This window comes from Cupriavidus sp. FW305-27 (genome assembly GCF_058787995.1).
This window is the reverse complement of sequence record NZ_JBYTAG010000051.1, coordinates 1-55,991: the sequence shown is the minus strand read 5'-3', so window position 1 is coordinate 55,991 and position 55,991 is coordinate 1. Positions and strand designations below refer to the sequence as shown.

45 protein-coding genes and 1 pseudogene are annotated in these 55,991 nt (G+C 68.8%); 23 read left to right on the top strand and 23 right to left on the bottom strand.

What is annotated here, in order from left to right; genetic code table 11:
- Nucleotides 1-40 precede the first annotated feature (40 nt).
- The 3 genes from hpnJ to AC3WRI_RS22925 are packed head-to-tail and all read left to right on the top strand — an operon-like array spanning nucleotide 41 to nucleotide 3,321.
- Nucleotides 41-1,465, top strand: a complete 1,425-nt coding sequence (gene hpnJ / locus AC3WRI_RS22935; protein ID WP_010810964.1) for a hopanoid biosynthesis associated radical SAM protein HpnJ — start codon at nucleotides 41-43, stop codon at nucleotides 1,463-1,465.
- Between the two features lie 38 nt (nucleotides 1,466-1,503).
- Complete coding sequence (hpnK, locus tag AC3WRI_RS22930; protein ID WP_081225814.1) at nucleotides 1,504-2,307, top strand: hopanoid biosynthesis-associated protein HpnK; 804 nt, start codon at nucleotides 1,504-1,506, stop codon at nucleotides 2,305-2,307.
- Nucleotides 2,308-2,316: 9 nt separating this feature from the next.
- Nucleotides 2,317-3,321 carry a lysylphosphatidylglycerol synthase domain-containing protein gene (locus AC3WRI_RS22925; RefSeq protein ID WP_037024770.1) on the top strand — a complete coding sequence of 335 codons (1,005 nt, stop codon included), beginning with the start codon at nucleotides 2,317-2,319 and terminating at the stop codon, nucleotides 3,319-3,321.
- Between the two features lie 13 nt (nucleotides 3,322-3,334).
- Here the strand turns inward: AC3WRI_RS22925 and AC3WRI_RS22920 are convergent, their stop codons facing one another.
- Nucleotides 3,335-3,979 carry an MlaC/ttg2D family ABC transporter substrate-binding protein gene (locus tag AC3WRI_RS22920; RefSeq protein WP_011617691.1) on the bottom strand — a complete coding sequence of 215 codons (645 nt, stop codon included), beginning with the start codon at nucleotides 3,977-3,979 and terminating at the stop codon, nucleotides 3,335-3,337.
- Nucleotides 3,980-4,150: 171 nt separating this feature from the next.
- Here AC3WRI_RS22920 and hpnN point away from each other — a divergent pair, with 171 nt between their 5' ends.
- Together hpnN and AC3WRI_RS22910 are read left to right on the top strand one after the other, a co-directional pair.
- Nucleotides 4,151-6,787, top strand: a complete 2,637-nt coding sequence (gene hpnN / locus AC3WRI_RS22915; protein WP_011617692.1) for a hopanoid transporter HpnN — start codon at nucleotides 4,151-4,153, stop codon at nucleotides 6,785-6,787.
- 40 nt (nucleotides 6,788-6,827) lie between these two features.
- Nucleotides 6,828-7,622, top strand: a complete 795-nt coding sequence (locus tag AC3WRI_RS22910; protein WP_010810959.1) for an MlaA family lipoprotein — start codon at nucleotides 6,828-6,830, stop codon at nucleotides 7,620-7,622.
- Between the two features lie 9 nt (nucleotides 7,623-7,631).
- Here AC3WRI_RS22910 and AC3WRI_RS22905 read toward each other — a convergent pair whose 3' ends face one another.
- Nucleotides 7,632-8,066, bottom strand: a complete 435-nt coding sequence (locus AC3WRI_RS22905) for an FKBP-type peptidyl-prolyl cis-trans isomerase (RefSeq protein WP_010810958.1) — start codon at nucleotides 8,064-8,066, stop codon at nucleotides 7,632-7,634.
- 217 nt (nucleotides 8,067-8,283) lie between these two features.
- Between AC3WRI_RS22905 and AC3WRI_RS22900 the strand changes: the two genes are divergently transcribed.
- The 3 genes from AC3WRI_RS22900 to AC3WRI_RS22890 all read left to right on the top strand — a co-directional run bounded on the left by AC3WRI_RS22900 (nucleotide 8,284) and on the right by AC3WRI_RS22890 (nucleotide 10,573).
- The gene (locus AC3WRI_RS22900; RefSeq protein WP_011617693.1) at nucleotides 8,284-9,612 is read left to right on the top strand and encodes a tetratricopeptide repeat protein; all 1,329 of its coding nucleotides are present in this window, start codon (nucleotides 8,284-8,286) and stop codon (nucleotides 9,610-9,612) included.
- A gap of 61 nt (nucleotides 9,613-9,673) precedes the next feature.
- On the top strand, nucleotides 9,674-10,045 hold the full coding sequence (locus tag AC3WRI_RS22895; protein WP_070940799.1) for a DUF6152 family protein: 372 nt from the start codon (nucleotides 9,674-9,676) through the stop codon (nucleotides 10,043-10,045).
- Between the two features lie 15 nt (nucleotides 10,046-10,060).
- Nucleotides 10,061-10,573 carry a DUF6644 family protein gene (locus tag AC3WRI_RS22890; RefSeq protein WP_058696613.1) on the top strand — a complete coding sequence of 171 codons (513 nt, stop codon included), beginning with the start codon at nucleotides 10,061-10,063 and terminating at the stop codon, nucleotides 10,571-10,573.
- Between the two features lie 12 nt (nucleotides 10,574-10,585).
- Here AC3WRI_RS22890 and copD read toward each other — a convergent pair whose 3' ends face one another.
- From copD to AC3WRI_RS22870, 4 genes are read right to left on the bottom strand one after another with little or no spacing between them, the layout of a single operon-like run.
- Complete coding sequence (copD, locus tag AC3WRI_RS22885) at nucleotides 10,586-11,518, bottom strand: copper homeostasis membrane protein CopD (RefSeq protein WP_010810954.1); 933 nt, start codon at nucleotides 11,516-11,518, stop codon at nucleotides 10,586-10,588.
- Nucleotides 11,519-11,905 carry a copper homeostasis periplasmic binding protein CopC gene (gene copC / locus AC3WRI_RS22880; RefSeq protein ID WP_010810953.1) on the bottom strand — a complete coding sequence of 129 codons (387 nt, stop codon included), beginning with the start codon at nucleotides 11,903-11,905 and terminating at the stop codon, nucleotides 11,519-11,521.
- A gap of 35 nt (nucleotides 11,906-11,940) precedes the next feature.
- Nucleotides 11,941-12,939, bottom strand: a complete 999-nt coding sequence (locus tag AC3WRI_RS22875) for a copper resistance protein B (protein ID WP_010810952.1) — start codon at nucleotides 12,937-12,939, stop codon at nucleotides 11,941-11,943.
- 26 nt (nucleotides 12,940-12,965) lie between these two features.
- Nucleotides 12,966-14,810 carry a copper resistance system multicopper oxidase gene (locus AC3WRI_RS22870; RefSeq protein ID WP_492294147.1) on the bottom strand — a complete coding sequence of 615 codons (1,845 nt, stop codon included), beginning with the start codon at nucleotides 14,808-14,810 and terminating at the stop codon, nucleotides 12,966-12,968.
- A 165-nt stretch (nucleotides 14,811-14,975) separates the two neighbouring features.
- Here AC3WRI_RS22870 and AC3WRI_RS22865 point away from each other — a divergent pair, with 165 nt between their 5' ends.
- On the top strand, nucleotides 14,976-15,671 hold the full coding sequence (locus AC3WRI_RS22865) for a heavy metal response regulator transcription factor (protein ID WP_010810950.1): 696 nt from the start codon (nucleotides 14,976-14,978) through the stop codon (nucleotides 15,669-15,671).
- On the top strand, nucleotides 15,668-17,047 hold the full coding sequence (locus tag AC3WRI_RS22860) for a heavy metal sensor histidine kinase (protein WP_492294145.1): 1,380 nt from the start codon (nucleotides 15,668-15,670) through the stop codon (nucleotides 17,045-17,047). Before AC3WRI_RS22865 ends, AC3WRI_RS22860 begins: the two co-directional genes overlap by 4 nt.
- On the opposite strand, the gene AC3WRI_RS22855 is transcribed toward AC3WRI_RS22860, so the two are convergent.
- The gene (locus AC3WRI_RS22855) at nucleotides 17,037-18,083 is read right to left on the bottom strand and encodes a LysR family transcriptional regulator (protein ID WP_492294143.1); all 1,047 of its coding nucleotides are present in this window, start codon (nucleotides 18,081-18,083) and stop codon (nucleotides 17,037-17,039) included. The two genes, AC3WRI_RS22860 and AC3WRI_RS22855, sit on opposite strands and share 11 nt — an antisense overlap.
- 144 nt (nucleotides 18,084-18,227) lie before the next feature.
- Between AC3WRI_RS22855 and AC3WRI_RS22850 the strand changes: the two genes are divergently transcribed.
- Entirely contained in the window at nucleotides 18,228-19,412 is a 1,185-nt protein-coding gene (locus AC3WRI_RS22850; protein ID WP_011617700.1) for an NAD(P)/FAD-dependent oxidoreductase, read from the top strand.
- Between the two features lie 43 nt (nucleotides 19,413-19,455).
- On the opposite strand, the gene AC3WRI_RS22845 is transcribed toward AC3WRI_RS22850, so the two are convergent.
- Nucleotides 19,456-20,070, bottom strand: coding sequence for a helix-turn-helix domain-containing protein (locus tag AC3WRI_RS22845; RefSeq protein ID WP_492294141.1), 615 nt, complete (start codon nucleotides 20,068-20,070; stop codon nucleotides 19,456-19,458).
- Between the two features lie 150 nt (nucleotides 20,071-20,220).
- Between AC3WRI_RS22845 and glnT the strand changes: the two genes are divergently transcribed.
- From glnT to AC3WRI_RS22825, 4 genes are read left to right on the top strand one after another with little or no spacing between them, the layout of a single operon-like run.
- Nucleotides 20,221-21,615: a type III glutamate--ammonia ligase gene (gene glnT, locus AC3WRI_RS22840; protein ID WP_492294139.1), complete on the top strand. Its 1,395-nt coding sequence runs from the start codon at nucleotides 20,221-20,223 to the stop codon at nucleotides 21,613-21,615.
- 15 nt (nucleotides 21,616-21,630) lie between these two features.
- Nucleotides 21,631-22,539 carry a class II glutamine amidotransferase domain-containing protein gene (locus AC3WRI_RS22835; RefSeq protein ID WP_492294138.1) on the top strand — a complete coding sequence of 303 codons (909 nt, stop codon included), beginning with the start codon at nucleotides 21,631-21,633 and terminating at the stop codon, nucleotides 22,537-22,539.
- Nucleotides 22,527-23,219 (top strand): GltB/FmdC/FwdC-like GXGXG domain-containing protein, encoded by a 693-nt coding sequence (locus AC3WRI_RS22830; RefSeq protein ID WP_010810943.1) that lies wholly within the window; start codon nucleotides 22,527-22,529, stop codon nucleotides 23,217-23,219. The genes AC3WRI_RS22835 and AC3WRI_RS22830 overlap by 13 nt, the downstream gene beginning before the upstream one ends.
- A gap of 1 nt (nucleotide 23,220) precedes the next feature.
- Complete coding sequence (locus AC3WRI_RS22825; RefSeq protein WP_010810942.1) at nucleotides 23,221-24,576, top strand: FMN-binding glutamate synthase family protein; 1,356 nt, start codon at nucleotides 23,221-23,223, stop codon at nucleotides 24,574-24,576.
- 181 nt (nucleotides 24,577-24,757) lie between these two features.
- Here AC3WRI_RS22825 and AC3WRI_RS22820 read toward each other — a convergent pair whose 3' ends face one another.
- The 10 genes from AC3WRI_RS22820 to AC3WRI_RS22775 all read right to left on the bottom strand — a co-directional run bounded on the left by AC3WRI_RS22820 (nucleotide 24,758) and on the right by AC3WRI_RS22775 (nucleotide 42,921).
- On the bottom strand, nucleotides 24,758-27,181 hold the full coding sequence (locus AC3WRI_RS22820) for a CHASE2 domain-containing protein (protein ID WP_492294136.1): 2,424 nt from the start codon (nucleotides 27,179-27,181) through the stop codon (nucleotides 24,758-24,760).
- The gene (locus tag AC3WRI_RS22815) at nucleotides 27,156-28,847 is read right to left on the bottom strand and encodes a FecR domain-containing protein (protein WP_492294134.1); all 1,692 of its coding nucleotides are present in this window, start codon (nucleotides 28,845-28,847) and stop codon (nucleotides 27,156-27,158) included. Before AC3WRI_RS22815 ends, AC3WRI_RS22820 begins: the two co-directional genes overlap by 26 nt.
- Nucleotides 28,840-29,568, bottom strand: coding sequence for a response regulator transcription factor (locus AC3WRI_RS22810; RefSeq protein ID WP_011617707.1), 729 nt, complete (start codon nucleotides 29,566-29,568; stop codon nucleotides 28,840-28,842). Before AC3WRI_RS22810 ends, AC3WRI_RS22815 begins: the two co-directional genes overlap by 8 nt.
- Before the next feature lie 310 nt (nucleotides 29,569-29,878).
- Nucleotides 29,879-31,249, bottom strand: a complete 1,371-nt coding sequence (pelG, locus tag AC3WRI_RS22805) for an exopolysaccharide Pel transporter PelG (RefSeq protein ID WP_492294133.1) — start codon at nucleotides 31,247-31,249, stop codon at nucleotides 29,879-29,881.
- Nucleotides 31,250-31,251: 2 nt separating this feature from the next.
- Nucleotides 31,252-32,850 (bottom strand): GT4 family glycosyltransferase PelF, encoded by a 1,599-nt coding sequence (pelF, locus tag AC3WRI_RS22800; protein WP_010810937.1) that lies wholly within the window; start codon nucleotides 32,848-32,850, stop codon nucleotides 31,252-31,254.
- Nucleotides 32,847-33,833 carry a tetratricopeptide repeat protein gene (locus tag AC3WRI_RS22795; RefSeq protein WP_492294131.1) on the bottom strand — a complete coding sequence of 329 codons (987 nt, stop codon included), beginning with the start codon at nucleotides 33,831-33,833 and terminating at the stop codon, nucleotides 32,847-32,849. Before AC3WRI_RS22795 ends, pelF begins: the two co-directional genes overlap by 4 nt.
- Nucleotides 33,826-35,265 (bottom strand): PelD GGDEF domain-containing protein, encoded by a 1,440-nt coding sequence (locus AC3WRI_RS22790; protein ID WP_010810935.1) that lies wholly within the window; start codon nucleotides 35,263-35,265, stop codon nucleotides 33,826-33,828. Before AC3WRI_RS22790 ends, AC3WRI_RS22795 begins: the two co-directional genes overlap by 8 nt.
- Before the next feature lie 66 nt (nucleotides 35,266-35,331).
- A complete protein-coding gene (locus tag AC3WRI_RS22785; RefSeq protein WP_037024784.1) occupies nucleotides 35,332-35,898 on the bottom strand; it encodes a transporter in 567 nt (188 codons plus the stop codon).
- Between the two features lie 59 nt (nucleotides 35,899-35,957).
- Nucleotides 35,958-40,052 (bottom strand): tetratricopeptide repeat protein, encoded by a 4,095-nt coding sequence (locus tag AC3WRI_RS22780; protein ID WP_492294129.1) that lies wholly within the window; start codon nucleotides 40,050-40,052, stop codon nucleotides 35,958-35,960.
- The gene (locus AC3WRI_RS22775) at nucleotides 40,015-42,921 is read right to left on the bottom strand and encodes a bifunctional glycoside hydrolase/polysaccharide deacetylase family protein (protein ID WP_492294127.1); all 2,907 of its coding nucleotides are present in this window, start codon (nucleotides 42,919-42,921) and stop codon (nucleotides 40,015-40,017) included. The genes AC3WRI_RS22780 and AC3WRI_RS22775 overlap by 38 nt, the downstream gene beginning before the upstream one ends.
- A gap of 1,010 nt (nucleotides 42,922-43,931) precedes the next feature.
- Between AC3WRI_RS22775 and AC3WRI_RS22770 the strand changes: the two genes are divergently transcribed.
- The 4 genes from AC3WRI_RS22770 (at nucleotide 43,932) to AC3WRI_RS22755 (ending at nucleotide 47,994) form a co-directional block, all read left to right on the top strand.
- The gene (locus tag AC3WRI_RS22770) at nucleotides 43,932-44,135 is read left to right on the top strand and encodes a cold-shock protein (RefSeq protein ID WP_010810931.1); all 204 of its coding nucleotides are present in this window, start codon (nucleotides 43,932-43,934) and stop codon (nucleotides 44,133-44,135) included.
- A gap of 228 nt (nucleotides 44,136-44,363) precedes the next feature.
- Nucleotides 44,364-45,233 (top strand): presqualene diphosphate synthase HpnD, encoded by an 870-nt coding sequence (gene hpnD, locus AC3WRI_RS22765; protein ID WP_492294125.1) that lies wholly within the window; start codon nucleotides 44,364-44,366, stop codon nucleotides 45,231-45,233.
- 59 nt (nucleotides 45,234-45,292) lie between these two features.
- Nucleotides 45,293-47,311, top strand: a complete 2,019-nt coding sequence (shc, locus tag AC3WRI_RS22760) for a squalene--hopene cyclase (RefSeq protein ID WP_011617713.1) — start codon at nucleotides 45,293-45,295, stop codon at nucleotides 47,309-47,311.
- Nucleotides 47,308-47,994 carry a phosphorylase gene (locus AC3WRI_RS22755; protein ID WP_011617714.1) on the top strand — a complete coding sequence of 229 codons (687 nt, stop codon included), beginning with the start codon at nucleotides 47,308-47,310 and terminating at the stop codon, nucleotides 47,992-47,994. Before shc ends, AC3WRI_RS22755 begins: the two co-directional genes overlap by 4 nt.
- 43 nt (nucleotides 47,995-48,037) lie before the next feature.
- Here the strand turns inward: AC3WRI_RS22755 and AC3WRI_RS22750 are convergent, their stop codons facing one another.
- Entirely contained in the window at nucleotides 48,038-49,294 is a 1,257-nt protein-coding gene (locus AC3WRI_RS22750; protein WP_492294123.1) for an Hsp70 family protein, read from the bottom strand.
- 172 nt (nucleotides 49,295-49,466) lie between these two features.
- Here AC3WRI_RS22750 and AC3WRI_RS22745 point away from each other — a divergent pair, with 172 nt between their 5' ends.
- Both AC3WRI_RS22745 and AC3WRI_RS22740 read left to right on the top strand, forming a co-directional pair.
- Complete coding sequence (locus AC3WRI_RS22745; protein ID WP_010810926.1) at nucleotides 49,467-50,666, top strand: CaiB/BaiF CoA transferase family protein; 1,200 nt, start codon at nucleotides 49,467-49,469, stop codon at nucleotides 50,664-50,666.
- Entirely contained in the window at nucleotides 50,663-51,538 is an 876-nt protein-coding gene (locus tag AC3WRI_RS22740) for a citryl-CoA lyase (protein ID WP_011617717.1), read from the top strand. The genes AC3WRI_RS22745 and AC3WRI_RS22740 overlap by 4 nt, the downstream gene beginning before the upstream one ends.
- A gap of 5 nt (nucleotides 51,539-51,543) precedes the next feature.
- Here the strand turns inward: AC3WRI_RS22740 and AC3WRI_RS22735 are convergent, their stop codons facing one another.
- Nucleotides 51,544-52,797 carry a GGDEF domain-containing protein gene (locus AC3WRI_RS22735; RefSeq protein WP_454751066.1) on the bottom strand — a complete coding sequence of 418 codons (1,254 nt, stop codon included), beginning with the start codon at nucleotides 52,795-52,797 and terminating at the stop codon, nucleotides 51,544-51,546.
- A gap of 212 nt (nucleotides 52,798-53,009) precedes the next feature.
- Nucleotides 53,010-53,759, bottom strand: coding sequence for an IclR family transcriptional regulator (locus AC3WRI_RS22730; protein ID WP_011617719.1), 750 nt, complete (start codon nucleotides 53,757-53,759; stop codon nucleotides 53,010-53,012).
- Nucleotides 53,760-54,206: 447 nt separating this feature from the next.
- Here AC3WRI_RS22730 and AC3WRI_RS22725 point away from each other — a divergent pair, with 447 nt between their 5' ends.
- Both AC3WRI_RS22725 and AC3WRI_RS22720 read left to right on the top strand, forming a co-directional pair.
- Nucleotides 54,207-54,440, top strand: coding sequence for a hypothetical protein (locus AC3WRI_RS22725; RefSeq protein WP_010810922.1), 234 nt, complete (start codon nucleotides 54,207-54,209; stop codon nucleotides 54,438-54,440).
- 161 nt (nucleotides 54,441-54,601) lie between these two features.
- Complete coding sequence (locus tag AC3WRI_RS22720; RefSeq protein WP_010810921.1) at nucleotides 54,602-54,970, top strand: helix-turn-helix domain-containing protein; 369 nt, start codon at nucleotides 54,602-54,604, stop codon at nucleotides 54,968-54,970.
- 2 nt (nucleotides 54,971-54,972) lie between these two features.
- On the opposite strand, the gene AC3WRI_RS22715 is transcribed toward AC3WRI_RS22720, so the two are convergent.
- Both AC3WRI_RS22715 and AC3WRI_RS22710 read right to left on the bottom strand, forming a co-directional pair.
- Complete coding sequence (locus AC3WRI_RS22715) at nucleotides 54,973-55,743, bottom strand: class I SAM-dependent methyltransferase (protein WP_492294121.1); 771 nt, start codon at nucleotides 55,741-55,743, stop codon at nucleotides 54,973-54,975.
- A gap of 67 nt (nucleotides 55,744-55,810) precedes the next feature.
- Nucleotides 55,811-55,991: pseudogene (locus tag AC3WRI_RS22710) on the bottom strand (ABC transporter permease); the annotation flags it as partial.

The following is a 55,991-nucleotide window of genomic DNA, read 5'->3' as shown; positions in this document are numbered from 1 at the left end:
CAACCCCACCCTTCACCGGCATCCATCCCCAGAGGCCGCAATGAAAAAAACCCTGTTCCTCCAGGCCCCTTCCTTCGACGGCTTCGACGGCGGCGCGGGCTCGCGCTACCAGGCCAAGCGCGAGATCAAGTCGTTCTGGTACCCGACCTGGCTGGCGCAGCCCGCCGCACTGGTGCCGGGCAGCCGCGTGCTCGACGCACCGGCCGACGGCCTGACCGTGCAGCAGACGCTGGATATCGCCGCGGACTATGAACTGGTCATCATCCACACCAGCACGCCCTCGTTCCCCACCGACGCCAAGTTCGCCGAGGAACTGAAGCAGCGCAAGCCGGACGTGATGATCGGCATGGTCGGCGCCAAGCCCGCAGTCGATCCGGGCGGCACGCTGGGTGCCAGCGAGGCCATCGACTTCGTCTGCCGCGAGGAGTTCGACTACACCTGCCAGGACGTGGCCGCGGGCAAGCCGCTCCAGGACATCCTGGGCCTGTCCTATCGCTTGCCGGACGGCTCGCTCGAACACAACGGGCAGCGCCCGATGATCGAGAACATGGACGAGCTGCCCTTCGTGGCGCCGGTCTACCAGCGCGACCTGAAGATCGACAACTACTTCATCGGCTACCTGAAGCACCCCTATGTGTCGATCTACACCGGCCGCGGCTGCCGTTCGCGCTGCACCTTCTGCCTGTGGCCGCAGACCGTGGGCGGGCACCGCTACCGCACGCGCTCGGCCGAGAGCGTAATCGCCGAGGTCAAATGGATCAAGGAGAACATGCCCGAGGTCAAGGAGATCATGTTCGACGACGACACCTTCACCGACTTCAAGCCGCGCGTGGAAGAGATCGCGCGCGGGCTGGGCCAGCTGGGGGTCACGTGGTCCTGCAATGCCAAGGCCAACGTGCCGTACAGCACGCTCAAGATCATGAAGGAGAACGGCCTGCGCCTGCTGCTGGTGGGCTATGAGTCCGGCGACGACCAGATCCTGCTGAACATCAAGAAGGGCCTGCGCACGGACATCGCGCGCCGCTTCACCGAGGACTGCCGCAAGCTGGGCATCCAGATCCACGGCACCTTTATCCTGGGCCTGCCGGGCGAGACGCGCGAGACCATCGAGAAGACCATCGAGTACGCCAAGGAAATCAACCCGCACACCATCCAGGTGTCGCTGGCCGCGCCCTACCCCGGGACCACGCTGTACCGGCAGGCGGTGGAGAACGGCTGGCTCGAGGAAAACAAGGTCATCAACCTGGTCAACGACCAGGGCGTGCAGCTGGCCGCGATCAGCTATCCGCACCTGTCCAGGGAAGACATCTACCACGGCGTGGAGACCTTCTATAAGCGCTTCTACTTCCGCCCCGGCAAGATCTGGGAAATCGTGCGCGAGATGCTGGGCAGCTGGGACATGATGAAGCGGCGCCTGCGCGAAGGCGTGGAGTTCTTCCGCTTCCTGCGCTCGCACGAGGCCTGATCCTGGCCCACGCGCTTTCCTGTGCCTCGCAACGCGCGCTGATCGTCACCGCCGACGACTTCGGCCTGCACCCCGCCGTCAATGAGGCGGTGGAGCTGGCCCACCGCGACGGCGTGCTCAATGCCGCCAGCCTGATGGTGGGCGCGCCCGCCGTGGCGGATGCGGTCGAGCGCGCGCGCCGGCTGCCGTCGTTGCGCGTGGGGCTGCACGTGGTGCTGGCCGACGGCCCGGCCACGCTGCCGCGCGCGCGGATCCCCGACCTGGTCGACGCCGAAGCCCGCTTCGGCTCGGCCATGGCCCTGGACGGCTGCCGCTTCTTCTTCCTGCCGCGCGTGCGCCGCCAGCTGGCGGCGGAGATCCGCGCGCAGTTCGAAGCCTTTGCCGCCACCGGCCTGCCGCTTGACCACGTCAACACGCACAAGCATTTCCACCTGCACCCCACGGTGCTGTCGCTGATCCTGTCGATCGGGCGCGACTACGGCCTGCGCGCGATGCGCCTGCCGCGCGAGCAGGGCGCGCCGTTGCCGCTGCGCCCCTGGCTGGCGCTGCTGCGCCGGCGCCTGGACCGCGCCGGCATCGCGCACAATGACTACGTGGTCGGCATCGCGCGCAGCGGGCAGATGGACGAGGCAGCCCTGCTGCAGGCGCTGGCGCAGTTGCCCGCGGGCGTGGGCGAGATCTACCTGCATCCGGCCGTGATCTCTGGCGAGGCCATTACCGCATCGATGCGCGGCTACCGCCACGCCGACGAGCTGGCCGCGCTGCTGTCGCCGCGCGTGCGCGCCGCGCTGGAGCGCGCGGCCAACCGGCGCGGCGGCTTTGCCGACGTGCTGGTGCCCTGATTGTTCAAGATGAAACGCATTGCTTACCTGACCGGCCTGATCGGGCTGCTGGCGCTCACCGCACTGGTGATCCACCAAGGCGCCAGCGACATCGCCGCCATCGTGGCGCAGGGCGGCTGGCTGCTGCTGTTGCTGGTGCCCCTGCATGCACTGCCGCTGCTGCTCGATGCGCAAGGCTGGCGCGTCCTGCTGACCTCGGCCGACCCCGAGGAGAAGGCGGGGCTCGGTTTCCTGTGGTGGGTCGCCACGGTGCGCGAAGCGGTCAACCGCCTGCTGCCGACGGTGGGGGTCGGCGGTGAACTGGTCGGCATCCGCCTGACGCGGCTGCGCATCCGCGACACCACCGCCGTCACCGCCAGCATCGTGGTTGAAGTGATGCTGACACTGTTCTCGCAGTACCTGTTCTCGGCCATGGGGGTGCTGCTGCTGGTGGCCGCGCTGCAGGACAGCGGCGGGGCCTGGATCATCCTGGCCGGGCTGCTGCTGTCATTGCCGGTGCCGGTGCTGTTCGCGCTGTCGCTGCGGCACACCGCGATCTTCGAGAAACTGGAAGGCGCGGCGCGCAAGCTGTTTGGCGAAGATCACCGCATCGTCGCCTTGATCGACGGTGCGCGGCTCGATGCCCATATCCGCGCGCTCAACCGGCGCCGGCGCGAGCTGCTGGCGGCACTGGGCTGGCAACTGGCAGGGCTGGTCAGCGGCACGCTGGAGATCTGGCTGGCGCTGATGCTGCTGGGCCATCCGGTGCCGGTCTGGCAGGCGCTGGCGATCGAATCGCTGACCCAGGCCGCGCGCCACGTGGCCTTCTTCGTGCCGGCCGGGCTGGGCGTGCAGGAAGCGGTGGTGATGCTGCTGGGGCAGGTGCTGGGGATGGATGCGCAGGTCTCGCTGGCGCTGGCGCTGGTCAAGCGCGCGCGCGAGATCCTGTTCGGCGTGCCCGCGCTGCTGTCATGGCAATGGGTGGAGCTGCGCCACTGGCGGCGCAGCCGGCACACGGGCCACGCCTCGCCCTGATGGCGTGCGGCGCTCAGGCGTCAGACGCCTGGCGCGCGTTATGGGTGGTCAGGTACTTCACCAGCCCGTCGACCCCGCTGCGCGCGACGATGTCCGCAAACTGCTTGCGATACACCTCGATCAGCCACGCCCCCATCATATTGATGTCATAGATCTTCCAGCCGTTGGCTGTGCGCTGCAGCCGGTAATCGATCTGCATCTCGTCGGCATTGTTGATCACACGCGTCTGCACCACCACATCGGTGGCGCCGCTGCCGGACTTGACCGGCTGGTAGCGGAACTTGACGCTCTGCTCGCGCAGTTGCGCCAGCGACACCGCATAGCTGCGCACGAGCAGCATCTGGAACTGCTCATGGAGCTGTTGCTGCTGCTCCGGCGTGGCCGTGCGCCAGGCACTGCCCAGCGCCAGCCGCGTGGTGCGCTGGAAATCCGTGTAGGGCAGGAACTGCTTCTGCACCACCGCGGTAATCTTGGCGAGGTCGCCGGCGCGGGTGTCGGGATTGGACTGGATGGTGCCGATCACGCCCTCCACCGCGGCCTGCACCAGCCGCTCGGGGCTGGCGCGCAGGTCGCCGGGCTGGACTGCCTGGGCGTGCGCTACGGAAACCATGGCCACCGCCGCAAGCGGCGCCAGGGGAAGCAAACCGTGAATCGTCATCGATATGAGAACCAGGAAGGACGGTGAAGCGGCGCCGGCGCTGCAGCGCCGATGCCAGGCTGACAGTTTATAGCGGATCGGCCTGAATCGCGGATGCCCGGGCCGCGCATGCCGCATGCGCCACGCTGCCAGCCGATATACTCGCGGTTCGTGCTCCTTCCGGATCCGCCCATGCTGACTTCGCTGCTGACACGCATTGTCCGGCTTGCCACTGCCTGGCCGTGGCGCGTCATCATCCTGGCGGCATTGCTGACCGCCGTCAGCGGCGTCTACGTGGCCCGCAACTTTGCGATCAACACCGACATCGGCCGCCTGCTGGAATCCGACGCCCCCTGGGCGGTGCGCGATGCCGCCATCGGCGACGCCTTTCCCCAGCGCAACCAGTTGATCCTGGCGGTGGTGCAGGCGCCCGCGACCGAGCTGGCCGATGCCGCCGCCGACGCGCTGGCCGAGGCGCTGCGCCGCCAGCCGGCACGCTTCACCGCGGTCAGCCAGCCCGGCGGCGGTGCGTTCTTCGCGCGCAACGGATTGCTGTTCGCCAGCACCGATGAAGTGCGCCAGCTCACGCAACAGCTGATGCAGGCGCGCCCGCTCGTCAACGCGCTCGCGCATGACCCGACCCTGCGCGGCCTGTCCGATCTCCTCGCCACCACGCTGGCTCTGCCGCTGCAGATGGGGCAGGTAAAGCTGGGCGACATGGCCAGGCTGCTGGGCAGCAGTGCACGGACACTGGACCAGGTGCTGGCCGGCAAGCCCGTCGCGCTGTCCTGGGCAGGGCTGCTCGACGACAGCCTCAAGCCCGGGCCCGATGGCCAGGTCTACAGCTACATCGCGCTCAGCCCCGTGCTGGACTACAGCGACCTGCAGGCCGGGGCCGCCGCCTCGCGCGCGATCCGGCAGGCGGCGGCCGAGCTGCAGCTGGCGCAGCGCTACCAGGCCACGGTGCGGCTGACCGGCCCGCAGGCGCTGGCCGACGATGAATTCGCCTCGGTCAGCGACGGCGCCGTGCTCAACGGCGTGCTGACGGTGCTGGTGGTGGTGCTGATCCTGTGGCTGGCCTTGCGCTCGGCGCGGCTGATCGTTGCGGTGCTGGCCAGCCTGTTTGCCGGGCTGCTCATCACCGCCGCGCTGGGGCTGGCCATGGTTGGCGCGCTGAACATGATCTCGGTGGCGTTCGCGGTGCTGTTCGTCGGGCTGGGGGTGGACTTCGGCATCCAGTTCGGCGTGCGCTACCGCGCCGAGCGCCATGACCGCGACCATATCGTCGAAGCGCTGGGGCTGGCCGCGCGCGCGGTGGGCGCTCCGCTGGCGCTGGCGGCCGCGGCCACGGCGGCGGCGTTCTTCTGCTTCCTGCCCACCGACTACCGCGGCGTGGCCGAGCTGGGGCTGATCGCCGGCGTGGGCATGATGGTGGCATTCGCCACCACCTTCACGCTGCTGCCGGCGCTGATCTGCGTGCTCAAGCCCGGCGGCGAGCCCGAGGCGCCGGGCTTCGCGTGGCTGGCGCCCGCGGACCGGTTCTTCGACCGCTATCGCAAGCCGGTGCTGCTGGTCACCCTGCTCGCGATCCTGGCAGGCGCGCCGCTGCTGCCGCACCTGCGCTTTGACTTCGACCCGCTGCACCTGAAGGACCCCAGGTCCGAATCGATGGCCACGCTGCTGGCGCTCAAGGACGCGCCGCAGGCCGGCACCGACGATGTCAGCGTGCTGGCGCCTTCGCTGCCGGCCGCGCGCGATCTGGCCGGCAAGCTGGCGGCGCTGCCCGAGGTGGCGCGCGCGGTCACGCTGCAGACTTTCATCCCCGCAGACCAGCCGCCCAAGCTGCAGGCCATCGGCCAGGCCTCGGCCGCGCTGATGCCGGCGCTGACGCAGCCCACCGCCACGCCCGCCACCGACAGCGCGCGCGTCAGTGCGCTGCGCAATGCCGCGCGGCAGCTGGCCATCGCCGCCGACGAGCATCCCGGTCCGGGCGCGGCCGAAGCCGCGCACCTGTCCGCCACGCTGAAGCAGCTGGCGGCCGCCGACGCCGCCACGCGCGACCGCGCCGAGCGCGCCATCGCCGTGCCGCTGCAGCTGGCGCTGGCACGGCTGAAGCTGGCGCTGGGCCCGCAACCCGTCAGCGAGCAGACGCTGCCGCCCGAACTGGTGCGCGACTGGATCACGCCGGACGGGCGCGCGCTGGTCAACGTCAGCCCGAAGCTGCCGCCGCCCGCCAGCGCACAGCGCGAGGCCGCGCTGGACCGCTTCATCACCGCGGTGCAGCGCGTGGAGCCGACCGCCACCGGCGGGCCGATCGCGATCCGCGGCTCGGCCGATACCATCATGGCCGCCTTTGCGCAGGCCGGCATCTGGGCGGTGGTGTCAATCACCATCCTGCTATGGATCACGCTGCGCCGCTTCGGCGATGTGCTGCGCACGCTGATACCGCTGCTGGTTTCGGCCATCGTCACGCTGGAATTGTGCGTGCTGTTCGGCATTGCGCTGAACTTTGCCAACGTGATCGCGCTGCCGCTGCTGCTGGGCGTGGGCGTCGCGTTCAAGATCTACTACGTGATTGCCTGGCGGCACGGCAAGACCCAGCTGCTGCAGTCCAGCCTGACGCACGCCGTGCTGTACAGCGCGGCCACCACCGCCACCGCTTTCGGCAGCCTGTGGCTGTCGCAGCATCCCGGCACCGCCAGCATGGGCAAGCTGCTGGCGCTGGCACTGGCGTGCACGCTGGTCGGCGCGGTGTTCTTCCAGCCGATCCTGATGGGCCGCCCGCGCGAAGGCGCCCATCACAAACATGACAAGGCCGCCCGGTCATAATCACAAACCCGATGCGGCCGACCCCGACCCCCTTCGTACAATGCCTTTACGCCAGCGCGCTACATCCGTTGCCACCACCGCCATTGCCGCCGCCCTGCTCGCCGGCTGCGCCACCGGCCCGCAAGCCAGTCCCGACGATCCGCTCGAGCCGATGAACCGCGCGGTCTTCACCGTCAACGACAAGCTCGACCAGTACGTGGCCGTGCCGGTGGCCAAGGGCTACAAGGCGGTCACGCCGGAGCCGGTGCGCACCGCGGTCACCAATTTCTATTCGAACATCGCGGACATCGGCAACTTTGCCAACAACCTGCTGCAGGGCAAGGGCGTTGAGGCAGCGGAGAGCTTCATGCGGGTCGCGATCAATTCCGTGCTGGGTATCGGCGGACTGATCGACATCGCCACGCCCGCCGGGCTGCAGAAGCATTCGCAGGATTTCGGCCTGACGCTGGGCACGTGGGGCGTGCCGTCGGGACCCTACCTGGTGCTGCCGCTGTTCGGCCCCAGCTCATTCCGCGACGGCGTGGGCCTGTATGTGAATTTCCAGTTCGACCCGACCACCTATGCCGAGCCGGCGGTGCGCAATTCGCTGTTCGGGATGAACGTGGTGGACGTGCGCACCAACCTGCTGGGCGCCACCGACCTGCTGAAGCTGGCGGCGCTGGACAAGTACGCCTTTGTGCGCGATGCCTACCTGCAGCGGCGCCGCTACCTGCTGGGAGAGAACACGTCGCTGCCGGACTACGACGAAGACGACGACGGCGGCACGGCCGCAGCACCCGCCGCGGAGGCGCCGGCGGGCACGCCTGCGCCCGCGCAGCCGCAGGCGCCGCGCTGACGCGGGGTCTTAGCCGCCGATCCCCAGCAGCACCACCTCGAAGGTAAGCGTGGCGTTCGGCGGAATCGTGCCCGGCACGCCGCGCGCGCCGTAGGCCGTGGCCGGCGGGCAGGTCAGCTTGGCCTTGCCGCCCACCTGCATCGCCTGCACCCCTTCGGTCCAGCACGGGATCACGCGGTTGAGCGGGAACGAGATCGGCTGGCCGCGCTTGTACGAGCTGTCAAACTCGGTGCCGTCGGCCAGCGTGCCGCGGTAGTGGACCTGCACCGAGTCGGTGGCCTTGGGCGAGGCGCCATTGCCCTTGATCAGGTGCTGGATGGTCATGCCCGACGCCAGCGTCTGCGGCGCCGCAGCGGGTGCGGCCGGGGCCGAGGCGGCCGGGGCGGCAGCGGAGGCGGCGCAGGCCAAGGTCAGGGTGCCGAGGAAAAGCGCAAGTGTTTTCATGGGAAACCTGGTCGTGAGGTCGTGATTGGGGATGCGGCAGTTTAACCGACACACGGCAACGATATGGCGGCAGCGGCATATAGCGCACAACGCACCCCGGCCGTGCGCCTTGCGGCAGGCATGGTGCGGCGCACCCCGCCGCATCCGTTACACGGGGCGTTTTGCCGTCTACGATGGTTCGTGACAGCCCCGCTGCCGCGGGCGCACGGAGATTGCCATGGCACTCACGGATTCACGGGACCTTCCGGTCTCGACCCAGAACGCCCGCTCGGTCGAGCAGTATGAGACCGCCCTGCAACTGCTGAACGGCTACTACGGCGACCCGCTCGCCGCCATCGACACGGCGCTGGCCGCCGACCCCGACTTCGCCATGGGCCACGCGCTGCGCGCCGCGCTGATGGTCACCTCTGGCGACGGCATGGCCGAGCCCATGCTGCGCCAGAGCGTCGAAGCCGGCGAAGCCCGGCACGCCCGCGCCAACGACCGCGAGCGCCGCCACATCGCCGCGGCACGGGCCTGGCTGGACGGCGAGTTCGAGCGCTCGGTCCGGCTCTACGGCGATATCGTGATCGACTATCCACGCGACCTGCTGGCGATCCAGACCGCGCATCTCGGCGACTTCCTGCTGGGGCAGTCATCGATGCTGCGCGACCGCGTGGCGCAGGCGCTGCCGCACTGGGATGCCGGCATGCCGGGCTACGGCTACCTGCTCGGCATGCATGCCTTCGGCCTGGAAGAAACCCAGCTCTACGAGCGCGCCGAGGAAAGCGGCCGGCGCGCGCTCGAGCTCAATCCGCGCGACCCGTGGGCCGTGCACGCGGTGGCGCACGTGATGGAGATGCAGGGCCGGCTGGACGACGGTATCGCCTGGCTGGACGGGCGCCGCGACGACTGGTCCGACGACAATATGCTGGCCGTGCACAACTGGTGGCACCTGGCATTGTTCCAGCTGGAAGCGGGCAGGACCGACGAGGTGCTGGCGCTGTACGACCGCTATATCAAGCGCCCCGCGCCGGCGATCGCGCTGGACCTGGTGGATGCCTCCGCGCTGCTGTGGCGGCTGCACCTGCGCGGCGTGGACGTGGGCCGGCGCTGGCAGCCGGTGGCGGACGACTGGCTCGGCCGCGGCGCGGCCGGCTACTACGCCTTCAACGATGTCCATGCCGTGATGGCCAGCCTGGGCGCGCACCGGCCCGCTGCCGCCGACCAGGTCCGCGCCGCGCTGGAGCGCGCCGCCCTGGGCAACGGCACCAATGCCATGATGTCGCGCGATGTGGGGCTGCCGGTGGCCGATGCCCTGATCGCGTTCGACCAGGGCGATTACAGCACCGCCATCGACCTGTTGATGCCGGTGCGCCTGATCGCCCACCGCTTCGGCGGCAGCCATGCACAGCGCGACATCGTCAGCCTGACCCTGCTCGAGGCGGCGCTGCGCGGCCGCCGCAGCAACCTGGCGATCGCGCTCACGGCCGAACGCGCCGCGCTCAAGCCCATGAGTCCTAGCCTGCACCGGCTGGTGCAGCGCGCCGACTCGTGCCGCGCATAAGTCTCCCTGCCGCGGCCGGGATCGGCGCCTATACTGCACCTGTCCTGACCGGAGACCACCCATGCCCAGCTTCCGCGCCCTGTTCCGCCCCGCCCTCTTTGCCGCCAGCGCCGCGCTGGCACTGGCGGCCGTGCCGGCCATTGCCCATCACGGCTGGTCCACCTACGACGAGACCAAGCCGCTGACGCTGACCGGCAAGATCGTCGAGAGCCACTACGAGAACCCCCACGCGCATATCCGCATCGATGCCGGCGGCAAGCGCTGGCTGGCCGTGCTGGCACCCGTGTCGCGGATGGAGGCGCGCGGCGCCACCGCCGACAAGGTGGCCGTGGGGCGCGAGGTCACGCTGGTCGGCTACGCCAGCAAGGAAAAGGCCGACGAGCTGCGCGCCGAGCGCATCACCGTGGACGGCAAGACCGTCGAGTTGCGCTGAGCGGGCGCGCGCCGCATGTCGGTGCTGTTCGCGCAATGGACGGAATGGGCCGGCGCGCTGGCGCGGCTGCCGTTCCCGATGGCCCTGCGCAGTTCGGCCTGGGCCTATCCCGCGGTAGAGATCGTCCACCTGACCGGCATGGCGCTGCTGTTCGGCTCCATCTTCGTGGTCGACATGCGCCTGGCCGGGCTCGGCCGGCGGCTGCCGGTGAGCCTGCTGTTGCGCCATGCGCTGCCCTTCACCGTCGGCGCCTTCATTGCGGTCGCGGCCAGCGGCGTGCTGCTGTTCCTGGCCCATGCCGATGAGCTGGCCGCCAATCCCGCGTTCCTGGCCAAGCTGTGCCTGATTGCACTGGCGCTGGCCAATGTGCTGTGGTTCCACTTCGGTCCCTATCGCAGCCTGCATGCCGGGCAACCGGGCTGGGACAGCGGCGTCGCGCCGCCGGCCGGCGCGCGCGTCAGCGCCATTGTCTCGATGGTGACGTGGTCGCTGGTGATCTGCGCCGGGCGTCTGATTGCTTATGTCTGATGGCCGCGGGACTCACGGCGGCGCCGGAGACAGCATCCCCAGCATGGCTACCAGGGCCATCACCAGCGCGGCGGCACACGCCTCCAGCAGCAGGCTGCGCCGCAACGCCAGCGTCGCCGCCCGATGCTCCCCGGCCTGCACCGCCAACGCCAGCCGCGGGCTCAGGCGGAAGCGGTTCGCGGCAGCCAGGCCAAGCATCGCCACGAACAGCGCGAGTTTTGCGACAAGCAGCCCGCCATAGGACATCGGCGCAAGATCCGGCAGCGCCGGGCCCACGATGAACCAGTAGTTGAGCGCGCCGGTCAGCAGCAGCGTGGCAACAATGATGGTGCCGATACGGGCAAACCCGTTCGAGGTGCGGCTCAGCAGCACCACCGCCGCCCGGTCCGATACCGGCCGCGCCAGCGACAGCAGCACGAACGCGGCCAACGCGCCGACCCAGGCGCCGGCGGCCAGCAGGTGCGCCACGTCGGCGCTCAGGTGGAGATAGCGCAAGGCGCCCTCATGCATCGCGCCGTGGCCGCCCCAGGCCAGCGTCGCCAGCGCAATCCCGCCGAACCCGGCCAGCGCAGTGAAGCGCGCGCCCGGCCGCCTGCGCCAGGACACGCAGGCCAGCACAAACAGCAGCAGGGCCGCCAGGCGCACCGACCACGCCAGCCCGAAATCCGTCCCTGTGACGATCATGGCGAAGACGTGGGCCTGCAACGCGGCGTAGTCGGACTCCCCTGTCATGGCCAGCGCCATCACCACAAGGGCAGCCAGCGAAAGCCCGATGCCGGCGATGGCGCAGCCCAGCGCAAGCGCCTGGCAACGCTTTGCAAAGCGTGAGGCCCGTTCCCCCCGATGCAGCGCATAGGTGCAGAACAGCGGCAGCCCGAACAGCAAGGCCAGGTCGAAATAGAGCGCCAGGCGCAGCCCGGCGGCCACCCAGTCCGGCTGCTGCAATCACTTCACCGTGAAGGCAATCTTGCCGTTGACGGGATGGGTATCGGACGACACCGCCCGCCAGTCCACCCGATAGCTGCCCGGCGGCAGCGGCTGCGTGGGCGTGATCACCATGGTCTTGGGGTCGTCGCTGCCGGAGACTTTCACGGCCATTTTCATCGGCGCATGGTCAGCCATGCCCGGCATGCCGGTCATCACCAGGTTGGCGCCGGAAAACTGGGTGACCAGGCTCTCGGAGAACTGCAGTTCGATCTTCTGCGGCGCGGCCACCTCGGCCTTGTCCGCCGGCGTGGACGACACCAGCTTCGGGTGCGCGAAGGCGATGCTGCTGGCCAGCGCGGCGGTTGCGGCAAGCAGGGTCTGGATCAGGGGGCGATTGGCATGCATGGTTGTCTCCGCTTGGGGATGATGAAGTTGTGGTGTCAGAACCAGACCCGGACACCGGCGACGAAACGCGTTTCGCCCGCCTTGCCGCCAGAGGTCCGGATCATGTCGGCGGTATTGCCGAAGGTCTGGTAGCGCTCCACGCCGATATACGGCGCGAACTGCCGGCTGAACTCATAGCGCAGCCGCAGCCCCACGGTGCCGTTGGACAAGCCGCTGCCGATGCCCACCTCCGGGTCGTTCTTGCCATAGAGGTTGGCTTCGATGCGTGGTTGCAGGATCAGGCGCTGCGTCAGCAGCAATTCGTATTCGGCGGACAGCCGCAGCGCGGTGCGGCCGCTGGTGCCGACATAGGCAGTGGCATCGACCTCGAACCAGTACGGCGCCAGCCCCTGCACCCCGAACGCCAGCCAGTTGCGCGCCGGGCGCCCGCTGCCGGTGTCGTTGCGCAGGCCCAGTTGCGTATCCCAGTAGCTGGCCACGGCGTGTCCCCACAGCAGCTCGGTGCGGGCCTCGTGCAGCTTGCCCTTCGACGCTTCGCCCTCGGCCTTGAGCACCAGCTTGTCGTAGCTGTTGCCGAACCACGCCTGCGCTTCATAGGCGGCGGCATTGCTGCCATTGGCGTGGGCCCACTCCAGGCGGTCGACCAGCACCGAGGCGAACAGGTGCTCGTCGGCCATCACCAGCTGGCGTTTGTCGCCCAGCGCGTACTTGCCGACGCCCAGCTGGTAGCCGCCGGAATAGGCATGCGGATCGCGGGCGTCGGGCGGCGCGCTGCCGCCCTGCATCTTCATGTCGCCGTGGTCCATGGCAGGGGCGGCCATGCCCTGCGTGTCCGGCGTCGGCGCACCGCCACCGTCCATGGTCTGGATCCCGTCCTGCTCCATGCCCTGCATCTGCCCATGGTCCATGCCCTGCATGGCGGCCGGGGCATCGTGCTGGTGCGCATGGCCGGCATGCGGGTCCTGCGCCTGGGCTGCGCCGATTGCGGTCAAGGCCAGCGCCACGGCCAGTATCGTCTTCTTGTGCCTGTGCATGGAGATTGCGAATTCAGGTTGAACCATCACGCCACCACCACTTCGCGGAACATGCCCGCATCCATATGCAGCATCAGGTGGCAATGCCAGGCCCAGCGTCCCAGCGCATCGGCGGTGACCAGGAAGCTGATGCGCTGCGCCGGCTGCACCGGGATGGTGTGGCGCCGCGCCTGGAAGCTGCCGTCCGGCGTTTCCAGCTCGCTCCACATGCCATGCAGGTGCATGGGGTGGGTCATCATGGTGTCGTTGTGCAGGATCACGCGCAGCCGTTCGCCGTGCTTGAAGTGGATCGGCGTCGACTTGCCGAACTCGACGCCGTCGAAGGACCAGGTGTAGCGCTCCATATTGCCGGTCAGGTGCAGCTCGACCTCGCGCCCGGGGCCGCGCGCATCCATGGCGCCGCCGATGGTGTGCTGGTCGGCCAGGGTCAGCACGCGCCTGCCGTTGTTGCGCAGGCCGATGCCGGGATCGTCCAGGTTGGTGCGGGCCATGTCGACGCGCATGTCGGTGCCCGGACCGTATTCGGTGCGGGCGTGGCGGGCGGTCTTGCTGGGGACCTTGAGCGGGTCGGCGGCGGCCATGGCGTGCTGGCTGTGGTCCATGCCGGCGTGGTCCATGCCCTGCATCGGCGTGGCGCCGTGCTGCATGCCGCCGTGTCCCGCATGACCGCCATGCCCGCCGTTGCCCGTCATCGCGCCCATCATGTCGGTCATGGTCAGCCATTCGGCCCGGTCTAGCGCGGGCACCGGCGCCGCCAGCCCTTCCCTGACCGCCAGCGTGCCGCGCGCATAGCCGGTACGGTCCATCGATTGCGCGAACAGCGTGTAAGCGTCGTCGCGCGGTTCGACAATCGCATCGCAGGTCTCGCCGGGGCCGAAGCGGAATTCATCGACCGTGACCGGTTCGATATCCTGGCCGTCGACCTGCACCACCCGCAGCTTCAGCCCGGGGATGCGCACGTCATAGAAGGTGTTGCCCGAGCCGTTGATAAAGCGCAGGCGCACGGTCTCGCCACGCCGGAACAGCCCAGTCCAGTTGCCGGCCGGCGTGACGCCGTTGGCCAGGTGCGTGAGCGTGGCGCTGGACAGGTCGGCCAGGTCGGTCGGGCTCATCCGCATCTGGTTCCACATGCTGCGCTTGTCCAGCGCCTGCTTCAGCCCGTCGCGCGAGACGTCGCGGAAGAAGTCGACCACGGTCGGCTGGTTGTAGTTGTAGTAGTCGCCCTGGACCTTGAGCTTGGTCAGCACCCGCATCGGATCTTCGTCGGTCCAGTCCGACAGCAGCACGGTGTGGTCGCGGTCGGCCCGCACACTTTCCTGGCCCGTGGCCGGATCGATGACGATGCCGCCGTACACACCGGTCATTTCCTGGAAGCCCGAATGCGAGTGGTACCAGTAGCTGCCGGTCTGCGCGACCTTGAAGCGGTAGGTGAAGGTCTGGCCGGGCGGGATGCCGGCAAAGCTGATGCCCGGCACGCCGTCCATCTCAAACGGCAGGATGATGCCGTGCCAGTGGATCGAAGTGGCCTCGCGCAGGCGGTTGGTCACGCGGATGGTGACCGTGTCGCCCTCGCGCCAGCGCAGCGTCGGGCCGGGCAGCATGCCGTTGATGGTGGTGGCAATGGCCGGCTTGCCGGTAAAGTTGACCAGCGACTCGCCGATCACCAGGTCGAACTCGGTGCCGCGCAGGACCGGCGCCGAGCCGGAGCCGGCCGGGGCAGCCTGCCCGGCGCGCTGGCCCACATGCTGCGCCCACGCGCTGCCGCCGACGCCAGCAAGGCTGGCCACCACGCCGCCGGCAACCAGCCCTTGCACGAAGCGGCGGCGGGGTAAATCGGGCAGCACAAGGCGGGTACTGGGGTGGCGTCGCATGTCATCAGTCCTGGTAGAAAGCATGCCAAGCGTAGCCAAGGCCACCCTACGCACGTCTGACCGGAACATGACATTGCGGTAATCTTCCGGTCATGTTGGCGCCCGCGTTGCCGGCGTAGAGTTGCCGGACCCTGCCCAAAGGGCCGATCGATCAAGGAAAGTGCTGTGAAACTGCTAGTGGTGGAGGACGAGTCCAAGACCGGCGAATACCTGCGCCAGGGGCTGACCGAGGCGGGCTTTGTCGTCGACCTGGTGGCCAACGGGCTGGACGGCCAGCATCTGGCGATGACCGAGCCCTATGACCTGGTCATCCTGGACGTGATGCTGCCGGACGTAGATGGCTGGCGCATCGTGCAGGCGCTGCGCGCGGCGGAGATCGCCGTGCCGGTGCTGTTCCTGACCGCGCGCGACAGCGTGGCCGACCGCGTCAAGGGGCTGGAGCTGGGTGCGGACGACTACCTGGTCAAGCCCTTCGCCTTTTCCGAGTTGCTCGCGCGGGTGCGCACGCTGCTGCGCCGGGGCACGGCGCAGATGGCGCTGGACCGCATCCAGGTGGCCGACCTGGTGCTGGACCTGGGCCGCCGCCGGGCCACGCGCGCCGGGCGCCGCATCACGCTGACCAGCAAGGAATTCGCCTTGCTGGAACTGCTGGCGCGCCGCCGCGGCGAAGTGCTGCCGCGCTCCTTGATCGCCTCGCAGGTGTGGGACATGAACTTCGACAGCGACAGCAATGTCATCGACGTCGCCATCCGGCGCCTGCGCGCGAAGATCGACGATGAGTTCGAGCCCAAGCTGATCCAGACCGTGCGCGGCATGGGCTATGTGCTGGAAGCCCCCGAGGCAGCGGAGAACGCTGAATGAAGGTCCGGATGTCGCTGACGGCACGGCTCACCATCCTGTTCTCGCTGTCGTCGGCCGCGGTGCTGCTGGGGCTGGGCGTGCTGATCTGGCTGGCGATCGACAATCATTTCGCCGACGAGGACTACGCCGTGCTGGGCGACAACGTGCGGCTGATCCAGAAGATCGCGGCCGAAGGCCCGGCGGCGTCGCTGGCGCAACGACTGGGCCCGGTGCTGGAACACCATGCCGGCTTCGTCGCCGAGGTGCGCGCCGCGGACGGCAAGCGCCTGTATGCCACGCAGGACTTCGATTTCGGCATGGCCCTGGCCGCCGCCGCGCAACTGCCGGCGCAGCGGCATGCCTTCACCTGGGAACAGGGTGGCCAGACCTACCGCGGCATGCGTGCGCTGGCGCAGGTGCCGCCCGGACAGCCGGGGCCGCTGCAGGTCGTGGTCGGCATGGACACGGCACTGCATGCCCACTTCATGCACGCCTTCCGCCAGTCGCTGGCCTTCTACGCCGCGCTGGCCGCGCTGGCGAGCGGGCTGCTGGGCTGGTGGGCCGCGCGCCGCGGGCTCTCGCCATTGCGCACCATGGCCTCGCGCGCGCGCACTGTCACCGCGCACAAGCTCGACGAGCGCATGCCGGTCGATGCCGTGCCGGTGGAAATGGCCGACCTGGCCGCGACGCTCAACGCCATGCTGGAACGCCTGCAGCGCGATTTCGCGCGCCTGTCGGAGTTCTCATCGGACCTGGCGCACGAGCTGCGCACGCCGATCACCAACCTGATGACGCAAACCCAGGTGGTGCTGTCGCAGCCGCGCGATGCGGACAAGTACCGCGACGTGCTGGCGTCCAACGTGGAAGAGCTGCAGCGGCTGTCGCGCATGGTGTCGGACATGCTCTACCTGGCGAAGATGGAGCACGGCATCACCCTGCCGAACGCCGAGCCGATCGAGGTCGCTGATGAGGTCGCTGCGCTGTTCGATTTCTACGATGCGTTGGCTGAGGACAAGGGTGTGCGCATGGCCGTGCGCGGCAGTGGCCGCATCACCGGAGACCGGCTGATGCTGCGGCGGGCGCTGAGCAACCTGCTGTCGAATGCGCTGCGGCATACGCCGGCGGGCAAGGGCATTGTGGTGGAGATCTTGCCCGCTGCCGAACGGGTGACGGTGGTCGTCGAGAACGAAGGCGAGACCATCCGGCCTGAACTGCTGCCCTCGCTGTTTGACCGGTTCTTCCGCGCGGACAAGTCGCGGGCGCGGCCCGAGTCCGATGGTGCGGGGCTGGGGCTGGGTCTGGCGATCACGCAGGCGATTGTGGCTGCGCATGGCGGGGGCATTGGAGTGGAGTCGGAGGGGGGGCGGACGCGCTTTGTCCTGACGTTCAGGGCGTAGGGAATGAGGGAGACTGCGCCGTGCCAGCGCTGATCGCATCCGCCGGCAACCCAGGCAGCATGGCGCGTATCGCGGGGACGAGCTCCCGCGTGAGCACCGTCCGCGTGATCCGGGCAATGTCTTCGGCAAGGTCGGACCATTCCGCCATTCGGCAAAGCAGGTAAAAATCGCGCTGGCCCAGCCGCGATGGCGGGATCGGCACCAGCTCGACCTGATCCAGCCACACCCGCGATTGCCAGAGGCAAAGGGGCGTGCTGACGGCCCACCCAAGTCCCGCAGCCACCAGGCTCAGCAGCGGATCGGTCGCATCGAACTCGAATCGACGTGCCGCTTCCACGCCGATGTGGCGCAGGTATCGCTCGACTTGCTGGCCGATGACCGAGCGCTGCGTGTACCGGATCAGCGGCAGATCGCCGACACGGTCGGCGAGGTCTTGCGCCTTGGACAACGGCATTACATGGCTGCCTTTGGGAAATACGGCCACCCAGCTTTCGGAAAACAGAAGTCGCTGGGCAATGCGTGCTTCGGCTACCGGCACTTCGGTGCAGATCGCCAGGTCCAGCTCCCGGCCCAGCAGCTGGGCATTCAGGCCCGGGGTCAGGCCAGACCATAGCTGCATTTGCCTGGCAGACCCTGACAGCCCGCGAATCAACGCCGGCCCCAACGTCGCTGCAAAGGAGTCCACACAACCGAGCCGTATCTGGGCGTGGTCCAGCCGCACGCGCTTGCGCAACTCCTCATCCACATGCCGGGCCTCGGCCAGCAGGCGGTCCGCCATCTCCAGCAGGATGTTCCCTGCGCGCGTGGGCCTGGCAGGCCGCACTTCCCTGTCGAACAGCTGGATCCCGTATTCGACTTCGAGTGAGCGGATCATCTGGCTGACCGCGCTTTGGCTGACGCCGAGCCCTTGTGCGGCAAGGGCCATGGAACCGGATTCACAGACAGCCATAAAGACCTGTAGCGCGTGCAGGTCGGGCACGCGCGCGCGGCGCCGGGTCGGGGAAATCGCGGAGGGCATCGGAGCGGACTTGGCCATGTGCTTGCCTGCAACAGGGAGCGGTGTCGGCCACTATAACTTAAGCAAATCTAAATTTTTCTATAAATATCTCTTCAACTAAGGCTCCGGGGCTGCCGTCGCTCCTAGGCTTGCATCCAGTTCTGATCCCACCAGGAAATCTCCATGCAAAGCTACGACGCGATCGTTATCGGAGCCGGCGTGATCGGCAGTTCCGTCGCCTGCCATCTCGCCCGCCAGGGCTGCACTAACGTGCTCGTGCTCGAGCGCATGCAGATCGGTACAGGAACCACCTCCCAATCCAGCGGCATTCTGCGGACGCACTACTCGGTCATCGAGAACGTCCGGCTGGCGCAAGCGTCGTGGCAGGTGTTCAACGACTTTGCCGCTTACCTGGGCGACGAAGAGGCCTCCGCGGGCATGGTCAAGTGCGGCTACCTGATCGCCGCGCCGGATGGTCCCAGGCTGTCCCCGCTGCGTGCCTCGCTGGAAGCCCAGCAGGCACAGGGGATCGAAGTGCGGTTGCTCGATGCAAAGGAAGCGCAAAGCCTGCTTCCGATTGCCCGCTTCGACGACGCTGCGCTGATCGGCTACGAGCCGGAAGCCGGCTTTGCCGACGCTTACCTGGTCGCCACCGGCTTTGCGCGGGCGGCACGCCGCCTCGGGGTCAGGATCCTCGAAGGCGTCGGAGTCGAACGGTTGTTGCTCGACGGCGGCAAAGTCGCCGGCGTTGAAACCTCGCGAGGAACCTTCCTCGCCGGCACCGTCATCAGCACCCAGAATATCTGGGCGACCGAAATCGAGCGCTGGACCGGCATCGCCAGCCCGGTCGTCCCCGAGCGCCATGCCGTGCTGGCACTGGAAGCGGCATCGCCCTATACGTTCCAGATGCCGGTGTACAAGGACCTCGGCTCTCCCGGCATGCTGTATTGCCGCAGTTACGGCGGCAGGCAGATGCTGGTCAGCGAGGGCACCGTCGGTGAGACGCTGTCGTCGCCGGACAACGAGCAAGGCGACATCAGCATGAATTACATGGTCGAAGTCGGCGCGCAAGTCGCCGAGCGCTTCCCCACCTATGCGGACGCCGGGATTGCTTCGTCCTGGACCGGCGTCTACGACGTGACGCCCGACTGGAACCCGGTGCTCGGGTGTCTGCCCGAGGTACCGGGTCTCGTGGTGGGTTACGGCTTCTCGGGCCACGGCTTCAAGCTGGCTCCCGCGGTCGGACGCGTGCTGGCCCAGGCAGCGCTGGGCATCGAGACCGAGATTGACATCGCCCCCTATTCCCTGGAGCGCTTCCGCAATGGTGCGCTGCTGACTGGCAAGTACGGTCTCGGCGCGGTGTCCTGAGCCCCGCGTTTGCAGTGCTGCCGATCCGGGTCGCAGGGCACCATCACTCCCCTTGTCGCGGATAGATGGTGATGGACAGGAACCTGATCGGACACCTGGTCAGGCCTACCGGGCCATGCGGTATCTCGCCGGCGAAGGTCAGGGCATCGCCGGGTTCGAGCGTATAGGTTTGCTGTCCGCAGCGATACTCGACCACGCCCTCCAGCATGTACAGGAATTCGGTGCCGGGGTGCTGGAAGGTCGGGTAGCGCTCGGTGTCGTCCTCGATCGTGATCAGGAACGGCTCAAAGGCTTTCACGGGGCCCTGGTCATAGGCCAGCAGATGATAGGTATGACCGCTCCTGGTGCCGCGCCGCACCACCTCCATCCCCGCTCCATGCCTGACATGCTGCGCGGCAGCCGACGCGCCATCGTACTTGCTGAACAGCACCGCCATTGGCACGCCCAGCGCGCGGGCGATACGGGCAAGCGTATCCATGCCGGCCATGGTGCTGCCGGTCTCGATCTTCGACAGCATCCCGCGGCTCAGGCCTGCCTGTTCCGCGACCTGGGCAATCGTCAGCCTTTCCCGCAGCCGCAGTTCGCGAATGACCATGCCCACCGATTCCTCAATGTGGGGCACGTGGGCTTCAAAAGGGGGCTCGGCATGGGTCTTCATGTGGGTCTCTCAGTCATTGACGCACCAGGAGGATGATTCCTGATGGGCACATTTGTTGCTCCACAGGAATCATCGCAGATTTGCATCCCAGCGAGCAAGTCATGCGCCTGGCGCTGCGAGGCGCATTCCAAAGTCGGAAGGAGCCGATCCATGAAGTCAGAGTTGAGTGCGCATCTTGCGGCGCCAGCCGGGGCGCTGACCCCGGCTCCGCGGTTCAACACCGTCGAAGACGCTCAAGACTATCTGCTGGCGCGCGGCGTCAGCTACGTCCTCGCGCAGTTCGTCGATATCCACGGCGTCGCCAAGGCCAAATCGGTGCCAGTGGCGCATCTTGGCTCGGTCCTGGCAGAGGGTGCGGGCTTTGCCGGCTTTGCCATCTGGGGCGTCGGCATTGAACCGCATGGCCCGGACTTCATGGCTCGCGGGGATCTCGACACCATCGGGCTGGTGCCATGGCAGCCGGGCCTGGCCCGGATCGTATGCGAAGGGCATGTCGATGGTGCGCCATGGCAGTACGACAGCCGGGTCGTCCTGAAGCGGCAGATCGCCAGGCTCTCGCAAGGTGGCTACACGCTTTATACCGGCCTCGAGCCTGAGTTTTCGCTGCTGCGCCGTGACGACAAAGGCGGCATCGGTCCGTGCGACCCGAGCGATACGCTGGCCAAGCCTTGCTACGACTACAAGGGGCTGTCGCGCACGCGTACTTTCCTGGAGCGTCTGTCCAACGGACTGCGCGCCGCGGGAATCGATGTCTACCAGATCGACCATGAAGACGCCAACGGGCAATTCGAACTGAATTACACCTTCACCGACTGCCTGACGTCTTGCGACCATTTCATCTTCTTCAAGATGGCGGCATCGGAAATCGCCAACGAGCTGGGCATGGTGTGCTCCTTCATGCCGAAGCCGTTTGCAAACCGCCCCGGCAACGGCATGCATATGCACATGTCGATCGGCGATGGCCAGCGCAACCTGTTTGCTGACAAGAGCGACCCGCGCGGGCTGGACCTGTCCCAGCTGGCCTATCACTTCCTTGGCGGGCTGCTGGCCCATGCGCCGGCGCTCACGGCGCTTTGCGCGCCCACCGTCAATTCCTACAAGCGGCTCGTGGTGGGCCGTTCCCTCACCGGCGCCACCTGGGCTCCCGCGTATATCAGCTATGGCGACAACAATCGCTCGAGCATGATCCGCATCCCCAAGGGCCGGCTGGAACTGCGGCTGCCCGATGGCGCCGCCAACCCGTATCTCGCCACAGCGGCCGTGATTGCGGCGGGGCTTGACGGCATCGACCGGAAGCTCGATCCCGGCGCACCGCGCAACACCAATCTCTATGAGTGGAGCGAGGCGCAGCTGGCCGAAGCCGGCATCGGCCTGCTACCCCAGAACCTTGGCAGCGCGCTGGATGCCCTCGAAGCCGATGCGCTGATAACCGAGGCACTGGGACCCGTTGCGCAAGAGTTCCTGAAGCTCAAGCGCATGGAGTGGCTCGAATATCAACGGCATGTCTCGGACTGGGAAGTGAAGCAGTACCTGGAATTCTTTTGAAGAAGGAATCACGCTATGTGCGGAATTGTTGCATTGTTAGTCAAGACATCTTCGCTGCGGGAAAAGCTTGGCGAGCTGATGGTGCCCATGCTGATCGGCATGACCGAGCGTGGCCCGGATTCAGCGGGATTGGCGGTGTTCTCGGCGCCTGTGGAAGAACGCCACAGGAAGATCAGCGTCTATGCCGGCTACACCGATGACGGCGAACGCTATGACTGGAATCGCCTGGCCGACGCATTGAATGCGGCCCTCGACGTGCACGCAACCGTGCAGGCACAGGGAAACCATGGCATCGTGACCTTCCGCGGCGAGCCAGAGCGCGTCAAGGACTGGATCGCCGCGAACGACCCCAAGCTGCATGTGTTCTCGACGGGCCGCAGCATCGACCTCTACAAGGACATCGGCACCCCGGCTGAAGTGGCAGCCCGTTACCGCTTCGCCGAACTCCAGGGCAGCCACCTCGTCGGCCATACCCGCATGGCCACCGAATCTGCCGTCACGCCCGATCGCGCACACCCGTTCACCGCCGGCGAGGACTTTTGCCTGGTGCATAACGGCTCCCTGTCGAATCCCAACGGCATCCGGCGCATGCTGGCGCCCCATGGCATCCACTTCGACACCGACAACGACACCGAGGCGGCAACGCGTTTCCTGGAATGGCGGCTGCGCGAAGGCGACACGCTAGAGCAGGCGCTGCAGGCAGGCTTTGATGTCCTGGATGGCTTCTACACCTTCCTGATGGGAACGCCCACGGAACTGGCGCTGATCCGCGACCCCTTCGCCTGCAAGCCCGCGGTAGTGGCCGAAAGCGACGACTACGTCGCCATCGCGTCGGAATTCCGCTCGCTGGCCCACCTGCCCGGCGTCAGGCACGCCCATGTTTTCGAACCAGCACCCGAGGAGATGTACGTATGGAAAGCGTGAAATTTGACCTCGCGGTCACGCCGCTGCGCGAAGTCAACCAGTACCTGCACAAGGACGTGCCTGCGCAAGGCGGCTTGCGCGTGCAGATCGACAACCCGAACGGCGCGCACGCGATCGCCGCCGGATTGAATGCGCCTGTCGACGTGGTCATCGAAGGCCATGCCGGCTACTACGCCGCCGGGATGAATCAAGGCGCCACCGTGACCATCAACGGCAGCGCCGGAACCGGCGTCGCCGAGAACATGATGAGCGGCAAGGTCCACGTCAAGGGCTTCGCCTCCAACGCCGCAGGCGCCACTGCCCACGGCGGGCTGCTGGTGATCGACGGCGATGCCGGCCTGCGTTGCGCGATTTCGCTGAAGGGCGCCGATATCGTCGTCGGCGGTTCCGTCGGAAGCTTCTCGGCGTTCATGGCGCAAGCGGGCAACCTGGTGGTGCTCGGCGACGCCGGCGAAGCGCTGGGCGACTCGCTCTACGAAGCCGCCATCTATGTGCGTGGCAAGGTGAAGAGCCTGGGCGCCGATTGCGAAGAGAAGACCATGGGCCCGCGCGAACGCGTGGTGCTGGCCGGCCTGCTCCACCGCGCCGGCCATGTGGATGTCGACCCGTCGTCGTTCAAGCTGTACGGGTCTGCCCGCACGCTCTACAACTTCCATGTCGATAACGCAGGAGCCTATTGATATGAATGCCCCGACCCAACTGCAGGACCTGGCATCAAGTTCCACCCAGACTCCACCGCGCTATTCCGCGACGTTCGACCCGGCTACCCTGGCCGAAATCCGGCGCGCCGCGGCCACCGGCATCTACGATATCCGTGGCGGCGGCGCCAAGCGCAAGCTGCCGCATTTCGATGACTTGCTGTTCCTGGGCGCCTCGGTCAGCCGCTATCCGCTGGAAGGCTACCGGGAGAAGTGCGGAACCGACGTCGTCCTGGGAACGCGCTACGCCAAAAAGCCGATTCACCTGAAGACGCCGGTCACCATTGCCGGCATGAGCTTCGGCGCGCTGTCCGCCCAGGCCAAGGAGGCACTGGGACGCGGCGCCACCATCGCCGGCACGAGCACGACCACGGGCGACGGAGGCATGACACCGGAGGAGCGCGGCCAGTCGCAGACGCTGGTGTACCAGTACCTGCCCTCACGCTACGGCATGAACCCCGACGACCTGCGCAAGGCTGACGCCATCGAAGTCGTGATCGGACAGGGCGCGAAACCCGGTGGCGGCGGCATGCTGCTGGGACAGAAGATCAGCGCGCGCGTGGCAAGGATGCGATGCCTTCCCGAAGGCATCGATCAACGCTCGGCATGCCGGCATCCGGACTGGACCGGCCCCGACGACCTCGAGATCAAGATCCTCGAACTGCGGGAAATTACCGACTGGGAGAAACCCATCTACGTCAAGGTTGGCGCCACCCGCCCCTACTATGACGTGGCCCTGGCGGTCAAAGCCGGCGCCGATGTGGTGGTGCTCGATGGCATGCAGGGTGGCACCGCCGCGACGCAGGAAGTGTTCATCGAGCACGTGGGCATCCCCATCCTCGCGGCCATCCGGCCCGCGGTGAAGGCGCTTCAGGACCTGGGCATGCATCGCAAGGTTCAGCTGATTGTCTCGGGCGGCATTCGCAACGGCGCGGACGTCGCCAAGGCCCTCGCCCTTGGAGCAGATGCCGTTGCCATCGGCACGGCTGCACTGGTCGCGCTGGGGGACAACGACCCGCGCCATGCCGGCGAGTACCACAAGCTCGGGACCGTTCCGGGGGCTTACGACGACTGGCATGAGGGCAAGGATCCCGCAGGCATTACCACGCAGGATCCGGAACTGGCTTCTCGCCTGGATCCGGTACAGGCCGGGCGGCGCCTGGCAAACTACTTGTCGGTCATGACGATGGAAGCGCAGATCATCGCGCGTGCCTGCGGCAAGTCGCACCTGCATAACCTGGAGCCCGAAGACCTCGTTGCACTGACCATCGAGGCGGCGGCGATGACACAGGTGCCGCTTGCCGGGACCGCGTGGGTGCCCGGGCAAGGTGGGTACTGAGTTCAAGTGGCACCCAAAAAAGCCGCCCACGCCAGTTACGGCCATTGGGGGAGCTGGCGTGGGCGCGAAGACCACCGGATGCGGCTCCAGCGGCAATACGATGCTACGCAAATCCGCCTGTGGCGACTGCCAACAATTGTGTCGGCGGCCGTAGCATGGCTTGCGGCCGATGCTGTGCCGCTCAGGCCACCGGCAATTCGATACGGAACTCCGCCCCCGCCCCAGCCGCACTGCGCACGCTGGCCTTGCCGCCATGCCGCTCGGCCACGGCCCGCACCAGCACCAGCCCCAGACCCGCGCCTTCCGGCGCGCCCTGCTGCCCCTCATGCAAGCGCGCGAACGGTTCGAACAATCGTGCCTGGTCCGCCTCGGCAATCCCCGGCCCATGGTCCTGCACGGCAACGACAAAGCTGCCCGGCTCACGCGTGAGCGAGACCGTCACGGTCCCCGCTTGCGGGCTGAACTTGATCGCATTGCTGACCAGGTTGGCGATGGCGCGCGCCAGCAGCGTCGGTTCACCCTGCAGCACCGCGGGCTCGTCAGGCAGGTCGATCTGCAGCGTCACGTCGCGGGCCTTGGCCAGTGCCCAGAGCTGGTCCGTCGCATCCAGCACCAGGCCACCCAATTCCACTTCCATGAACGCCAGGGTCTTCGACTCCGCGCGCGCCACGCTGATGAAGTCGTCGGCCAGCGTCATCGTGCGGCGTGCATGGGCGGCGATGCGTGCCAGCACGCCGCTGTCCGTGGCGACGTCGCCGGCGGCTGCCCCATCGCGCCGCGCGCGGCGCTCATGCAGCTCGATCAAGGCCAGGATCGATGCCTGCGGCGAGCGCATGTCGTGCGACAGGAAGCGCAGCATCTGCTCGCGCTGGCGCTCGGCAATGCGGATCGCGGTGATGTCGATCACGCTGACGATCAGGCCGGCCACGGCGCCGGCCTCGGCGTGCAGCGGCGCGCCATGCAGCAGGTAGCGGCGGTCGCCGCGCCCGGCCACCTCGATGCCGCCGTCGGGAACCGGGACCGGAGCGATGCGGGCGCCGGCGTGGCGGTCGTGCAGCGACTGCCAGTACGCCAGGGCCGGTGCCGGCGCGGGAAAGATTGCCTCGATCAGCGCGCGGATGGCGGCCCGCGGCGGCCCGGCCGCGCCCGGCGCATGAGCGGGCTCGCCGTCCAGCACCGCGGGCGCCAGCGCCACGCAGCGCCGGTTGGCCAGCATCACGCCGCCATCCAGGTCGCAGATCGCGGTGGCATCGGGCAGGCTTTCCAGGCCATCGGACAGGAAGCGGCGCGTGCCGCGCAGCTGCGCGCTCATGCTGTAGACGGCGCGCATGCGGCTGTCGAGCGTGGCGCCGGTATGGCGCGGCGCGGCAATCAGGCCGGGTTCGCGTTCCAGCCGCGCCAGTTCGTCGGTAAGGAAGCGCAGGGCCGCCTCCTGGCGCAACCAGCTCCACAGCGGGTAGAACAGCACGCAGCCCAGCGCCGCGGCGGCGGGTGCAAACCATAGCCGCGCCAGCGCCAGCAGCAACAGCGAGCCGCCCAGCAGGGCCGCCAGCAGCAGCCCGGTGGCCACCAGCGCGCCGCGCGGGGGCAGGCGCAGCGCGGCCAGTGCGGCCAGCAGCACCGCCAGCAGCGTGCCGCCGACCTGCCACGCGCGCGGCACCGCCACAATGGCATCGCCGTCGGTCAGCGCCTGCACGGTATTGGCCAGGATCTCCACCCCGCTCATGCCGCGGCCATCGCGCGACACCGGCGTCGGCAGCACGTCGCCCATGCCGGTGGCGAGCGCGCCGATCAGCACGGCCTTGCCGGCAAAGATGGCGGGGTTGGCGCGGCCATCCAGCACGTCGCGCGCCGACACGCGGGCAAAGGTGCCGGGCGGGCCGGCATACGGGATACGCAGGCGGCCGCTGCGCTCCCAGCCGTTGGCTTCGGTGATCCGGGCCGGCTCCTGGCGCGCGATGCCGGGCGGCTCGGCGGCGCGACCGAACGCCGCCATCACCGCGGCCAGGTGCGGCACGCCGGCGGCGGCCACCGGATGGGGCCCTTCGCTCAGATAGACCTGGCGCGCCACGCCATCGGTATCGACCACCATGTTGATATGGCCCACCGCGGCGCCCAGCCCGGCCAGCGGGTAGCGCACCAGCATGCCGGCGGGGCCGGATTCGGCCACCACCGGCAGCACCACGTTGCCGGCCCGGGCCAGGCTGCGGGCCAGCACGGCGTCGTCTTGCGGATAGCGGGTGTCGCGCTCGGACAGGATCACGTCCACGCCGATCACGCGCGGCCGGCCGGCGGCGATGCGCTCGACCAGCTGCGCCAGCACCGCGCGGCGCCACGGCCAGCGGCCGATGGCGGTGATGCTGGCGTCATCGATGCCGACGATGACGATGTCGTCGCGGGCCGGATGGTGCTGGGCGCTGATGGCGATGTCGTAGGCGGCCAGGTCGGCGCGCTCGGCCCAGCCCTGGCGCGCGGCCAGCACCACCAGGGCCAGCACGGCAGCAAGCAGCAGGCACCATTCGATCAGCGTGCGCTGCCCGAAAGCGTGCCCCGGCGCGGCCGGTGCCGGGCCTGGCGCGTCAGTTGAGCCGGATGCGGCCACCACCGTCCGGCCGGTCGCCCGACCCGATTGCGCCGCCCTGCGAGTCGCGCAGGAGGGCATTGACTTCAATGCGCTGCGGCGCGGAGAACGCCGCCGGGTCAGGTGTCACCCCCGGCGCCGCACGTGCCACGCGGATGAAATAGACGCCGGGCGCGGGGCGCGGCAGGTCAATGGCATTGGTGGTGGTGTGCTCGTCGGCCAGCAGCGTGGCAAAGCCGGCATCGGCCGACACCTGGACCCGGTAGCCCGCGCCGGCGCCGCTGCCCTCGGGCCAGCCGATATGCAGCGCGCCGCCGTCGTCCTGCAGGGTCGGCACGGGCGGCTTGGGTTCGACGCTGAACGGGACCGCGTCCGACCACGGGCCCGGCCGGCCCGCCGCATCGACGCTGCGCACGCGCCACCACCAGCGGCCCGGCACCAGCGCTTGCGTGGCGGCGGGCTCGGAGGCCGCCTGCACCACGGCGTCGCGCGTAAAGGCCGAATCGGCGGCCAGCGCCAGTTCGTAGCGCGCCGCGCTCGGCACGGTGGCCCATTCGAAGGCGACGGCTTCGGCATAGCGCACCGCATCGGCGGCAGGCTGCTGCGTGAACGGCGCCGGCGGGTTCAGCCGTACCGACACCGGTGCCTGGGCGTCATGGCCGGTCAGCTGGTGCTTGTCGATGGCACTGACGCTCAGGTACAGCGTGCCCTCGGGCAGGCCGTCGACGCGCGCGGTCGTGGCAGTGGCGCCACTGGCGGTGCCGGTCCAGACCAGTTCGCTCAGCGCCGCATCGCGCGCCACCAGCACGCGGTAGGCGGTGGCGCCCGGCACCGGCTGCCAGGCGGCCTCGAAGGACGGGCCCAGCACGGTATCGGCCGGGGGCAGCAGGGCCGGCGCCGGCAGCAGCGCCACCGGCTGCGACAGCTTGCCGCCGGCCGACACGCCGATGCCATAGCCGGCACCGACCGAAGCCGCCGCGGTCATGGCACGCTCTGCTGCCGGCCTGGCGTGGGCACCCCGCGCCGCACTGACGCCGACGCGCCCTTCCAGCACCTCGCTGCGGCTTCCTGCCGTGTCGGCCGAGACCCGGTAGCGGGTGCCGCGCACGCCGGTCACCATCATCGGCGTATGCAGCTCGAAGCGCCCGACGCCGCCGCCCTGCGGTGCCACGCGCGTATCGGCGGCACCCTTCTCGATGCGGATCACGGTGTCGGTCAGGCCGCTGCGCGCGAACATGCGCAGCCGGCTGACCGAGAGCGTGGTGGCCGGCGGCACCGTGACGCGGCTGCGGTCCGGCAACTCCAGCGTGACCGAGCCGCCCGCGGGGGTCTCGATGCGCGTGGTTTCGTCCAGCGTCATGCCGGCCTGCACCGGCCGGCCATTGGCGCGGACCGCGCCGGCCACATGGACCACACGCGCCGACGCGGCCTGCTCGGGAATCTGGCTGAGCGGGATGCGCAGGCGCGAGCCAGGCACCAGCCGGTACGGATCGGCCACGCGGTTCAGGCGCTGCAGCGTGCGCCACCCCTGCTCGGACGCCATGTAGCGCGAGGCCAGGCCGATCAGCGTATCGCCCGGCTCCACCAGGTAGATAAAATCGGCGCCTTCCGCGCCCGCGGGCCCGGCGTGCGCCGGAACCGCCATGCCGGCCAGCAGGGCCAGCGCGGCACCACCGATCACCTTACGCATCCGCCCCGGCCTCATCCGCCTCCACATCTGCCGCGGAAGCCTCTTCAAAGCGATAGCCGTGCGAGTACACGGAGGTCAGCCGCACGCCGTTCTCGGGGCGCAGCGCCAGCTTGAGGCGCAGCCGCGAGATATGCGTATCCAGCGTGCGCGAGCCCGCGCCCATGGCGCGGCCCCAGACGGCCTGCTCCATCACCTCGCGCGCCAGCAGGCGCCCGGTATTGCGGAACAGGAACAGGGCCAGCTCATATTCTCGCGGGGACAGCAGCGCCGGCTCGCCGCCGACGGTGATGGTGCGCGCGTGGGTATCGACGATGTAGTTGCCGCGCCGTATCAGCTCCACTTCCTGCGCCGCCTCGGGGTAGGCGCGGCGCAGCAGCGAACGCACGCGGGCGATCAGCTCGCCGGCGCGGATGGGCTTGAGCATGTAGTCGTCGGCGCCCACGGTGAGGCCGTCGACGATGTCGGATTCGGCGGTGCGGCTGGTGACGAACAGGATCGGCGGCATATTGCCGGACTTCTGCCGCACCCAGCTGACCAGCTCATAGCCGCTGGTGCCCGGCAATTGCCAGTCGACCAGCAACAGGTCATAGGCGCGCTCGCGCAGCGCGCGCAGAAAGTCCGCACCGTTGGCGAAGGACTCGCACTCGAAGCCGGCTTCGCTCAATATCTGCCGGATCAGTTCGGCCTGATCCGGATCATCCTCCACGGAGGCAATTCGCATACCTCTACATCCTTCTGCCAGCTTCCGACTGCAACTGCGGTCTCTGCCACGGCATGTCGACGGCTCGGCCGGCAAGTCATTCCTCATATTCACCCCCAGGGGGGCGCGGCCGTCGATCTGATCCGACGGGCCAGGCCGAAGCCCGCCGGCTGCCGCCATGTTACCCAATCGCAGGCCCTTCCGTCGAGATGCCCCGACGAGGGGTGGCGGCGGCAACTGCGCCGATCCCTCCGCGATCGTCTTTCGATCTGCATCATCCTTGCCGCCATCGCGCCGCCCGGGGCGCCGGGCGGCGCGGCCCCGGCAGGGCCTATTGCAGCATGTAGGTCTCGTACTCCAGCCGGTCCAGCTTGCGGTCCAGCAGGTACAGCGCCAGCGCCACCACCACCAGCAGCGACACCGCAAAGCCGTAGCCGTACCAGGCCGGCCCCAGGTGCAGCGTCAGCAGCGTCAGCGCGAAGTTCAGCACCACGAAGGTCGCGGTCAGCAGCAGCACCTCGCGGCGGCGGTCCAGGTAGAAGTAGATGTTGAGCACCCCCAGCAGCACCACCTGCAGGCTGGCGCCGATCACGTCCACGTACAGCAGCGGCAGGTACAGCTCGGAAATGCCCAGCAGCCGCAGCACCCACACGCCCACCGCGAACAGCAGCAGCGCGGCGATGGCCTGCACCTTGACGATCTCGTATAAACCCAGCCGGATGGTCTGGACCATGGTGTTGCGCATGTCCTCGATATGCTCGAGCGAGCTGCCGCCGCGCACCGCGTTGTAGAACGCGTCGTAGTACTCGACGAAATCGGTCTCGATGCGCACCAGGAACACCGCCATGCCCGGGATGATTGCCAGGTAGGCCAGGAACACCGGGATGTCGTAGATGATCGACGCATGCAGCGGCCCGATCACCTGCTGCCCGGTGGAGGGCGCGTACCAGAACATGAACTTGTCGATCCAGATGCCCAGGTTGTAGAGCAGGCCGATCGCCACCAGGCTGGGGTAGGCATGGCGGAGCTGGAACACCTCGAACGACATGAACTGGCGGCTGGTGTAGTTGCGGTAGATCAGCGTCACCATGCCGGTCAGCAGGCACAGCTGGCCGGCGGCGAAACCGCCCAGCAGCCCTTCCAGCCCGTGGCCGCGCAGCACCAGCGCGGCGCCGACCGAGATCGCGTAGCCCAGCAGGAAGGTCCACACGATGGCCTTGTACTGCTTCATGCTCGACAGGAAGATCGCGGCAATCCAGATATTGCTCAGCACCACGAAGCCCGCCACCATCAGCAACCGGTACAGCACCGACTGCTCGCCGAAGCTGAATACCGCGCACGCCACGCCTATGCCGCCCGACAGCACCGTCGCCAGCAGCGCCACCGCGTGGTAGTTGCTCAGGACCAGGTGGTCGCGCTTCTCGAACAACCGGTCCGAGGTGAAGCGCGTGAACGCCAGCTGCATCGGCCCGGTCAGGATCAGGCTGCCGGCGATCAGGTAGGTCACCGACACCTGGAACTGCGTGATCAGCGAGCCCGGCACCACGAAGGGCAGGCTCAGCATGCCGATCAGCAGGATGCCGACGATCGACAGGATCCATGGCCCGGAGCTGATGATGCCGGCATACGCGTAGGCGCTCAGCATGCCCGACAGGTTGTCCCGCCGCAGCATCTTGCGCAGCTCGAATCCAATGCCAGCCATGCTCAGGCTCCTCCGTGGACCGGGCAGCGCGCGGGGTTGCCGCCGCCCTGCCGCTCAGGTCCGCCATGCCCGGCGCCGTCTGCCTGCGCCATCAGCCGTTGATACAGTTCGCGGTAGCTGCCCACCATGCGGTCCTGGGTGTAGTAGCGCTCCACGCGCGCCACGCCGGCGGCCTGGGCCGCCTGCCAGCGCGCCGGGTCCTGCAGCAGCCCGAGCGCCGCCGCGGCCAGTGCCGCGGGATCGGCAATGCGCACCACCTCGCCGGCCGAGCCCAGCGCGGCGTCGTCGCCGGGCAGGCCGAACAGCAGCTCGCGGCACGAGCCCACGTCGGTGGTCACGCACGGCACGCCGGCGGCAAAGCCTTCCAGCACCACCAGCGGCAGCGCCTCGCTGATCGAGCTCAGCACCAGCACGCCCACCTGCGGCAGCAGCGCGTCGATGCGCTGGAAGCCCAGGAACTTGACCTTCTGGCCCAAGCCCAGGCTCTCGGCCAGGCTGCGGCATTCACGCGCGTAGTCGGGATCCTCGTCCTCGGGGCCGGCGATCCAGCCTTCGGCGTCGGGGTACTCGCGCACCACCGTCAGCATGGCGCGGATAAAGGTCTTGACGTCCTTGATCGGCACCACCCGGCCAATCAGGCACAGCACCGGCGGCACGCCCGGCTTGCGGCGGGCGCGCAGCGGCGCCAGGCGCGGCAGGTCGATGCCATTGGGGATGCTGCGCGTGCGCACCTCAGGCGCGCCGTCCTGCACCTGGCGGCGGCGATTGCCCTCATACAGCGCGACGATGTCGTCGCCGGCGTCGTAGCAGACCCGGCCGATGGTCTCGAAGAAGCGCACCCACAGTTCGCGGAAGTAGCTGATCTGGGAGATGTCGCGCTCGAACACATTGCGGTTGTCGCGGATCCATTGGCTCTGGAACAGGTCGATCTTGCGTTCCTTGGTGTAGATGCCGTGCTCCGACACCAGCAGCGGGCGCTGGTTGCGGTGGCGCAGCAGCGCCCCGAGAAAGCCCGCATAGCCGGTGGAAACCGTGTGGTAGACGCGCGCCGGGATCAGGTTGTCGGCAATGCGCACCAGCTGCCACAGCGGCTTGTGCATGATGCGCACGGTCCAGAAATAGTCCGTGAACGACGGGTCCGTGCAGAAGCGCCGGTATTGCTCGGTGATGGTCTGCCAGGCGCGGCGGCTGTACAGGAAGGCGTCCTCGCCCAGCGCCCCACCCTCGCGCAGCGCCGGCATCAGCTCGCGCATCATGGCGCCTGCCTCGGCCTCACGGCCCGGGTCGCGCAGCAGCTCGTGCAGGCGGTCCGAGGCGTCGAACGCCTTGGCATCGCCGGTGCTGCCCTGGACCAGCGGCGGCGGCGGGAAGTCGTACAGGTAGTGCGTTTCCAGGTGCACCACGTTGGGCGGCAGCTGGTAGGCCATGTCGCCATAGTCCTCGCGCCGGCTGCCGATAAAGACGATGCCGAAGCGCAGGTCCGGGAACGCGCGGATCATCTGGTTGACCCAGCTCGACACCCCTCCGCTCACATACGGGAAGGTGCCTTCGAGCAGCAACATGACGTCGGCCGACGTCGCTTTTACCAGGATCTTGCTCATGATTGCCAGTACCGCAGCAGGGGCCGCACCAGCGGGAGCGGCGAGGGGCTGTCAAACGATGCCATCAGCTGGCGCACCGCGGCATAGTCGCGTTCCAGGTAGGCGGCCTCGGCCAGGTGCGGCAGCACGCGTTCGCGCGCGAAGCCGAGGGATTCGGCGCGCTGCAGCCATTCACGCGCCTCGCGCGGGGCATTGCGCGCCAGCGCCAGGCGTCCGCGCATGTACCACAGCGAGGCATTGCTGTCGTCGTACTGCAGCGCCGCGCTGGCGTAGCGCTCGACCTGGCTGGCGGTGTAGCGGTAGACGTCGCCCTGCACCAGGTTCTGGTAGATCAGTTCCCAGTACAGGTCTGCCAGCCGCTTGCTGATCTCGGCGCGCTCGCTGGCGCTGTTGGCGCTCTCCAGCCGCGGCAGCTCGGCCAGGATCTGCTGGGTCAGCTGCTTCTCGGCGCCGTCCAGCATGCCGTAGGCCAGCAGCCGCACGTCGTCGACGCTGTCGGCCAGCAGTTCGCGCAGCACCGGGCTGGCGGTGCGCGCCGGCATCGACTGCATCGCCACCAGCGCGGTCATGCGCTCGGGCAGGGGCGCGCGCGCATTGCCCAGCTGCGCACGCAGGCGCGCGCCGCCGCCGTGGGTGACGCGCGACATCAGGTGCGTGACGAACTCGGGCAAGCCCACGGTGCCGATGCCGCTGGTGTCCACGCGCCGCGCGAACAGCTTCGAGAACAGGTAGCTGCCCAGGCACACCAGCGCGCCGCCCAGCGGCACGAAGAAGCAGAACAGCGCGAGAAAGCCATAGCTCCATCCGAACGGCACGCGAAAGCGCCGCGGCAGCAGGCGCCACAGCAGCAGCGCCGTCAGCGCGGCGGCCACCGCCTGCATGCCGAAGAAGGCCAGCAGCAGCGCGGTGCTGTTGCCGGCGCGCGCCAGCAGCGCCAGCGCGGCGATCTGGGCGACGAGCCCGCTGGCGCCGAGCTTAAACATGGGGCGCTTCCCCGGCCGGCAGCGTGGCCGGCGCGATCGCGCCATCCACCTGGGCCCGGCGCAGCAGCTTGACCAGCGCGTCTTCCGAGCCGGCGCCGGGCACCGCCAGCGTATAGACGCCGATGCCCGCACTGGTGAAGTCGGTGCCGAACTGCGCGCGCAGCATGTCTTCGATGCGCACCAGGTAGGCCGCCACCGCCTGCGCATCGGACAGCGGCATCAGCGTCAGCATCGCGCGGTGATGGGCGTTGACCACCGGCCACGCCACATCCAGCGCGCGCCGGCTGCGCACCACCTGCTCGAACAGCGCATCGCGCTCCGGATCCGCGTCGAACACCAGCGCCACCACCGAGCTTTCGATGCCGGTCTCGCGCCGCAGCCGCGACAGCCGCGCATAGTCCAGCGCAAACGGGTATGGGCAGGCCGGCAGCGCCGCCTGGATGGTGCGGGTGGCGCCGGCGTGCTCCACGCCGTCGGCGTAGTAGCCCAGCAGCACCATCAGCATCTGCAGGTTCTCGTAGGTCAGCGACAGGAACGGCATGCGCTCGACCACCAGCAGGCCGATCAGGTGGTCGGAGCCGGCCAGCACCGGCGCCACCGCCACGTAGCGCGTCTGCGCGCCATGCTGCAGGCCGTCGGCGCTCAGGTGCGCCAGCTGGCGCGTGTCCAGGCAGTGGCGCACCAGCGGGTCGGTGGTGTCGAGCGTGAATTCCGGGCCGATGCTGGCGACCGGGACGCCATCCACGTGCTCGCCATCGCAGGCATGGAGCGCGGCTGCCTCAAGCTGGCAGGCCTGCGCCACCACCTGCAGCATCGGCTGCGCACCGGCCAGCACCTGGCCGGTGCGCGCGGCCTCGTCCAGCGCCACGCTGCGCAGCTGCGACAGCGTGTCGCGCAGCGTGGTGGGCCGCGCCAGCAGGTCGTTTTCCAGCCGCTCATGCGAGATGCGCAGCAGGTAGTGGTTCTTGGTCAGCGCCGCCAGGCGTTCGTCCAGGTAGCGGTTCACGGCGCGGGCGCGCGCCAGGCGCGTGCCCCAGATATCGCCGAACTGTCCGGCCACCAGCACCAGCAGCAGCCCGCCGAGGAAGAACAGGCGCGGGAAGGGCCCTGCCATCACGCCGGTCTGCTGGTAGAAGTACCAGCCGCCCAGCAGCATCAGCACGCTGCCCACGCCGATCAGCGTGCCATAGCGCAGCGCCAGGATCACCGGCAGCAGCCAGGCCCACGGAAAGCCCATGCCGAGCAGCAGCGGATTCTGCGGCAGCACCAGCCACGCCAGCCCCATTGCGGCCAGCATGGCCACCACCAGTTCCACCACGGCCGCGCGCCCGCTGACCGCCGGCGCCAGCAGGCGCGCATAGCGCCCACCCAGGCCGATGCCCTGTCCTTGCCGCGCGCGATATGTCTTGTCAGCCGTATTGGCCACGCTCATCCCCTTGCTTCAACCATTGCATCGCCGCATCGGTGTGCAGCCTCTTCCTGGTGGCTTGCCGCCGCCTCAGCCTTGCATCAGCGGCGCCAGCAGGCGACGCAGCAGCTTCTGCGCGGTGCCCGACAGCGAGGCGCGGCTCCAGCCGCTGTCGCTGCCGGTGGCCGACCACACCACTTCACCGCTGCTCACGTCCAGCAGCTGCAGCGAGATGCCGACCGCGGGCTCGCCGTCCACGCCCACCTTGTAGCGCCATTCCTGCACCGCGCCGGTCAGCGCGTAGCGGGCCTTCTCGGCACGCGCCCATTCCAGCGCCTTGCCCACGGCTTCGCGCTCGGCCGGCTCGAACAGCGTTTCCGGGTTCAGGCTGGCCGGATAACGCTTCAGGCTGGCCACGCCGCCGGTCTTCAGCAGGCTCTCGGCAATCGCCTCGGCGCGCAGGCCGGCCTGCGGCGTCTCGGTGTAGTTCACGATCGGCAGCACCGCGATGGTCTCGCCGCGGGCCAGCGCCGGCGCGCGGCCGACATCCGTCACCGCACAGCCTGCCAGCCACAGGGCCGCGCCCAGCGCGCCGCACCATGCCGCCAGCCGCCTGGCCACTGTCTTGCCCGTCATTGCCGTGGTTTGCTTGTTCATCTTCATCCCCTTTTCCATGTCCTGTTGTTACCCGATCCCTGCCATCCGCTGCCGCCGGCTCAGTACAGCCAGCGATAGCGCATTCCCAGTTCCGTCAGCGGCCTGCCACCGTTGCGCGCCGCGGTCTCATGCGAGATATACAGCGCCAGGTGGTCGTTGCCGAATACCGATCCGGCCACCCCGCCCTGCACGCGGAAGTTCTGCCGTGCGCGCGTGTCGCGCAGCAGCCCCACTTCACCGAACGGCCGCCACTTGCGTGTGTATTCGTCCAGCAGCTCAGTGCCGAAGCCGAACAGCACGCCGGCCTGCGTGAAGCCCTGCGGCATGTAGAACGCCGGCGTGGCTTCGTCGCCGACCGGCACCAGCGACGCCATGCGCGGCGTCAGGCTGCCGCCATTGGCACTGTAGTTGGCATGCGTGCCGACCACGCGCACGGTGTAGTCCGGATACGAGGTGCGGATCCTGTAGCCAGCCTCGACGTCATAGACCATGCCATGCCCGAGCGCGCTGCGGTCCTGCCCGCGGAAGCTGCTGTACTCGATGCGCGCGCCGACGAACTCGCGCAAGCTGAAGCGCCAGGTTGCGCCCAGCCCCACGACGTCCTTGGCCCCGCCCACGCGCAGCGGCGCCGATTCGTCGGCCGGCTGGTTCAGCCCGGCCAGCGTGCTGAACTGCAGCCGGCCCTGCTGGTTCCACTCGCCGAAGAAGCGCGCGGTCGCCATTGTGTCCAGCCCCTCGCGGTAGCCTGCCGTGGCACGCCAGCGCTTGCTGTTGTCGCGAAAACCCAGCGACAGGTCGGCGCGCCGGTCGGACGACGGCACGCTCACCAGCTGCTGGGGGTCGGTGCTGCGCTGGTCGCGCCAGGTGCCGCGCAGGTTCAGGTCATACCCGTCCCACAGGCGCACGCCACCCGCGAGGCTGCCTTCGGTATATTCCAGCGGCTTCTGGTGCATGAAGCTCACGCGCGGCTCGATCGCCTGGGCGTTGTAGAGCAGCGTCTCCTGCAAGGAGTCCTGCAGCGTGTCATCGGAACGGGCCCGCTCCTGGGTTTCGAAGGCCAGCGTCTGCGCGGCGCTGATGCGGTTCAGTTGCTGGTTGGCCTCGATCTGGTTGGCCACCGGCACGCGGCCGGCCTGGCGCTCCAGGATACGGTCAAGGCTGTTCATGTCCTGCCGGTCCAGCGCGATCGCCACCTCGGCATAGGCCGGTCGCTGCAGCCGGTTGACGTACTGGCGGGCCAGCCAGCTTCGCGCCAGTTCATTGGATTCCGCGGACATCGCCCATGCCAGCGCGGCATCGCGCCCGGCAGCGGACAGCGCGGCATCGCGGCGGGCCGCATTGCGCGCGACCTCCGCGGACGCGGGCGCGGTTGCCGCCTCATGCAGCGGCGGCAGCCCGGCCACCTCGCCCAGCTGCGACGGCGCGCCCGCCATCGGCGGCACCAGTTCGCGCGCCGCCGAGGAAGCGCGGTCCGCGCGCAGCATCTGGATCACCAGCGCGCGCGAGACATCGCCCGAGGCAAAGATCTGCCCCAGCGCCACGGTCTGGCGGCGCAGGTCCGCGCGCGAAGGCGCGCCGGACTCGTTCTCGTACTCTTCGTCGCCGTCGGTGTTGTCGGGCCGCAGCCGGGCATAGCGCACCCCGCCCTGGGACCAGCCATGGTGCAGGTCGATCCAGGCCTGGCGGCGCACGCGCCAGGCCATGTCGGTCTGGCCGATGGCTTCATAAGCATCGGCCATCAGGCTGAGCCAGAGTGGATCGGCGCTCTTGCCGTCGTTGAGCTTGCGCAGGTAGTGCATGGCCGCGCGCCCGTCCTGGAAACGCATATGGCCCGCGGCGAAGGCGCCCCACAGGTCGGGGTTGTCTTCCGCGTCGTCCTTGACGCGGCGCATCACCGCGCGCACTTCGGTATCGCTGCCCTGGTCGACCAGCGTCCACAGCAGCGCCGCCAGCGTTTCGCTGTCGGCATCGCGCAGGCCCGCGGCGCGGCGCAGGTCGGCCAGGGCGTGGTCGCGCTGGCCGGTCACGCGGTAGTACTCCGCGCGCCGCATCAGGAAGCGGCTCGAGTGCGCTGCCGCCTGGCGCTGCTCGGGCGTCATGTCCTGCAACAGGCGCCCGATACGCCGGTAGGCGTGGGCACGCGTGTAGTAGTACAGCGCCAGTTCCAGCGATTCCGGCTTGCCGCCGCGGCGCCAGTCGGCCTCGGCGATGCGCCCGGCGTCGATCGGGGTCTTGTCGTAGTAGCCGATCAGGTTGGAGAAATCCGCCTCCTGCGTGTCGCGGACCTCGTCCAGGCAGTCGTTGCGCGCCGGGCCCGCCGGCCTCTCCATGCAGTGCTCGTCCTGCGTCTGCGCCGCCGCCAGCATCAGCTGGCGATAGCCGTCCTTGAGCAGGTCGTCGCGCTGGTTCAGCCGCGCCAGCTCGGTAAAGGTGCGCCAGTAGAGGATGTCATCCTTCCCGGCCGTGGCACGCGCCGGCAGCATGGCGTCCAGCGCCTGCGCCAGCTTGCCGCGCACATAGAGCAGGTTGGCGAGCTTCAGCGCATAGGCGGGGCGCGGGCCGAAGCGCTGCTGCATCTGCGTATAGATCTGGAACGCGCGCTCGTCCTTGCCGGCGCGCTCGGCCAGCGCGGCGTGGCGTTCCATGATGTCGCGAGCCCTGGGGCCGTGGCTCAGGCCTTCGAGGAAGCGCATGGCCTCTTCCGGCTCGCCCAGGCGTTCGTAGGCAGCCACCACCTCGTCCACGGTCTTCAGGTCCGAGCCGCCCGCGCGGTGGCGCAGCGCGGCCAGGTAGGCGCGATCGTCGGACAGGCCCGGGGCGAGCCGCATCACTGCATCCCACGCGCGCTCGTCGTTGGTGGCGCGGGCATAGTCGAGCCAGCTCTTCAGGGCCACGGCCGGCTGGCGGTTCCATTCGGCCACCTGCGCCAGCCGTTCGCGCCAGATCGCCTCGCCCGGCAGCCGGCGCACCGCGGTCTCGGCCACGCGCTGCGCCTGGTCGAGCTTGCCGGCTGACAGGAACACGCGATAGGCGAGTTCGTAGTCGTCGGCGTTGAACGACTTGTCGGCTGGCTCCGCCGGCGCCTGCGCGGGCGCAGCAGCTTGCGCCGCAATCTTGCGCGTACCCAGCTGGCCGGAGGCGGCCAGCGCTTCACGCAAGGCCAGGCCGCGCGGCCCGTCGAGGAAGACCAGGCCGCGCTCGGCCCACGGCTGGCTGGCGGCGATACGCCGCGCCTCGGCCTGGCGTGCGGCCAGCGCCGCCGGGCCGGCATCGCGCGTGCGCGCCGAAACCTTCAGCAGCCGCTCGACATAGCGGCTGGCCTGCTCCGGCTTGTTGGCCGCCAGCGCCAGCTTCGTCAGGTAGCGCAGCACCTCCGGATCGTCCAGCAGCTTGCCGCCGTGGCGCTCGGCCTGCGCCAGCGCTTCGTCCAGCAGGTTGCCTGACTGCAGCGTCTGCACCGCCTTCAGGAACAGCGCGCGCCGCTCGGCCAGCGTGGTGGCGGCCGCCTGCTGCGCGAACAAGGCGTTGGCGGCGTTGCGATAGTCGCCGCCCGCGATCGCCATGTCGGCCAGCTGGCGGTTCCAGAAGGCCGCGTTGTTGCGGTCCTGGCTGGCCAGCGCCGCATAGAACTTGCGCATCGCGTCCTGGGCGCCGGCCTGGCGCGACTGCGTGGCCAGTGTTTGCAGGTCGGCCAGCCCCCAGCTGCGCCCGGCAGCCTGGTCCAGCAGGCTGCGCAGCTGCACCAGGTTCTGTTCGCGCTCAGGCGTATCCGGCAGCGCGGCCCAGGCGCGCTGCTGCGCGATCTCGATGCGCGTGCGCAGGATCTGGCCCGACAGGTCGGTGCCCTGCACCGCCTGCATGCGCGCCAGCATGGCCTGCGCCTCTTCCAGCCGGCCGGTGCGCGCGTATTGTTCGGCCAGCACGCCCATGAAACCGGGGTCGTCGGGCGTGACCTTCCACCAGGCTTCCAGGTAGGCCATGGTCAGCCCGTCGATGGTGCGGCCCTGGCCCAGCAGGCGCTCGCGCAGAGTCTCGCGCGGGAACATCAGCGCCAGGCCGATCCCCACCATCGCAGTGAAAGTCAGCACCAGCGCCGGCGGCAGCAGCCGCTCGCGCTCAACCGGCGCAGCGGACTTCGACTTGTTGCCTGGCATGGTTCGGATCGGTGACGGGTGCGGTATCCACGCGCAGCGTGTTGCGCTCGCGGACGGCCTGTACGGGCTTGCCATCGACGCTCACACGGCAGTTGCCGGCGTTGGCAAGACGGAAGAATGGCTTGAAGTAGCCGCTGAAGGCGAAGCGCGTGACGCCATCGCGCTGCGACCAGTCGCGCACGATGCCGTTGGCTTCGGCCAGCTGCGGCGCGGCCGGGGCGGTGACTGTGTCGCGCACGGCGAAGCGCGCATCGCCGCCATCCAGGTGCAGGTAGACGCCGCCGCCCGGTGCCGGCGAGGTGCCGGTCACGCCGTGCGCCGCGCCCACGTCGGGCATGCCCGCGCCGCTCCAGCGCAGGTTGCGCAGGTTCCCGTCGCCGCGAACGATCCATTCAGCACCGGTGCCGCCCGGCTGGCCGTCGCCCACATCCCGCGCCACGGCCATGTCCTGCCAGTCGAGCACCTTGCGCACGTAGTCGGTGGAGTGCAGCGGCAGCAGCGGCTGCGCCAGCACATAGTCATAGACCTTGCGCAGCGCCTTCAGCGACGCGGCCTTGGTGCCCGAATAGCTGTGGTAGTAGATATTGACCGGCTTGAAGCGATAAGGCTTGTCGGTCAGCTCGTAGGTCTCGATCACGCGCTCGAAGCCGTAGAACGGGCCGTGCCAGAGGTTGGTGTAGACGTTCTCGTTCTGGTTGGGCGCAAACACCTGGAAGGTGCCGCCGGGCTTGTTGATGCCTAGCGGCGCGATCGCGGTCCAGCTCGGGTTGCTGCGCGTGATCAGCGTATCGCCGCCGTTCATGTTGAGCACGCGCGCCTTCTCGGTGAGCCGCAGCGCCTCGGCCGGCGGCTGGCAGTCGCCCGACCACAGCAGCATGCTGACCGGCTTGCCGGCCGGCGCCAGCGTGCGGTTGATGTAGTCGATGGAGCCGCCGATCTCGCGGTTCAGGTCCATGCTGTAGCCGGGGATGCTCAGGTGGAAGGCCTCGTCGCCCTCGACCACCGCGGCGCCGCTGGATTGCGTTGGCTGCCCTGGCTGGGCCGGCACGGTGCGCGACCACTCGAACGGATGCGAGAAGGTATGGCTGGCCACCTCGACATAGGGCTGCGCGAAGATCTTGCGCGCGATCGGCTCAAGCTCGGCGCTGAGCCTGGGGTACATGCCGTCCTTGCTGACTTCGCCCTGGATCACCGACATCGTCATCGGCAGCCGATAGCGGTCGAAGATCTCGCGGAACAGCACCTCGCCGGAGAAGCCGCCGCCGGGAATCTCGGCGCGCGAGGCAAAGCCGTCGCCGTCGATATGGATGGTCAGCAGGCGCCGGCCGTTCTCGGTGGTGACATCGGGCACGGGCATGGCGGGCAGGCGCAGCGCCGCGCGCAGGAAGTCCAGCGGCTGCACCACCCAGCGGCTCTGGCCGTTGCCGTTGCCGCTCTGGCGCACCGCATACGGCCCCAGCACATAGCCGCCCCACGGCGTGATCGCGGCGGCGTCATAGGTCAGCGTGCCCGAACGCAGGCGCAGCAGCGAACGGTAGCCGGCGCCGTCCGGCACCTGGATCGCTTCGGCCTGGGTGCGGTCGGGGGCCACCGGCATCTCGAAGCCCATCATCCGGTCCTTGGCCAGCACCTCGACCGGGCCCGACACGCGGCCCTTGACTGCCTTCAGCCCGAAGCTGCGCGCCACCGTGCCGCTCACGCTGGTGCCGAAGTCGTTGAGGAACGCCACCGGCATGCCCTGCGCCATGCGCGCCTGCACCCAGGCATGGAAGCGTCCCGGCTGCGCCGTGACATTGCCTGACAGGTACACCACCACGCCGGCGTAGCGGTCCGGCCCGATCTCGGGCAGGTCCTCGCTGGTCTCGGCGAAATCCACGCGATAGCCAAGGTAGTTGAGCGGCATCGAGACAAAGCGCACACCCTCGGAATCATCGATCGACACCCCGGGGCGGCGCTCCTGCACTACCAGCACGCGCCGGGGCAGCACCTCGACCTTGCCGATGCCGACCGTCTGCAGCCCGGGATCGGCCACATAGGGCGTGATCCCCAGCGCGCGGATGCGCTGCGCGGTTTCGCGTGCGCAGCGGCGGTCCGCCGGCGGACAATAATCGATCGAGATCACCGGCAGGCGGTATTGCTCGCGGATGGTGCGCGCCTGCGCCAGCAGCCAGTCGCGGTCAGCCTGCGCAACGTCGACATAGCGGCCCTGGGCCTGGTTCCAGCCGCGGAACAGCGACTCGAAGGCAACGGCATAGGCCAGGTCATGCACCTGCGGCAGGATCTCGAAGCCGCGGTTGAAGACCAGGCGCGCCTCGGGGTAGCGCGCCTTGATCGCGCGGATCACGCGCACCAGCCCCGCTTCCTGCCGTGCGCGCTCGGCGTCGGTCCTGGCGGCAAGCTGGTAGGAATCGAGGGTATCGAGGAAAAAGCCACGGAAGCCGCGCTGCCACAGCGGCGCGATCACCTTGTCGACATAGAAGGCGGGCCAGCCGTCGGCTGCCTGGTCGATGACCGGCGCGTTCCAGGCGTCATTGCGCCCGACGAACCAGGCCTTGGGGATGTCCTTGAAGTAGGCGCGGCTCTCCAGCACCTCGCCCACGCTGACATAGGCAAACCAGGCCGTGGCCGGCGTCGCCGCCTGGCGCGGGTCGAAGCCGCTGTCGGGCTCGACCACGGCGATGTCGAAGGCTTGCAGAGCGTCAACCGGCGGCTTGGCGCCGTAGTGCAAGGCGATCGACGGCATGGATGGCGCCTGCGCCGCGGGCGCCGGCGCGGCCGCAGCCGTCGCCGCCCCGAGGGCCAGCGCCAGCGCGATGCCTTGCACCCGCTGCGCCATGCGCATCCCTACCCACCCCGATCGGAACGGCATGCGGCCGCCCCGGTTCCCTTGTGCTTCCTCCAGCTGCTTCACAGGCTTACTTCCTCTTGTCTGCGCACGCCGGCAAGTGCCTCACGCACGACATTCCCTGAGGCGGTCGCTGCCGCCTTGTGTCCGACTGTGGATCTCAGAATCGGAAAAATCTGATGGTATCCGGAAACGAATGCTAGGACAGACGCATGGATCACATTGTCAACAATTGTCCCAACACTGAGACATTGAGCCGGCTCGCGCGTTAACGCGCGCCACCGTGCTGCGGGCGCACGTCAGCCGCGCTTGCAGTACGGCGGGCGCGGCTCGGCTCGGCTCAAATGCAAACAACGAAAACAGTCCAGGTCCCGTGCGCGACGGGTGGTGGGGCTGTCCGCAACCGAAATTCCGGACAGCTAGGTTTGAAACGCCATGATGGATTCCCCGTTCCGAGCTTTTATGTATGGGCCCGCATACAGTGGGCGCGCTCATGTATGTCTATGCACGACGCGAGCGCGGCCACCGGCCTGGCCTTTATTGTCAGCATAATGATATATCCGGGCCGCGCCGGCTTCCCCCGAACGCGGTAGGGATTGGGTGCCGTAAGAATTTGTAAAAAAGATGGCACGCCCATGCACCGGACGACAGCCATTATGCACGGCGGTGTGGCATCGCGCTCGCTGGCGGTGCACGCACAACCAAACCCGCGATAAAAAAATCAGGGAATTCACTGAACTGAAGCTGAAGTAGAAAACGCTAATATCTCCTATCGGAACCTCTCATCATGATTAGGCGCTTAGCCTGATTGACACGCCGGGAAAATTCGGCAGAATGATTCCCACTTGTGCAGCGCCCATGCGGTGTGTCTTTTGGTGTTGTCGTTCCGTGACGTTTTCGGTTGTCACGACAGCGACATATCGAAGTCATATGGAATGCGCTGGCGGGGAACATAAAAAGGATCCGCTGGGTGCGTTGCACACGGTGTATAACGAGCGTTTTCGCTCATTTTGAAATTCAAGGTTGAGATAGATATGGAAACCGGTACCGTTAAGTGGTTCAACGACGCCAAGGGCTTCGGCTTCATCACGCCGGATGAAGGCGGCAACGATCTGTTCGCGCACTTCTCCGCAATCGAAGGCAATGGCTTCAAGTCGTTGAAGGAAGGCCAGAAGGTACGCTACGTCAAGGCCATGGGCCAGAAGGGCGAGCAAGCCACCAAGATTCAGGCCCTCTGATACCGGTGGATTCCGGGCCGGTCCAGCGGACCGGCCGGAAGGAAAGCCCCGCAGCTTCGGCGCGGGGCTTTTTTTATTGGCGCGCCGGCACCGGGGCCGCCGCTGCGGCAGTCTTGCGACGAGTGAAATTGCTATAATCTGCCGACCCACAACCGCCCTCCCGCCAGTGGGCGCGCACGGATGCTGCGCGATCAGTGCGGGACGGTATGCAGCGTGTCGAGGAGTTACGTGGCCGGTACTCAAATCGCAACGCAAGACACCCCTGTCGCCGCCGACCATGGCAGCCAGGCGGGCCCGGCGGCCTCGGCCGGCAGTTCCTTCCATGCCGCGCTGCGCATCCTGCCGCCAGCGCAGCGCCAGGCCATGTTCGAGATCTATGCGTTCTGCCGCGCGGTCGACGACATCGCCGACGGCAACGCACCGCACGCCGAGCGCCTTGCCGCACTCGATGCCTGGCGCCACGACATCGCCGCCTGCTACACCGGCAACCCGCCTCGCGCCCTGCAGCCGCTGAGCGCGCAGATCCGCGCCTTCGACCTGCAGCAGCAGGATTTCCTCGCCGTGATCGACGGCATGACCATGGACGTGGTGCAGGACATCCGCGCCCCCGACGCGGCCACCCTCGACCTGTATTGCGATCGCGTCGCCAGCGCTGTCGGCCGGCTGGCGGTGCGCGTGTTCGGCCTGGAAGAAGCGTGCGGCATCGCGCTCGCGCACCACCTGGGCCGCGCACTGCAGCTGACCAATATCCTGCGCGATATCGACGAAGACGCTGCCATCGGCCGGCTCTACCTGCCGGCGGAAGTGCTGGCCGCGGCCGGCATCGGCGCGGACACGCCCCAGGCCGTGGTGGCCCACCCCGCCGTCGGCCAGGCCTGCGCGGCCGTGGCGCGCGAGGCCCAGGCGCACTACGACCAGGCCTACGCCATCATGGCGCGCTGCCCGTCGCGGCAGGTGCGCTCGCCGCGCATCATGGCCGAGGTCTACCACCGCATCCTGGCGCGGCTGCGCACGCAGGGCTGGCGCGCGCCGCGCCAGCGCGTGCGCCTGCCGCGCGCCCAATTGCTCTGGATCTTGCTGCGCCACGCCATTGGCTGAGCGCTGCCCCCGATGCATGCCGGGCGCGGCCGCGCCGTGCGCCGGCACAAGGAGTCTGCATGTCGATGAACGAGACCGCCTTTGCCACGGCAGTGCCACGGATTGCGCCGGCCAGCGCGGGGGACAGCCCCGCGCCGCGCGACGCCGCGCAGGCATTGGACCAGGGCATCGGCCGCGCGATCGACGCGCTGCTGCACCAGCAGCGCCCCGACGGCCACTGGGTCTACGAACTGGAAGCCGACGCCACCATTCCCGCCGAATACGTGCTGATGGTGCACTACCTCGGCGAAGCCCCGGACCTGGAGCTTGAAGCCCGCCTGGCCCGCTACCTGCGCCGCATCCAGAATCCCGATGGCGGCTGGCCGCTGTTCCATGAAGGCCGCTCCGACGTCAGCGCCAGCGTAAAGGCCTATTTCGCGCTGAAGATGGCCGGCGACGACCCCCAGGCCGCGCATATGCAGCGCGCGCGCCGGGCCGTCCACGCGCTGGGCGGCGCCGAGGCCAGCAATGTATTCACGCGCACGCTGCTGGCCCTGTACGGCGTGATGCCATGGTTGGCGGTGCCGATGATGCCGGTCGAGATCATGCTGCTGCCGCAGTGGTTTCCGTTCCACCTGTCCAAGGTCTCGTACTGGGCGCGCACGGTGATCGTGCCGCTGCTGGTGCTGAACAGCCTGCGCCCGCAGGCGCGCAACCCGCGCGGGGTCGGCATCAATGAGCTGTTCGTCGGCAACTGCCATACGGTGGGGCTGCCGCCGCGCGCGGCGCACCAGCACGCCGGCTGGTACACGGTGTTCCGCGGCCTGGACGCGCTGCTGCGCGTGGCCGAGCCGCTCGTCCCGCGCACGCTGCGCCGGCGCGCCATTGCCGCGGCGCAGGCCTTCGTGCGCGAGCGGCTCAACGGCGAGGACGGCCTGGGCGCCATCTTCCCGGCAATGGCCAACAGCGTGATGATGTTCGACGTGCTGGGCGTGCCGCCCGACGATCCGGCACGCGCGCTGGCGCGGCAATCCGTCGAGCGGCTGCTGGTCGAGCACGGCGACGAAGCCTATTGCCAGCCCTGCCTGTCGCCGGTGTGGGATACCGCGCTGGCCGCGCACGCGCTGCTGGAAACCGGCGAGGCACGCGCGACGGCCGCGGCCGGGCGCGGCCTGGACTGGCTCAGGCCGCTGCAAGTGCTGGACGTGCGCGGCGACTGGGCCGTGCGCCGCCCCCTGGTGCGCCCCGGCGGCTGGGCCTTCCAGTACGCCAATGCCTATTACCCGGACGTGGACGACACCGCCGTGGTGGCCGCCGCGATGAACCGCTACATGCGCGCGCACGATGTGCCGGGCCGCTATGACGAAGCCGTGGCGCGCGCCGCCGAGTGGATCGTCGGCATGCAGGGCGGCGACGGCGGCTGGGGCGCGTTCGAGCCCGAGAACACGCATCTCTACCTGAACAACATCCCCTTTGCCGACCATGGCGCGCTGCTGGACCCGCCCACCGCGGACGTATCCGCGCGCTGCCTGTCGATGCTGTGCCAGATCGGCGCCACGCCGGGCAAGAGCGAACCCGCCGCGCGCGCCCTGCGCTACCTGCTGGCCGAGCAGATGCCCGACGGCAGCTGGTTTGGCCGCTGGGGCACCAACTATATCTATGGCACCTGGAGCGCGCTGTGCGCGCTGAACGCAACGGGCCTGGCACCGGAAGCCCCCGAGATGCGCCGCGCCGTGGCGTGGCTCGAGCAGATCCAGAACGCCGACGGCGGCTGGGGCGAGGACGGCAGCAGCTACCGGCTCGACTACCGCGGCTACGAGCCCGCGCCGAGCGTGGCCTCGCAGACCGCGTGGGCGCTGCTGGCGCTGATGGCAGCCGGCGCCGCGCAGCATGCCGCGGTGGCGCGCGGCATCGACTACCTGCTGCGCACGCAGCAATCCGGCGGCCTGTGGCATGAGCCGCGCTTCACCGCCGTGGGCTTTCCGCGCGTGTTCTACCTGCGCTATCACGGCTATGCACGCTACTTCCCGCTGTGGGCGCTGGCGCGCTACCGCAACCTGCAGCGCGGCGGCGCGCACCAGGTGCCGTGGGGGCTGTGACGGCACCGTTCGTGCTGGTCGTCACCGGCATGGCGTTCGAGGCGCGCACCGCCGCCGGTCCGCATTGCCGCGTGGTGCACGGCCTGCGCGGACTTGCACTGGAACAAGGCGTTTCCGCGATGGCAAGCCGGCACTGCATGGGCATCCTCAGCTTTGGCGTGGCGGGCGGGCTGGATCCCGCGCTGGCGCCGGGCGCCCTCGTGCTGGCGGACTCGGTATGCGCGGCCGGCGAACGCTACGACACCGACATGACCTGGACCCGGGCGATGCACGCGGCGCTGCCGCATGCCAGGGTCGGGATACTTGCCGGCGCGGACCAGCCGGTGCTTTCGGTTGCCGCCAAGCAGATGCTGCACCGGGCCACGGGGGCGCTCTGCGTCGACATGGAATCGCACCTCGCCGCGCGCATGGCGGCGGCTTGCCGGCTGCCGTTCGCGGCCTGCCGCGTGGTGATCGACCCGGCCAGCCGCGCGGTTCCGGCTGCCGCGGCGGCAGGCATGGGTGAAGACGGCAAGACGGATGTCGGCGCGGTGCTGGGCGGGCTCTTGCGCGCGCCGTGGGAACTGCCGGCGCTGATGCGGCTGGCGGGCGATGCGGCGGCCGCGCGCGGCGCGCTGCGGGCGGCACGGCTGGCGCTGGGGGATGAATACGGCTTGCGCGATATGCGGACGCAGGCCGGCTGACGTCTGAGCTGGCCGCTGGGCTGCTCAGACGCCAGCCTGCCCCTCACCCAAACTTCCTCACCGCATCCAGCGCCAGCCCGCTGCCGATGCTGCCGAACCGGTCCCCTTCCACGCAACGCGCTTGCGGCAACAGCGCCGCCAGCCGCTGCCGCAGCAGCGGCACGCTGCTGGAGCCGCCGGTGAAAAAGATGGTATCGACCGCGGCGCCATCGACGCTAGCATCCACCAGCAGCTTCTGCACGGTCTGCTCGGTCTTCACCACCAGCTTGTCGATCGACGCATCGAACTCGTCGCGCGTGATGGTCAGCGTCAGCCCCTGCTCCAGCCGGTGCAGGTCCACGTCGGTGCTGCCGGCGTCGGACAAGGCGATCTTGGCGGCTTCCACCTGGATCGCCAGCCAGTGCCCGGCGCGCTCGCGGATCAGCCGCACCAGGCGGTCGAGCTTCACCGTATCGGCCGCGTCGCGGTAGTTGTCCATCACCATCGACCACGCCTTGCGCGTATAGACCAGATTGATGGTGTGCCAGCTGGCCAGGTCGAAATACTGGCTGGACGGCATCGCCTTGCCGTTGCGCAGCGCGCTGCCCAGGCCCAGCAGCGGCATTGCGCGCGCCAGGCTGAGCGCGCGGTCGAAATCAGTGCCGCCGATATGCACGCCGCCATTGGCCAGGATGTCGTCGCGCCGGTCGCTGCGCGCGGCGCGCTCGGGCGACAGGCGCACCAGCGAGAAGTCCGAGGTGCCGCCGCCGATGTCGGCCACCAGCACCAGTTCCTCACGCGTGATCCGGGCCTCATAGTCGAAGGCCGCGGCGATCGGCTCGTACTGGAACGCGATCTCGCCGAAACCCGCGTCGCGCGCGATCTCGGCCAGGGTGTCTTCGGCGATCTGGTCGGCGGCCGGGTTCTCGTCGATGAAGAACACCGGGCGGCCCAGCACCGCACGCGAGAATTCCGCGCCGGCGGCCTGCTCGGCACGCGTCTTCAGCTCGCGGATGAAGTGCGCCAGCAGCTTGCGGAACGGCATCGCCTGGCCCATCACCTCGGTGCTGTCGTCCATCATCGAGGTGCCCAGCAGGCTCTTGAGCGAACGCATCAGCCGGCCTTCATAGCCGGCCAGGTAATCGCCCAGCGCGGCGCGGCCATAGCTGACCAGCGGATCCTCCGCGTGGAAGAAGATCACCGAGGGCAACGTCACCTTGCCGTCCTCCAGCGGCAGCAGCGCCGCCGGCCGCGCCGGATGGCTCCAGCCGACCGTTGAGTTGGACGTGCCGAAGTCCAGGCCGCATGCGTTTGACATCATTGATTCCGTTTCCTGCAAGACACCACTAAAAAAGCCCGCGCGCCAGCGGGCCGCGCGGACGGGGCGCCATTGTATGGCAGGTGCCGGCCAGGCGCCCGGCTTGACACGCCCAAACGCGGCTCCTATCCTCCGCATGTTCTCTGTTAAAGATCGTCATTCTGTTGTACAGAACATGAAAAAGCCACTGCGCCATATCCGCGTGCTCGACCTGACCAATGTGCTGGCCGGGCCGTTCTGCTGCCACCAGCTTGCCCACCTGGGCGCCGAAGTCATCAAGGTGGAAACCCCCGGCACCGGCGACCTGGCCCGGCAGCTGGGCGCCGATGCCGAGCTGAACCAGCGCCTGATGGGCGTGTCGTTCCTGGCCCAGAACCCAGGCAAGCAGTCGGTCACGCTCAACCTGAAGCACGCGCGCGGCAAGGAGGTGTTCCGCAAGCTGGTGCAAAGCGCCGACGTGCTGGTGGAGAACTTCCGCCCCGGCGTGATGGACCGGCTCGGGCTGGGCTACGAGACCCTGAAGCAGGACAACCCGCGCCTGATCTACTGCGCGATCTCGGGCTTTGGCCAGGACGGGCCGCTGGCCGGGCTGCCGGCCTATGACCAGATCATCCAGGGCATGGCCGGCGTGATGAGCATTACCGGCGATGCGCAGAGCGCACCGTTGCGGGTCGGCTATCCGGTCTCGGACACCATCGGCGGGCTGACCGCGGCGCTGGCGGTATCGGCGGCGCTGGCGGACCACCAGCGCACCGAAGGCTATTTCGTCGACGTATCGATGCTGGAAGCCACGCTGGCCACCATGGGCTGGGTGGTATCCAACCACCTGATCGCCGGCAAGGTGCCGGCGCCGATGGGCAACGAGAACATGACCGCCAGCCCTTCCGGCACTTTCCGCACCGCGGACGGGCTGCTCAATATCGCCGCCAACAAGCAGGAACAGTTTGAAGCCGTGTGCCGCGTGCTGGGCCGCCCCGAGCTGGCCGCCGATCCGCGCTTCGCGCAGCGCCAGGCGCGGCTGGCCAACCGGGGCGAACTGACACAGGCGCTGGAAGCAGAGCTGGCGAAGAAGCCGGCCACCGAATGGTGGCCGCTGCTGACCGAGGCCGGCGTGCCCGCCGGCCCGGTGCTGGACGTGCCACAGACGCTGGCGCATCCGCAGGTGCGCGAGCGCGGCATGATCGGCGAATTTGCCGATGCGCCCGGCGTGGGCCGCGATATCCGCGTGGTGCGCACCGGCTTCAAGCTCAACCGCGAGGCCCCGGCCGTGGACACGCCGCCGCCGGAGCTGGGCCAGCATACGCGGCAGGTGCTGGCCAGCCTGGGCTACAGCGATGCGGACATCGACCAACTGAGCGAGGAGCGCGCGATATGAGCGGCATCGAAACCAGCGGCCAGCCCCGGGATGACGCCATGGACCCGGGCCAGCGCCTGTCGCAGGACTGGTGGCGCACCGGCATCATCGACATGCGCCCGGGCGAGATCCGCTACCGCGGCTACCCGATCGAACAACTGATCGGCCGGGTCTCGTTTGCGCAGATGATCTGGCTGATGCTGCGCGGCGAGTTGCCCGGCCCCGGGGAGGGCGAGCTGCTGGACGCGGCGCTGATGGCCGCGGTCGACCACGGCCCGCAGGCGCCCAGCATTGCCATCGCGCGCATGGCGGCCACCTGCGGCGTGGGGCTGAACAACGCCATGGCTTCCGCCGTCAACGTGCTGGGCGACGTGCATGGCGGCGCCGGCGAACAGGCGGTGGCGCTGTACCAGGACGTGGCGCAGCGGCTGGATGCGGGCGGCGCCATGGACGACGCCGTCACCGCCGCGCTGCGGCACTACCGCGACCTGCACGGCAAGTTCATTGCCGGCTTTGGCCACCGTTTCCACCCGGTCGACCCGCGTGCGCCACGGCTGCTGGCGCTGGTCGACCAGGCCGCGGCCGATGGCGTGGTCAGCGGGCGCTACGCGGGGATCGCGCGCGCGGTCGAGGCGGCGCTGGGTGCCGGCCGCGGCAAGCCCATCCCGATGAATATCGATGGCGCCACCGCGGTGATCTATGCCGAGCTGGGCTTTGCCGCACCGCTGGCGCGGGGGCTGTTCTGCCTGTCGCGCTCGGTCGGCATCCTGGCGCATGCCTGGGAGCAGACCTGCGAGGGCGGGCGCAACAAGGGCCCGATGCCGCGCCAGTTCCTGTGGACCTATGACGGTACGCCGCAGCGCGACGTGCCGGAGCCTGGCCGGCAGGCATAACCGGGTCAGCCGGCCAGGTCGGGCTCTGGCTCCAGCAGCGGCGCGGGCGATGCGCTCGCGGCCGCCGGCGCCGCCATGGACGAGGCCAGCACATAGCGGTCGCGCCCATGTTCCTTGGCGTGGTAGAGGGCGCGGTCGGCATCGGCAAACAACAGGCGCCACAGCGCTTCCTTGCTGCCCGGGCCGCCGCGCAGCTGCGCCACGCCAATGCTGACGCTGGCATGGCCGCGCCCGGCGGGCAGTTCAATCGCGCGCACCTTGCGCAGGATACGGTTGGCCAGCGCCGAGGCCTGCTGCTCGTCGGTATGCGGGCACAGGATGCAGAACTCTTCGCCACCGTAGCGCCCGGCCACGTCCGAGGCGCGGCGCGAGTTGTCCAGCGCATGCGCGACTTCGCGCAGCACGGCGTCGCCAGCGTGATGGCCGAAGGTATCGTTGACCTGCTTGAAATAATCGATGTCGATCACCAGGCAGGACAGCGCCTGCCCGTCGCGCTGCCAGCGCGCCACCAGCGACAGTGCCGACATCTCCAGCGCCCCGCGGTTGAGCAGCCCGGTCAGGGCATCCACGCGCGCGCCGCTTTCGTTGTGCGCGACGATCTGCTCCATCGCCATCACGGTGAAGCCGAACAGGCCCAGCAGCGTGGCCATCAGCGGCGCCAGCAGCCAGGCCGAGCCGGCCGGGCCGGCAAAGAACAGCGTCAGCGGCGCGGCGCCCGCACCGCCCGCCACGGGCAGGTTCATGGCATGGCTGAAGCCGGCCAGCTGCGTGGCCAGATGCACCAGGCTGGCCACCAGCACCAGCGGCGCGCCGATGCTGCGGCGCCCGCGCCCGGCACGCGCCAGCGTGGCAAAGGTGGCCAGCGAGACCAGCGCCAGCAGGCCGTAGACGATGCGCAGCACCACCTGCTGCCCGTCGGGCATGCCGCTGGTGGCCGCGATCAGGCCAAGCCCGATCACGCCCGCGGCGGCCAGCGCCGCGGGATGGGCCGGCACGCCGTAATAGACCCGCACGCCGCGGTAGATCAGCAACCAGCCAGCCACGAACGCCAACGCTCCCAGCGTGCCCAGCTGGCCGGTGCCGCTGGCCGCGCTGATGGCCAGCGCCAGGCCCGCGGCCGACACCAGTACGTGCCCGAACGCCCACAGCCGCCCCGCCTCGCTCGCGCGCAGCGCGAACACCAGCCCCGCCGCAATAATCAGCGTGCTGCAAAAAAACACCATCATCACCACCGCAATGGTCTGCTGGTCCAGGTGCACGGGGATTTCCTCAAGGATGCCGTCTGCCGCGCCGTCATATCGAGCGGCGGGCATCAGGCCACAGGGGCGCGACGCAGGCATCTCTCGCACTTGTTTTCACAAAATGTGACATGCGTTGTCTTCAATGCCAGCCGCATGATAGCCCGCGCATGCAGGCGCGTGGCACCCCCGACAAGCCGGGTCGGGCCGGCTGCACACGCAAGCCCGGCGGCTCAGCCCGCGGAGGCATTGTCCGCAATGCTGTCCGGAAAGGTGCCGCCCAGCGCCTGGGTCAGCGCGCGCGCCGCATGCAGCACATCGACGCGGAAGTCTTCACGGTAGCGCGAGGCCGGGCAGGTCAGCGTCAGCGCGCCGCACAGCACATCACCGGGACCGAATACCGGCGCCGACACCCCGGCAAGATCGGGGCTGCGGTCGCCCACCAGTGCCGCCACGCCCTCGTGCCGGATGCGCTCGTAGAGCGTGCCGGACTCGCCGGCAAAGGCGCGCAGCACGCGCGCGCCGGCGCCCCGGTCGCGCGGCAGCAGTTCGCCGGCGCGGACATGGTCGCGCACCGGCTGCGGCGAATCGACGCGGTACAGGCACAGCCGGTGCTCGCCCTGCTCGACATGGAAGGCCGCGCTTTCACGCGTGATGCGCACCAGCTCGCGCAGCGCCGGCATCACCACCGCCTCCAATGAGAACGACGCGGCGTAGACGGCATTGAGCCGCGCCACCTCGGGCCCCAGGCCATAGCGCCCGTCGGACTGGCGCCGCACCAGCCCGGCGTGCTCAAGCGAGGCCAGCAAGCGCAGCAGCGTGCTCTTGTACAGGCCGCTGCGTTGCGCCAGCTCGGCCAGCCCCAGCGCGGTATCGCCGAGACGGAACACCGACAGCACGAACAGCGCCCGGTCCACGGCGATGGCGCCGCCCGCGGCGGCGTGCTTGTCGGCTTCTGAAACCTGTGCGGCTTTGCGTGGCATGGCGGACGGCGGCGATCCTGGCTGGACCGGATGACGGAACGATGCGCCAACGTATAGAACGCACCCCGGCTTGTCAATCCGCCCTGCTCCGTGTCAATGACCCGGCACACGTGCGGCGAGCTCGCGCAACAGATGCCGCATGCGTCCACGTATCCGCCCGGCGCGCTGGCGTTTTTCTGCAACACCGCGGCCGGCCTCTGCCGCCGCCCGGGCCGCTGCCAAAGCGCCTTCGCCGCCCCCTCGGCTACCGCATGCGCCACATTGCTTGCGCGTACTCGCCACTCCCGGCTTTGCAAGCGGAATTAGAGGGAAAGTTACCTGCTTTTGATTCAGCAGCCGCTGCACGGGGTGGATAAAATCATGTGTTGCTGACCTTCGCGCAATCCCTGCGCTGCTTTCCGTACCCTCGCTGCAATGTCTCACCGCCGTGCTTTTCCCGACCCTGGTATGACCGTTCCCGCTCTCTCGCTTGGCGCCATCCTGGATGACCTGCGTAGTGCCCCGCGCCCGCTGACTTCCGCGGAGTACACATACCTGGCCCACCTGCGGCAGCGTATCGTCACCGGCGACGCAGACCTGTGGACCACGCTCGAGACCGCGGGCGTGCCATGCAGGGAACGCCGCCTGTCGCCCGAGGTGGTGCAGGCACTGACCGCGATCGGCCATTTGCCAATGCACTGAGCCCGGCGCACGCCACCCCACATTGCAGAAATTTCCCCGGATCATTTCGGAAAACCGCACCCTCCAGCCTGCCTGCGTCCCGCTACGATCGATTTCCTTTCGATTCGCCGGGCACCGTGCTTTCAGTCAACTGCCAAGCATGCCCCGGCCACGGCCCAGCCATGGCTTACCCATCCAGCAACCGGCGCGTCAGCTTCCTGTCGTTGCGCGCCTATGTCGCAGTGATGCAGCACCGTGATGCCGTCCGCGCCGCGCAAGCGCTGCGCATCCATCCGCAAAGGCTGTACTACCACATCCGCGGCCTCGAGGCCGCGCTCGGCAAGCCGCTGTTCAGCACTTGCAGCCCGGACTGGCTGCCGACATCCACGGGCGTGACCGCACTGCCCAAGGTCGTCGCCATGCTGGCCATCTGGGATCAGATCGAGGCCGGCATCCGTGCCAGCCAGCCTGCCGCGGCGGCCCGGGAAGCCGAGCCCGGCGCCATTGCGCGCTACGGCGCCGCATTCTGGGTGCGGCAGGCGACGATGTAGCGTCAGGCCAGCCGTTCGCAGCAATAGGCCTCGGTGCGATAAGGGAAGGCAACCTCGGCACGGCCCGCCAGCGCGGGATGCCCGTCGATGACCGCCTGCAGCCGTGCGCGCACGCGGGCCTGCTCCGCCGCCGGCAGCGCGGCAATGAAGCTCACCGACATCACCCGGTCCACGATCACCTGCTGCGGCGCCCCCACATGCGTGTAGGGCAGGCACTGCAGCGCCAGCGGCCCAAAGCCCTCGGCGGGAAAGACCCGCTTCCAGTCACCCCTGTAGAAACGCGGCGCGTCGCCTTCATACGGCGTCATGATGGCTGTCAGCTGCGCCACCCAGTCCACGCTTTCATCGCGCACGTTCCATACCAACCCGAGCCGGCCGCCAGGGCGCAGCACGCGGCCGATTTCCGCCATCGCGCCCGCATTGGCAAACCAGTGGAAGGCCTGCGCGCAGACCACGGCATCGACGCTGGCATCGGCCAGCGGAATGGCCTCGGCACTGCCTTCCAGCGCCTGTACCGACGGCAGCGCCACGGCCAGCTGAGCGCGCATCTGCGCCACCGGTTCGACTGCGATCACCGTCGTGCCGGTCTCCGCCAGCCGGCGCGTGAACTTGCCGGTGCCAGCGCCCAGGTCCAGCACGGTGCGGCCGGCGCGCAGGCCCAGCGTGCCGCGCAGCCAGGCGTCGATTTCAGCGGGATATTCGGGGCGTCCGCGCGCGTAGGTATCGGCCTGGCTGGCGAATCCCTGTGCGGCGGCCTGGTGGATGGCGGTCATGGGCGAGCTCCGGTTGCGTACCGGAGGCGTAGCCTACGCCCCATGCCGGCACGGGGCAAGCGGGCGGCTAGTGCTGCATGCCCCAGCGGCGCACCGTCAGCCGTTCCAGCGTGGTGAACACCAGTCCCTCCACCAGCAGCCCGATCAGGATCACCGCGGCCAGCCCTGCAAAAACGCGGTCGGTGTAGAGCTCATTGCGGTTCTGGAAGATAAACCAGCCCAGCCCGCCCTGCCCCGCCGACGCGCCG

Coding starts and splice junctions, on each gene's coding strand:
- AC3WRI_RS22875 (WP_010810952.1), bottom strand. CDS start 12,939: ATGCACAGGCACAAGAAGACGATACTGGCCGTGGCGCTGGCCTTGACC.
- AC3WRI_RS22890 (WP_058696613.1), top strand. CDS start 10,061: ATGTCGGTGCTGTTCGCGCAATGGACGGAATGGGCCGGCGCGCTGGCG.
- hpnJ (WP_010810964.1), top strand. CDS start 41: ATGAAAAAAACCCTGTTCCTCCAGGCCCCTTCCTTCGACGGCTTCGAC.
- AC3WRI_RS22905 (WP_010810958.1), bottom strand. CDS start 8,066: ATGAAAACACTTGCGCTTTTCCTCGGCACCCTGACCTTGGCCTGCGCC.
- AC3WRI_RS22825 (WP_010810942.1), top strand. CDS start 23,221: ATGAATGCCCCGACCCAACTGCAGGACCTGGCATCAAGTTCCACCCAG.
- AC3WRI_RS22725 (WP_010810922.1), top strand. CDS start 54,207: ATGACCGTTCCCGCTCTCTCGCTTGGCGCCATCCTGGATGACCTGCGT.
- pelF (WP_010810937.1), bottom strand. CDS start 32,850: ATGAGCAAGATCCTGGTAAAAGCGACGTCGGCCGACGTCATGTTGCTG.
- AC3WRI_RS22855 (WP_492294143.1), bottom strand. CDS start 18,083: ATGGCCAAGTCCGCTCCGATGCCCTCCGCGATTTCCCCGACCCGGCGC.
- AC3WRI_RS22790 (WP_010810935.1), bottom strand. CDS start 35,265: ATGAGCGTGGCCAATACGGCTGACAAGACATATCGCGCGCGGCAAGGA.
- AC3WRI_RS22715 (WP_492294121.1), bottom strand. CDS start 55,743: ATGACCGCCATCCACCAGGCCGCCGCACAGGGATTCGCCAGCCAGGCC.
- AC3WRI_RS22810 (WP_011617707.1), bottom strand. CDS start 29,568: ATGCGAATTGCCTCCGTGGAGGATGATCCGGATCAGGCCGAACTGATC.
- AC3WRI_RS22750 (WP_492294123.1), bottom strand. CDS start 49,294: ATGATGTCAAACGCATGCGGCCTGGACTTCGGCACGTCCAACTCAACG.
- AC3WRI_RS22860 (WP_492294145.1), top strand. CDS start 15,668: ATGAAGGTCCGGATGTCGCTGACGGCACGGCTCACCATCCTGTTCTCG.
- AC3WRI_RS22850 (WP_011617700.1), top strand. CDS start 18,228: ATGCAAAGCTACGACGCGATCGTTATCGGAGCCGGCGTGATCGGCAGT.
- pelG (WP_492294133.1), bottom strand. CDS start 31,249: ATGGCTGGCATTGGATTCGAGCTGCGCAAGATGCTGCGGCGGGACAAC.
- AC3WRI_RS22775 (WP_492294127.1), bottom strand. CDS start 42,921: ATGCCGTTCCGATCGGGGTGGGTAGGGATGCGCATGGCGCAGCGGGTG.
- AC3WRI_RS22895 (WP_070940799.1), top strand. CDS start 9,674: ATGCCCAGCTTCCGCGCCCTGTTCCGCCCCGCCCTCTTTGCCGCCAGC.
- AC3WRI_RS22835 (WP_492294138.1), top strand. CDS start 21,631: ATGTGCGGAATTGTTGCATTGTTAGTCAAGACATCTTCGCTGCGGGAA.
- shc (WP_011617713.1), top strand. CDS start 45,293: ATGTCGATGAACGAGACCGCCTTTGCCACGGCAGTGCCACGGATTGCG.
- AC3WRI_RS22730 (WP_011617719.1), bottom strand. CDS start 53,759: ATGCCACGCAAAGCCGCACAGGTTTCAGAAGCCGACAAGCACGCCGCC.
- AC3WRI_RS22815 (WP_492294134.1), bottom strand. CDS start 28,847: ATGCGTAAGGTGATCGGTGGTGCCGCGCTGGCCCTGCTGGCCGGCATG.
- AC3WRI_RS22795 (WP_492294131.1), bottom strand. CDS start 33,833: ATGTTTAAGCTCGGCGCCAGCGGGCTCGTCGCCCAGATCGCCGCGCTG.
- hpnN (WP_011617692.1), top strand. CDS start 4,151: ATGCTGACTTCGCTGCTGACACGCATTGTCCGGCTTGCCACTGCCTGG.
- AC3WRI_RS22870 (WP_492294147.1), bottom strand. CDS start 14,810: ATGCGACGCCACCCCAGTACCCGCCTTGTGCTGCCCGATTTACCCCGC.
- copC (WP_010810953.1), bottom strand. CDS start 11,905: ATGCATGCCAATCGCCCCCTGATCCAGACCCTGCTTGCCGCAACCGCC.
- AC3WRI_RS22910 (WP_010810959.1), top strand. CDS start 6,828: ATGCCTTTACGCCAGCGCGCTACATCCGTTGCCACCACCGCCATTGCC.
- AC3WRI_RS22780 (WP_492294129.1), bottom strand. CDS start 40,052: ATGCCAGGCAACAAGTCGAAGTCCGCTGCGCCGGTTGAGCGCGAGCGG.
- AC3WRI_RS22920 (WP_011617691.1), bottom strand. CDS start 3,979: ATGACGATTCACGGTTTGCTTCCCCTGGCGCCGCTTGCGGCGGTGGCC.
- AC3WRI_RS22845 (WP_492294141.1), bottom strand. CDS start 20,070: ATGAAGACCCATGCCGAGCCCCCTTTTGAAGCCCACGTGCCCCACATT.
- AC3WRI_RS22720 (WP_010810921.1), top strand. CDS start 54,602: ATGGCTTACCCATCCAGCAACCGGCGCGTCAGCTTCCTGTCGTTGCGC.
- AC3WRI_RS22925 (WP_037024770.1), top strand. CDS start 2,317: ATGAAACGCATTGCTTACCTGACCGGCCTGATCGGGCTGCTGGCGCTC.
- AC3WRI_RS22900 (WP_011617693.1), top strand. CDS start 8,284: ATGGCACTCACGGATTCACGGGACCTTCCGGTCTCGACCCAGAACGCC.
- AC3WRI_RS22745 (WP_010810926.1), top strand. CDS start 49,467: ATGAAAAAGCCACTGCGCCATATCCGCGTGCTCGACCTGACCAATGTG.
- AC3WRI_RS22785 (WP_037024784.1), bottom strand. CDS start 35,898: ATGAACAAGCAAACCACGGCAATGACGGGCAAGACAGTGGCCAGGCGG.
- glnT (WP_492294139.1), top strand. CDS start 20,221: ATGAAGTCAGAGTTGAGTGCGCATCTTGCGGCGCCAGCCGGGGCGCTG.
- AC3WRI_RS22740 (WP_011617717.1), top strand. CDS start 50,663: ATGAGCGGCATCGAAACCAGCGGCCAGCCCCGGGATGACGCCATGGAC.
- AC3WRI_RS22770 (WP_010810931.1), top strand. CDS start 43,932: ATGGAAACCGGTACCGTTAAGTGGTTCAACGACGCCAAGGGCTTCGGC.
- AC3WRI_RS22830 (WP_010810943.1), top strand. CDS start 22,527: ATGGAAAGCGTGAAATTTGACCTCGCGGTCACGCCGCTGCGCGAAGTC.